Annotated in this window: 57 protein-coding genes, 1 tRNA gene and 1 pseudogene (2 of these 59 running past the window's edge); 18 read left to right on the plus strand and 41 right to left on the minus strand. The window is 47.5% G+C overall.

All coding sequences use genetic code 11. The features are described 5' to 3' along the window. From AC0YN4_RS26745 to AC0YN4_RS26765, 5 genes are all read right to left on the minus strand, one after another. A protein-coding gene (locus tag AC0YN4_RS26745; protein ID WP_475837240.1) for a GNAT family N-acetyltransferase crosses the window boundary here: on the minus strand, window positions 1–289 show its 5' end (the start). Its footprint begins 830 nt before the window's first position; the window shows 289 of its 1,119 coding nt (coding positions 1–289); it begins with the start codon at window positions 287–289; its stop codon lies beyond the left edge, outside the window. Between the two features lie 287 nt (window positions 290–576). Then, window positions 577–1,569 carry a LacI family DNA-binding transcriptional regulator gene (locus tag AC0YN4_RS26750; protein WP_475837241.1) on the minus strand — a complete coding sequence of 331 codons (993 nt, stop codon included), beginning with the start codon at window positions 1,567–1,569 and terminating at the stop codon, window positions 577–579. Between the two features lie 143 nt (window positions 1,570–1,712). Then, window positions 1,713–3,056: an ABC transporter substrate-binding protein gene (locus AC0YN4_RS26755; protein ID WP_475837242.1), complete on the minus strand. Its 1,344-nt coding sequence runs from the start codon at window positions 3,054–3,056 to the stop codon at window positions 1,713–1,715. A gap of 43 nt (window positions 3,057–3,099) precedes the next feature. Next, window positions 3,100–3,948 carry a carbohydrate ABC transporter permease gene (locus tag AC0YN4_RS26760; protein WP_475783698.1) on the minus strand — a complete coding sequence of 283 codons (849 nt, stop codon included), beginning with the start codon at window positions 3,946–3,948 and terminating at the stop codon, window positions 3,100–3,102. Beyond that, window positions 3,945–4,841, minus strand: a complete 897-nt coding sequence (locus AC0YN4_RS26765) for a carbohydrate ABC transporter permease (protein WP_475837243.1) — start codon at window positions 4,839–4,841, stop codon at window positions 3,945–3,947. Before AC0YN4_RS26765 ends, AC0YN4_RS26760 begins: the two co-directional genes overlap by 4 nt. 293 nt (window positions 4,842–5,134) lie before the next feature. Between AC0YN4_RS26765 and AC0YN4_RS26770 the strand changes: the two genes are divergently transcribed. The 5 genes from AC0YN4_RS26770 (at window position 5,135) to AC0YN4_RS26790 (ending at window position 10,435) form a co-directional block, all read left to right on the plus strand. Then, window positions 5,135–6,256, plus strand: coding sequence for a tyrosine-protein phosphatase (locus tag AC0YN4_RS26770; RefSeq protein ID WP_475837244.1), 1,122 nt, complete (start codon window positions 5,135–5,137; stop codon window positions 6,254–6,256). 131 nt (window positions 6,257–6,387) lie between these two features. Next, window positions 6,388–7,038, plus strand: coding sequence for a GntR family transcriptional regulator (locus AC0YN4_RS26775; RefSeq protein WP_475783695.1), 651 nt, complete (start codon window positions 6,388–6,390; stop codon window positions 7,036–7,038). 460 nt (window positions 7,039–7,498) lie between these two features. After that, window positions 7,499–8,167, plus strand: coding sequence for a lysoplasmalogenase (locus tag AC0YN4_RS26780; RefSeq protein WP_475783694.1), 669 nt, complete (start codon window positions 7,499–7,501; stop codon window positions 8,165–8,167). A gap of 154 nt (window positions 8,168–8,321) precedes the next feature. Continuing rightward, on the plus strand, window positions 8,322–9,536 hold the full coding sequence (locus tag AC0YN4_RS26785) for an MFS transporter (RefSeq protein WP_475837245.1): 1,215 nt from the start codon (window positions 8,322–8,324) through the stop codon (window positions 9,534–9,536). A gap of 326 nt (window positions 9,537–9,862) precedes the next feature. Next, window positions 9,863–10,435 (plus strand): GNAT family N-acetyltransferase, encoded by a 573-nt coding sequence (locus tag AC0YN4_RS26790; protein ID WP_475837246.1) that lies wholly within the window; start codon window positions 9,863–9,865, stop codon window positions 10,433–10,435. A gap of 69 nt (window positions 10,436–10,504) precedes the next feature. Here the strand turns inward: AC0YN4_RS26790 and AC0YN4_RS26795 are convergent, their stop codons facing one another. Then, window positions 10,505–11,980: a DHA2 family efflux MFS transporter permease subunit gene (locus tag AC0YN4_RS26795; RefSeq protein WP_475837247.1), complete on the minus strand. Its 1,476-nt coding sequence runs from the start codon at window positions 11,978–11,980 to the stop codon at window positions 10,505–10,507. Window positions 11,981–12,132: 152 nt separating this feature from the next. Beyond that, the gene (locus tag AC0YN4_RS26800) at window positions 12,133–12,435 is read right to left on the minus strand and encodes a hypothetical protein (protein WP_475837248.1); all 303 of its coding nucleotides are present in this window, start codon (window positions 12,433–12,435) and stop codon (window positions 12,133–12,135) included. 204 nt (window positions 12,436–12,639) lie between these two features. Here AC0YN4_RS26800 and udk point away from each other — a divergent pair, with 204 nt between their 5' ends. Beyond that, window positions 12,640–13,269, plus strand: a complete 630-nt coding sequence (udk, locus tag AC0YN4_RS26805) for a uridine kinase (protein ID WP_475783689.1) — start codon at window positions 12,640–12,642, stop codon at window positions 13,267–13,269. 64 nt (window positions 13,270–13,333) lie between these two features. Here udk and murI read toward each other — a convergent pair whose 3' ends face one another. From murI to AC0YN4_RS26875, 14 genes are all read right to left on the minus strand, one after another. Further along, window positions 13,334–14,098, minus strand: coding sequence for a glutamate racemase (gene murI / locus AC0YN4_RS26810; RefSeq protein WP_475783688.1), 765 nt, complete (start codon window positions 14,096–14,098; stop codon window positions 13,334–13,336). 178 nt (window positions 14,099–14,276) lie between these two features. Next, complete coding sequence (locus AC0YN4_RS26815) at window positions 14,277–14,768, minus strand: hypothetical protein (RefSeq protein ID WP_475783687.1); 492 nt, start codon at window positions 14,766–14,768, stop codon at window positions 14,277–14,279. 70 nt (window positions 14,769–14,838) lie between these two features. Continuing rightward, complete coding sequence (locus AC0YN4_RS26820; RefSeq protein ID WP_475837249.1) at window positions 14,839–16,236, minus strand: sensor histidine kinase; 1,398 nt, start codon at window positions 16,234–16,236, stop codon at window positions 14,839–14,841. Between the two features lie 2 nt (window positions 16,237–16,238). After that, window positions 16,239–16,892 (minus strand): response regulator transcription factor, encoded by a 654-nt coding sequence (locus tag AC0YN4_RS26825; RefSeq protein ID WP_475783685.1) that lies wholly within the window; start codon window positions 16,890–16,892, stop codon window positions 16,239–16,241. A gap of 202 nt (window positions 16,893–17,094) precedes the next feature. Beyond that, window positions 17,095–17,931, minus strand: coding sequence for an alpha/beta hydrolase (locus tag AC0YN4_RS26830; protein WP_475837250.1), 837 nt, complete (start codon window positions 17,929–17,931; stop codon window positions 17,095–17,097). Further along, a complete protein-coding gene (locus AC0YN4_RS26835; RefSeq protein WP_475837251.1) occupies window positions 17,928–18,761 on the minus strand; it encodes an ABC transporter ATP-binding protein in 834 nt (277 codons plus the stop codon). The genes AC0YN4_RS26830 and AC0YN4_RS26835 overlap by 4 nt, the downstream gene beginning before the upstream one ends. Before the next feature lies 1 nt (window position 18,762). Further along, window positions 18,763–19,794: a FecCD family ABC transporter permease gene (locus tag AC0YN4_RS26840; RefSeq protein WP_475783845.1), complete on the minus strand. Its 1,032-nt coding sequence runs from the start codon at window positions 19,792–19,794 to the stop codon at window positions 18,763–18,765. Then, complete coding sequence (locus AC0YN4_RS26845; protein ID WP_475837252.1) at window positions 19,794–20,834, minus strand: FecCD family ABC transporter permease; 1,041 nt, start codon at window positions 20,832–20,834, stop codon at window positions 19,794–19,796. Before AC0YN4_RS26845 ends, AC0YN4_RS26840 begins: the two co-directional genes overlap by 1 nt. Then, the gene (locus tag AC0YN4_RS26850) at window positions 20,827–21,933 is read right to left on the minus strand and encodes an iron-siderophore ABC transporter substrate-binding protein (protein ID WP_475837253.1); all 1,107 of its coding nucleotides are present in this window, start codon (window positions 21,931–21,933) and stop codon (window positions 20,827–20,829) included. Before AC0YN4_RS26850 ends, AC0YN4_RS26845 begins: the two co-directional genes overlap by 8 nt. Before the next feature lie 244 nt (window positions 21,934–22,177). Continuing rightward, window positions 22,178–23,302, minus strand: a complete 1,125-nt coding sequence (locus AC0YN4_RS26855) for a TolB family protein (protein ID WP_475837254.1) — start codon at window positions 23,300–23,302, stop codon at window positions 22,178–22,180. Window positions 23,303–23,385: 83 nt separating this feature from the next. Further along, window positions 23,386–24,840 (minus strand): sensor histidine kinase, encoded by a 1,455-nt coding sequence (locus AC0YN4_RS26860; RefSeq protein ID WP_475837255.1) that lies wholly within the window; start codon window positions 24,838–24,840, stop codon window positions 23,386–23,388. After that, entirely contained in the window at window positions 24,830–25,522 is a 693-nt protein-coding gene (locus tag AC0YN4_RS26865; RefSeq protein ID WP_475837256.1) for a response regulator transcription factor, read from the minus strand. The genes AC0YN4_RS26860 and AC0YN4_RS26865 overlap by 11 nt, the downstream gene beginning before the upstream one ends. Window positions 25,523–25,894: 372 nt before the next feature. Continuing rightward, window positions 25,895–26,767: an SRPBCC family protein gene (locus AC0YN4_RS26870; protein WP_475837257.1), complete on the minus strand. Its 873-nt coding sequence runs from the start codon at window positions 26,765–26,767 to the stop codon at window positions 25,895–25,897. A gap of 27 nt (window positions 26,768–26,794) precedes the next feature. Further along, window positions 26,795–27,268, minus strand: coding sequence for a MerR family transcriptional regulator (locus tag AC0YN4_RS26875; protein WP_475783670.1), 474 nt, complete (start codon window positions 27,266–27,268; stop codon window positions 26,795–26,797). 139 nt (window positions 27,269–27,407) lie between these two features. Between AC0YN4_RS26875 and AC0YN4_RS26880 the strand changes: the two genes are divergently transcribed. After that, a complete protein-coding gene (locus AC0YN4_RS26880) occupies window positions 27,408–27,806 on the plus strand; it encodes a VOC family protein (protein WP_475837258.1) in 399 nt (132 codons plus the stop codon). Window positions 27,807–28,000: 194 nt separating this feature from the next. Beyond that, window positions 28,001–29,074: a phosphotransferase enzyme family protein gene (locus AC0YN4_RS26885; protein WP_475837259.1), complete on the plus strand. Its 1,074-nt coding sequence runs from the start codon at window positions 28,001–28,003 to the stop codon at window positions 29,072–29,074. 100 nt (window positions 29,075–29,174) lie between these two features. Here AC0YN4_RS26885 and AC0YN4_RS26890 read toward each other — a convergent pair whose 3' ends face one another. After that, complete coding sequence (locus tag AC0YN4_RS26890; RefSeq protein ID WP_475837260.1) at window positions 29,175–29,843, minus strand: DNA alkylation repair protein; 669 nt, start codon at window positions 29,841–29,843, stop codon at window positions 29,175–29,177. Between the two features lie 224 nt (window positions 29,844–30,067). On the opposite strand from AC0YN4_RS26890, the gene AC0YN4_RS26895 reads away from it, so the two are divergent. Beyond that, the gene (locus tag AC0YN4_RS26895) at window positions 30,068–30,610 is read left to right on the plus strand and encodes a cupin domain-containing protein (RefSeq protein WP_475837261.1); all 543 of its coding nucleotides are present in this window, start codon (window positions 30,068–30,070) and stop codon (window positions 30,608–30,610) included. A 489-nt stretch (window positions 30,611–31,099) separates the two neighbouring features. Here the strand turns inward: AC0YN4_RS26895 and AC0YN4_RS26900 are convergent, their stop codons facing one another. The 6 genes from AC0YN4_RS26900 to AC0YN4_RS26925 form a co-directional block, all read right to left on the minus strand. Next, the gene (locus tag AC0YN4_RS26900) at window positions 31,100–32,533 is read right to left on the minus strand and encodes a reverse transcriptase domain-containing protein (protein WP_475837262.1); all 1,434 of its coding nucleotides are present in this window, start codon (window positions 32,531–32,533) and stop codon (window positions 31,100–31,102) included. Window positions 32,534–32,559: 26 nt separating this feature from the next. Further along, window positions 32,560–33,207 carry an SLATT domain-containing protein gene (locus AC0YN4_RS26905; protein WP_475837263.1) on the minus strand — a complete coding sequence of 216 codons (648 nt, stop codon included), beginning with the start codon at window positions 33,205–33,207 and terminating at the stop codon, window positions 32,560–32,562. Window positions 33,208–33,981: 774 nt separating this feature from the next. Next, on the minus strand, window positions 33,982–34,455 hold the full coding sequence (locus AC0YN4_RS26910; protein WP_475837264.1) for a hypothetical protein: 474 nt from the start codon (window positions 34,453–34,455) through the stop codon (window positions 33,982–33,984). A gap of 530 nt (window positions 34,456–34,985) precedes the next feature. After that, on the minus strand, window positions 34,986–35,921 hold the full coding sequence (locus AC0YN4_RS26915) for an SIR2 family protein (protein ID WP_475837265.1): 936 nt from the start codon (window positions 35,919–35,921) through the stop codon (window positions 34,986–34,988). Then, window positions 35,918–36,952, minus strand: coding sequence for a ParA family protein (locus AC0YN4_RS26920; RefSeq protein WP_475837266.1), 1,035 nt, complete (start codon window positions 36,950–36,952; stop codon window positions 35,918–35,920). The genes AC0YN4_RS26915 and AC0YN4_RS26920 overlap by 4 nt, the downstream gene beginning before the upstream one ends. Before the next feature lie 354 nt (window positions 36,953–37,306). Further along, window positions 37,307–38,161: a sulfurtransferase gene (locus AC0YN4_RS26925; protein WP_475837267.1), complete on the minus strand. Its 855-nt coding sequence runs from the start codon at window positions 38,159–38,161 to the stop codon at window positions 37,307–37,309. A 195-nt stretch (window positions 38,162–38,356) separates the two neighbouring features. Here AC0YN4_RS26925 and AC0YN4_RS26930 point away from each other — a divergent pair, with 195 nt between their 5' ends. The 3 genes from AC0YN4_RS26930 (at window position 38,357) to AC0YN4_RS26940 (ending at window position 40,261) form a co-directional block, all read left to right on the plus strand. Then, window positions 38,357–39,220, plus strand: a complete 864-nt coding sequence (locus AC0YN4_RS26930; RefSeq protein ID WP_475837268.1) for a hypothetical protein — start codon at window positions 38,357–38,359, stop codon at window positions 39,218–39,220. Between the two features lie 196 nt (window positions 39,221–39,416). Beyond that, window positions 39,417–39,929, plus strand: a complete 513-nt coding sequence (locus tag AC0YN4_RS26935; protein ID WP_475837269.1) for a GNAT family N-acetyltransferase — start codon at window positions 39,417–39,419, stop codon at window positions 39,927–39,929. A 128-nt stretch (window positions 39,930–40,057) separates the two neighbouring features. Then, a complete protein-coding gene (locus tag AC0YN4_RS26940) occupies window positions 40,058–40,261 on the plus strand; it encodes a DUF378 domain-containing protein (protein ID WP_090983907.1) in 204 nt (67 codons plus the stop codon). Window positions 40,262–40,355: 94 nt separating this feature from the next. On the opposite strand, the gene AC0YN4_RS26945 is transcribed toward AC0YN4_RS26940, so the two are convergent. The 3 genes from AC0YN4_RS26945 to AC0YN4_RS26955 all read right to left on the minus strand — a co-directional run bounded on the left by AC0YN4_RS26945 (window position 40,356) and on the right by AC0YN4_RS26955 (window position 42,409). Beyond that, the gene (locus AC0YN4_RS26945) at window positions 40,356–41,657 is read right to left on the minus strand and encodes an EAL domain-containing protein (protein ID WP_475837270.1); all 1,302 of its coding nucleotides are present in this window, start codon (window positions 41,655–41,657) and stop codon (window positions 40,356–40,358) included. 109 nt (window positions 41,658–41,766) lie between these two features. Beyond that, entirely contained in the window at window positions 41,767–42,072 is a 306-nt protein-coding gene (locus AC0YN4_RS26950; RefSeq protein ID WP_475783841.1) for a 4a-hydroxytetrahydrobiopterin dehydratase, read from the minus strand. Between the two features lie 43 nt (window positions 42,073–42,115). Further along, on the minus strand, window positions 42,116–42,409 hold the full coding sequence (locus AC0YN4_RS26955) for a hypothetical protein (RefSeq protein WP_475837271.1): 294 nt from the start codon (window positions 42,407–42,409) through the stop codon (window positions 42,116–42,118). A gap of 263 nt (window positions 42,410–42,672) precedes the next feature. Between AC0YN4_RS26955 and motA the strand changes: the two genes are divergently transcribed. Beyond that, window positions 42,673–43,473, plus strand: a complete 801-nt coding sequence (gene motA / locus AC0YN4_RS26960; protein WP_475783660.1) for a flagellar motor stator protein MotA — start codon at window positions 42,673–42,675, stop codon at window positions 43,471–43,473. Beyond that, window positions 43,457–44,272, plus strand: coding sequence for a flagellar motor protein MotB (gene motB, locus AC0YN4_RS26965; protein ID WP_475783659.1), 816 nt, complete (start codon window positions 43,457–43,459; stop codon window positions 44,270–44,272). Before motA ends, motB begins: the two co-directional genes overlap by 17 nt. A gap of 37 nt (window positions 44,273–44,309) precedes the next feature. Here motB and cuyB read toward each other — a convergent pair whose 3' ends face one another. From cuyB to AC0YN4_RS26995, 6 genes are all read right to left on the minus strand, one after another. Next, the gene (cuyB, locus tag AC0YN4_RS26970; RefSeq protein ID WP_475837272.1) at window positions 44,310–45,008 is read right to left on the minus strand and encodes a cysteate racemase; all 699 of its coding nucleotides are present in this window, start codon (window positions 45,006–45,008) and stop codon (window positions 44,310–44,312) included. 46 nt (window positions 45,009–45,054) lie between these two features. Beyond that, window positions 45,055–46,569, minus strand: a complete 1,515-nt coding sequence (locus tag AC0YN4_RS26975) for a Mur ligase family protein (RefSeq protein WP_475837273.1) — start codon at window positions 46,567–46,569, stop codon at window positions 45,055–45,057. Between the two features lie 80 nt (window positions 46,570–46,649). Then, on the minus strand, window positions 46,650–47,831 hold the full coding sequence (locus AC0YN4_RS26980; protein ID WP_475837274.1) for a carboxylate--amine ligase: 1,182 nt from the start codon (window positions 47,829–47,831) through the stop codon (window positions 46,650–46,652). 265 nt (window positions 47,832–48,096) lie between these two features. Continuing rightward, window positions 48,097–48,792 (minus strand): 23S rRNA pseudouridine(2604) synthase RluF, encoded by a 696-nt coding sequence (gene rluF, locus AC0YN4_RS26985; RefSeq protein ID WP_090983899.1) that lies wholly within the window; start codon window positions 48,790–48,792, stop codon window positions 48,097–48,099. Window positions 48,793–48,824: 32 nt separating this feature from the next. After that, on the minus strand, window positions 48,825–49,571 hold the full coding sequence (locus AC0YN4_RS26990; protein ID WP_475837275.1) for an NAD(P)H-binding protein: 747 nt from the start codon (window positions 49,569–49,571) through the stop codon (window positions 48,825–48,827). Between the two features lie 34 nt (window positions 49,572–49,605). Continuing rightward, window positions 49,606–51,834: a PAS domain S-box protein gene (locus AC0YN4_RS26995; RefSeq protein WP_475837276.1), complete on the minus strand. Its 2,229-nt coding sequence runs from the start codon at window positions 51,832–51,834 to the stop codon at window positions 49,606–49,608. Between the two features lie 373 nt (window positions 51,835–52,207). On the opposite strand from AC0YN4_RS26995, the gene tadA reads away from it, so the two are divergent. Next, window positions 52,208–52,693: a tRNA adenosine(34) deaminase TadA gene (tadA, locus tag AC0YN4_RS27000; RefSeq protein WP_090983895.1), complete on the plus strand. Its 486-nt coding sequence runs from the start codon at window positions 52,208–52,210 to the stop codon at window positions 52,691–52,693. On the opposite strand, the gene AC0YN4_RS27005 is transcribed toward tadA, so the two are convergent. After that, window positions 52,599–52,871: a Spo0E family sporulation regulatory protein-aspartic acid phosphatase gene (locus AC0YN4_RS27005; protein WP_475837277.1), complete on the minus strand. Its 273-nt coding sequence runs from the start codon at window positions 52,869–52,871 to the stop codon at window positions 52,599–52,601. The two genes, tadA and AC0YN4_RS27005, sit on opposite strands and share 95 nt — an antisense overlap. Window positions 52,872–53,122: 251 nt before the next feature. On the opposite strand from AC0YN4_RS27005, the gene AC0YN4_RS27010 reads away from it, so the two are divergent. After that, a tRNA-Arg gene (locus AC0YN4_RS27010) sits at window positions 53,123–53,199 on the plus strand. A 271-nt stretch (window positions 53,200–53,470) separates the two neighbouring features. Here the strand turns inward: AC0YN4_RS27010 and AC0YN4_RS27015 are convergent. Then, on the minus strand, window positions 53,471–53,971 hold the full coding sequence (locus AC0YN4_RS27015; protein WP_475837278.1) for an RNA polymerase sigma factor: 501 nt from the start codon (window positions 53,969–53,971) through the stop codon (window positions 53,471–53,473). Window positions 53,972–54,413: 442 nt separating this feature from the next. On the opposite strand from AC0YN4_RS27015, the gene AC0YN4_RS27020 reads away from it, so the two are divergent. Then, on the plus strand, window positions 54,414–54,956 hold the full coding sequence (locus tag AC0YN4_RS27020; protein WP_475837279.1) for a GNAT family N-acetyltransferase: 543 nt from the start codon (window positions 54,414–54,416) through the stop codon (window positions 54,954–54,956). Window positions 54,957–55,324: 368 nt separating this feature from the next. Then, a pseudogene (locus tag AC0YN4_RS27025) lies at window positions 55,325–55,450 on the plus strand (hypothetical protein); the annotation flags it as partial. Window positions 55,451–55,770: 320 nt separating this feature from the next. Here the strand turns inward: AC0YN4_RS27025 and AC0YN4_RS27030 are convergent. Both AC0YN4_RS27030 and AC0YN4_RS27035 read right to left on the minus strand, forming a co-directional pair. Then, window positions 55,771–56,367: a Gmad2 immunoglobulin-like domain-containing protein gene (locus AC0YN4_RS27030; protein ID WP_475783651.1), complete on the minus strand. Its 597-nt coding sequence runs from the start codon at window positions 56,365–56,367 to the stop codon at window positions 55,771–55,773. Window positions 56,368–56,503: 136 nt separating this feature from the next. Further along, on the minus strand, window positions 56,504–57,671 hold the 3' portion of the coding sequence (locus tag AC0YN4_RS27035; protein ID WP_475837280.1) for a methyl-accepting chemotaxis protein. Its footprint extends 308 nt past the window's final position; only the last 1,168 of its 1,476 coding nucleotides appear in the window; its start codon lies off the right edge, out of view; it ends in the stop codon at window positions 56,504–56,506.

A 57,671-nucleotide genomic window follows, 5' to 3' on the forward strand; every position in this document is an offset into this window, starting at 1 on the left:
TCAGCACTTTCATATGTCCTTCCCCGCGCGTTCGCGGGTGCACCGACACAATCCCTAAGTACCCGACGCGCAGCTCAACACCGCTTACGTTCATCGGCTCCGGGTAAATGGCTACCTGCGCACGCAACCGGCCCTGCTCATCCGCGGCCACCATATGGATCGATGATGAATCAATGTCCTTGCTGTACACTTTGGGCAGCACGGTTTCTACATCAATTTTGAAGGCGTAATTGGCTAAATCGATATAGGCCTCACGCTCATCCGGTCTTGCCTTTCTATATTCCAGCATGATCATAACTCCCTTTATATAAGGATTGGGTTCATCATTTCAGGCTCAGGCTTCTGTCTGCAAACTACTTCCCATTATACCGAAAAACGAATCCGCCAAGACGAGTCGCTTCATATTGCAGTACTTTCGACAAATCCTTCATGGCTCCTCTAACAATCAGTAGACTTCACGTACGACTTTAGCAACAATGAATTGACAAAACCATAAAAAAACACCGCCAAGCGCAGAGCTCTGGCGATGTATTTGGCTTACAGCCTATTAACCAAGCGAGCTCCTGCTCCGGCAGTCTAAGCTCTGCGTGCCGTCGATTCTCTCACAATCAGCTCCGGCTCGATCTGCATCGTCACGCTGCGTTTGGCAGGCTCGTTAATCACGTTCAGCAGCAGCTCCACAGCCGCATGCCCGATCCGATCCGCCGGTTGCCGAACTGTCGTCAGCCGCGGATGAAATTCGGAGGCCAGAATCTGGTCGTCAAAGCCGACGAGCGACACATCCTCAGGTATGCGAATGCCCGAGGTCATACAAGCGTTAAGCACACCTACCGCGATGTAATCATCCGAAGCGAAGATCGCGGACGGCAAGCGTCCTTCGTCAATCCACTGCTTCGCAATGCGGTAACCTGTAGGAATTTGGAAGCCGCCGCGCTCAATCCCGTAAGGCTGCAAACCCGCTTCTTCCAGTGCGAAGCGGAATCCCCGTTCACGTTCCCTACTGCTTAGGAAGGAATCCGGCCCCGAAATATGCGCGATTTCCGTATGCCCAAGATCAATCAAGTGCTTCGTCGCTTCGTAGCCGCCTTTGAAGTTATCTACGATAATCGAAGTCACGGAAGGATTGCGCTGCGAGTTATCGATCATAATAAACGGGATTTTCTTCTTCTTCAGTTCCATCACATACTCGTCTTCATCAACGGGAGACAGCAAGATGACCCCATCTACGCGATCTTCCTGAAACAAGGAACGATGAAACGTATCTTCGTAGCCATTCGAGATGGACAACGCGAGAAAATATCCGTGCTCCGCCAACCGATCGTTGATTTCCTTGACCACGGCATCCAAGAAAGAATCATGAAGCGTCGTCAGCATCAAGCCGATAATGCCCGTTTTTCCTCTGGCTAGACTACGCGCCGATGCGTTCGGATGGTAATCGAGTTCCTTCATCGCTTGAAGTACTTTCTCCCTGTTGTTTTGACGCACGGATGATGAATTATTTAATACCCTCGAAACCGTAACTACGGACAAGCCTGATTTCTTCGCAACATCAAAGATACTGACTTTCATCGTTATATCGCTCCTATACGAATCTATACGAATAAAAAATGACTGCCCTTACCGTATCATAGTTGGAGCCAAGAGCAAACTAAGACGCAAGCGCGGAGGACGATTGCATTTCCAACGGAAACTAGCAGCGCGCGTCTCTTGATTTACTTGTTGACGCGTTCCAGCAGCTTCGTCAGCTTCTCCTGAATTCTTGGAAGCGCGACTTCGACCTTCTCGTCCCCGTTCTCAACGCCAGCCAGCTCGTTAATGAACAGTTCGTTGATCTGCGAGTAGTTCGAAATCAAGTGATTATAAGATTCGAAGCCGTATTTGTATGCGCCGTCGAACACCTGCTTGATTTGAGCCGGATCGATGCCTTCAAAATTATTGTAATACGTCTCCGCCGCCGCTTGGTTGACCGGAGGATTGCCGCCGCTCAGCTCAATCGACTTCTTCTGCACGTCTGTCGTAATCAAGTATTTGATCCATTCCAGCGCTTCTTTGGGGTGCTTGGAATCTTTAAGCACGAAGAGCGGATCCACGTACAGAACGCTTCTCACATTCTCATTCGGGCCTTGCGGAACCGCCGCAACGCCGACCTTGAAGTTAAAATCACTGGATGCCGCCAAGCTCCAGGAGCCTACGACGGACATGGCGATTTTGCCGGAGAGGAACGGATCGCCGAATTGGCCGGAAACCGACTTCGAGAATGCAGGTGTCGGAGAAACCTTTTGATCCCAGATAAGGCCGTAGATTTTCTTATAAGCTTCAATAACGTCCGGCTCCGTCAGGTTGATCTTAGAAGGCTTGCCGCCATTGGTCCACGTATCGTCGGAGTAGACTTGACCTCCGAAATAAGAAGGCCTTTGGTCGCGCTCGCCGAACCCGAAGTCCACTCCGTATTGCGCCTCGGCCAAGTCCTTCGAATCCACGGTCATTTTCTTCGCGTAATCCACCATCTTATCGAATGTCCAGCTCTTATCCTCGTAGTCCGTCGGAGGATACGCGAGACCGGCTTTGTCGAACAGGTCCTTATTGTACAGCATGACCGTCACGTAACTATTCAGCGGGATTCCATAAGTCTTGCCGTCCACCTTGTAGATGTTCATGACATCATCCGGAATGTTGTAGTCGGATGCCTTGAAATCAGCGAGATAAGGCGTCATATCCATCAGCATTCCTTTGTTGTAGTACTCCATGAATCCGCCATACCCCCAATGGGAAGTGACGTCCGGAGAGTTCTTGGCCGCTATGGACGATTGAAGCTTGGAGTCGAATTGTTCATACGGCGCTTTGGTCACTTTAATCTTAATGTTCGGATGGGTTTTCTCGAAATCCGGGATTAGCTTCTCCACGAAGGTGCGATCCGGCGAATCGATCGTATAATGCGTGATCGTGACAACATCCCCGTCTTTACCGCCTCCATCTGAACATCCCGCAGCAACCAACCCAACCAATCCGAACGTCAGCGTCAAGCTAAGCATCGTCTTTCCAATCTTTGCGCTCATGCAAATCCCCCTCGTTAATAGTAGTGACGGACTATGTGAACAACTACTTAATACCGGTAAGAACGATCCCTTGTACGAAACGTCTTTGCGCTACTGCGAACAGAGCAACAATCGGAAGGACCGACAGCAGCGAGGCCGCCATCATCAGATTCCACGGAGCAATGCGGAATTTCGAGGACATCATCGCCGCCATCCCGATCGGAAGCGTGAAATTCTCCTGCGAATCCAAGTACAGCACAGGTGTGAGGAGGTCATTCCAGCTCCAGAGAAAAGAGAAGATCGCCACAGTCGCTAATACCGGACCTGCTAACGGGAGCGTTAAGCTCCAATAGAGCTGTATCTCTCTGCAACCGTCGATTCTGCCCGCATCGTAAAGCTCATTAGGCAGTGTCGTGAAGAATTGCTTCAACAGAAAAATCATATATGCCGATGCGAAGAAGGAAGGCAGAATGAGCGGCAGCAAGGAATCATGAAGCCCCAGCTTCGTAAAGAGCAGAAACTGCGGAATCATAATCGCCGGATACGGCAGCATCAGCGTGCTGAGCACGAGCATGAACAGAAATTGGCTTCCCCTTGCCCGGTACCGAGTAAAGCCGAAAGCGACGAACGAAGAAGAATATACCGTTCCAATAACCGTCAACACAGCCACAATCACGCTGTTTATGTACTGCCGCCCGAACTTGATCTCCGAGTTCACGAACAGTTCTTTGAAGTTCTCCCAAGCGAAGTGCTCCGGAATGAAGGACGGCGGATACACGAACATTTCCTTCGTCGTCTTGAGCGATGTCGATAACATGAACCAGAACGGCATAATCATGGCGACGGTAACGAGCAATAGAATGAGAAATCCGATGACTTGGAGCAAATCGACCTTCTTGGCAATCCCACTCATTGCGGGGTTCCCCCTTCGTAATGCACGTATCGTTTGGACAGCTTCATAATAAAGAACGTAATGACTGTAACTGCAATCAGCAGTATCCAGGACATGGCTGAGGCGTAACCGTAGCGGAAGTTTTTGAAGGCGTTAATGTAGATGTTGTAGACGTAAAACCAAGTGGAATAGTTCGGCCCGCCTTGGGTAATCGTGTATGCTTGCGTGAACACTTGAAAGGAGTCAATTAATCCGATGATGAGCTGAAAGAGGATAACGGGAGAGATAAGCGGCAATGTGACGTTCCAGAACGACCTCAGCCTTCCGGCTCCATCAAGCTTCGCCGCCTCGAGTAAATGTGCCGGCACGCCTTGCAAACCAGCTAAGAAGATAAGCATCCCCCCGCCTAAACCCCAGAAGGACATGATAATGAGGGCCCACATCGCGTATTTCTCATCGAGGAACCAGTTGATCTGATCGACGCCGAACATGGATAAGAAGTAATTGAAGAGACCGGCTTGCGGGTTAAATACCCAGAACCAGAGGAGGGCCATCGACACCCCTGAGATCATGCTCGGAAAATACATCGCCGTCCGGAACAAACCACGGAACGGAATTCTCTGATTGATTAGAATTGCGAAGATCAGGGAGAGGACAAGTGTCAAAGGAACACTGATGAAGGTATACCGCAGCGTGACCTCGATGGAGTTCCAGAACAAATCGTCGTGGAACATCTCGTTGTAGTTGCCAAACCCGATAAATTCCGGCGCATGAATGATGTCATACTCCGTGAAGCTGTAATACAAGGAAGCGAGTACCGGAAACAAAGCGAATACGATAAATCCAATCAGCCACGGAGACACGAACAAGTAAAATAATCTTCCCTCGCGGCGGCTTGCCCTGGTTGACTTCACGCCACCAATCCCCCTTCGATTGCCAAATCGACCAGCGCCGGAATGACGCACTCAAAGTTTAATCGCTTTAACTTTAGAAATAAAAAAATAAATATAACACAGCTTGTTAAGTGAAAATTAAAGCGATTAAACTTTACACAATTATTATAAATGGAAATATAAGCATTTGACAAGGACAATTATTAGGCGCGCCGGGTGCTACACAAAACATTTACAAATCTATGATTTCTCGAAAACATACAACTTGTACTCTACTTGTAGACACGTTGAACTTCATAGGAGGGTATATAAAAATGACACATACTTCGAAACTCACAACAGCGGTTTTATCCGCATCTTTGCTTGTAGGTGCCATTGTTGCTCCTGCATCCAGCTTCGCAGCAGCGCCAATCGCCAAGAAACCGGGTGCTTTCACGCAAGCCAGCGTGGAGCGCACGGCACAAGGTAAATTAATCGTACGTTGGAAAGCTGACGCCGATCTAGGCGCAGCCAAAGTATACTGGAGCACTTCCCCGGACAACATCGAGCAGAACGGTAAATTGCTGGCTAAGACTTACTCGGCATATAACGGATTTGTAACCGAAGATCCTAAACCGGGTTCCCGCATTTACTTCCTTGTCAAAGGCGGCAACAGCTCGACGATCGAGACGGCTGAACGCAAAGTAAACCTGCAAGGCGCATTTAACTTCCGCGACCTCGGCGGCTACAAAACGGCAGACGGCAAAACGGTAAAGTGGGGCAAGCTGTTCCGCGGCGAAGAGCTTGGCCATCTGACGGATGCAGATATTAAGACCATTCAAGAGATGGGTATCAAAACTAACGTCGACTACCGTACCGATGCGGAAGTTAAAGCTGTTCCAGATCCGGTAATGGCAGGCATCAACAACATTCGTACGGATGCAGGCAACGCAGGTTCGACTGCTGATATGAATGCGATGATTGCTTCCGGCATGATGAAGGACGCCGCATCCGCCGTTCAAATGATGGTTGGCTTCAACAAACAAATGGTTGATGCTCCGAAATTTTACGTGCAATTGATGGATCTTCTTAACGATCCGAAGAACGTCGCTCTCTTGCAGCACTGCACAGCCGGTAAAGACCGTACAGGTCTAGGTTCCGCTATCATCCTTCTGACACTTGGCGTTGATGAGAAAACCGTAATGGACGACTACCTGCTCAGCGACTTTTACCGTGCAGAAGCTAACAAGAAGATGATCGATGGCGTGAAACAACAAGTGAAAGACGAGAACATTGTTGCTGCCATTACTGCACTGATGGGCGTACAGCAAGAATTCCTTCAAGCTGCTATTGATGAGATGAAAGCAAAGTACGGCTCCATCGATGCATTCCTGGAGACCGGCCTTGGCATCACGAAAGAAGAGCGCGCTAAGCTGAAAGCGATGTACACGGAGTAATCTTATAGCAAGGAGTCGCCCCCGGTTGTGGGGCGACTCCTTTTTCAACTAGGTTTCGGCGCTGTCAGTTTGCAGACCGCCTCTTGCATGTCATAATATACAGAGGAGTGCAAGAGAGAGAGGAACGTGTAATGATGGCGAATTCGACACTGATTGATACCGCGTACGACTATATGAATACCCAAATTCGAACCGGTGAGTTCATGCCAGGTTCACTTCTGTCTGAGAACGAATTGTCTGAAACCCTGAACATGAGTCGTACGCCCATCCGCGCGGCCATTTCTCGTCTTGAGCATGAAGGACTGCTCATTACGCTTAAGAATAGAGGCGTACTCGTCAAGGAGATCTCCATGAAAGAGGTCATTGACACCATGGAGGTTCTGTACCTGTTTCAACTGCAGGCCATCACCCTATTGAAAGATGGTGTAGTAGAGCCGGATTTCAAGAATCTGCAGGAGCATCTGAACCGTTCCATCCAGGCCGAGCAGGATAATGATTATACGCAGTACCTTGTGAGCTCTATGAAATTCTCCGAATGCTTGCTCAATGTCATGAACAACGGCGTCATTGCGAAGATCGTCGATGCCGGAGTCAAACAAATGATTCTCTTCGCCACCATTAACTTCAAATTAACACCTCACGAGCCGCACTATTCCGCCAACCGATTGAATCAATCCATTTACGATACAATTCTGGCAGGTGACTACGATCGATTCCGCGAGATCGCCAACCAGTCCTACGCCCATAACCGGCAGCGCATGCTGCGCATGTCGAGATTATAGAATAACAACAAGGGCTTCCTTTGCGGGAAGCTCTTTGCGGGAAGCTTCTCAGACTGCCCGAGAATGAACGTATCTCTCGACATTCTTTTCTTCTCATTCTAACGGTTGCCAGCGTGCTTATTTCATGGAAAATTCGCCTTTTAAAGCGCTAACGGTTGTGAGAGAAGCTATATGCAGCAAAGTGGTTGATTTGGGCTCGAAACTGGCCAATTAAGCTTCCTGGCAACCGTTAGAGAATAATAACGGGCTTTTTATGAGAAATAACCACTGTCACAACCGTTACAATTTCGTGGCTGGCAATATATCCAGGGCTTCCTTTGCGGGAAGCTCTTTTGTATTCCATTGACCACCGATTCTGCCCACGCAACCTCATCAAAATATCCTTATTTTTCTTAATAGATGCGTTATAATTTAATCTATGTATCTGCCATTACTCAATATATAAAAGGAGGAGCTCCCCTTGATTCGTAAGATGCTTCCGTATGCCATTGGACTTATGAGCCTCTCTTATATTTTCATCATTCCTGACGAGCCCGAAGGTATTAAGCTGGTTTTCAAGCTGATTCCTATGATTCTTATCCTGACGTATGCCTTCATGCTCTGCCCGACTTCTCGGCAGCCGAAACATTCGCTGCTCTTGCTCGGTTTGCTCTTCTCGATGTGCGGTGACGGATTAATGAAATGGTTCGTTGCCGGTCTCTCTGCCTTTCTGATCGGACATCTGTTCTACACCGCATCCTTCATCCGGCGAATGCGGTTCACTTGGCCGCGCGCCGCGACCCTCATTCCAATTGCTATCTATGCCGGATATATGAGTATACGGCTGGTGCATGCCCTTCAAGCCAGCGGGCAGAGCGGACTCATCGCGCCTGTTCTTCTCTATGTAACGGTTATCTCCTTAATGGCCTGGACGGCGATTCTAACAGGGAATGTTTACGCTATAATCGGGTCACTGCTCTTCTTAGCCTCCGACTCCCTTCTGTCTTGGAATATGTTTGTTTCGGACATTTCCCACCCCGATATTTGGATCATGGTCACCTACTATGCGGCCCAATTGTTCATTGCCAATAGCTTAAAGGAATCATCAACTTCGGTTTCTACCACTCCACATTTTCCTGCAAAATATTAATTGTTTTAAGAGTATGTTCTCGTTCCTTAATAGACATAATTATAGTAGAATCGAACATATGATCTACTATTTTGCTAGGAGAGGATGACTGCTACACATGGAACTCCCTGTAACAAATAGTCCTTCAACTGAACCTAAGCCCTCAATGGGCTCCATGCTCAGAAACCGATTTATTCAAGCGATCCTATCAGCAGGCGTATTCATGCAAATCGGCATTTGGGTGCGTAACTTCGCAGTGCTCTTGTTTGTGGTCGAAATGACCGATGGGGACGCGCTTGCCGTCTCGTTGGTCTCGGTAGCGGAGTTCGCGCCTATTTTTGTTTTCTCCTTCATTGGCGGCGCATTTGCTGATCGATGGAAGCCTAAGCAGACAATGGTATTATGCGACCTGCTTAGCGCAATATCGATCTTCGTTATTTTGCTCACCTTGCTTTATGGCTCTTGGCAGGCCATATTCTTCGCGACGTTCGTCTCGGCGATTCTATCGCAGTTCTCTCAACCTTCCAGTATGAAGTTATTTAAGCTGCATGTACCGGGCGAGCAAATGCAGGCCGGCATGGCTTTGTTCCAGACGATGATGGCCGTATTCATGATTTTGGGTCCAATTCTGGGCACATTCGTATTCGAACAATTGAACATCCACTGGTCGATGGGCATCGTCTGCGCCATGTTCCTCATCTCTGCCGCCGTACTTACGCTGCTGCCGCCGGACAGAGACGAAGAGAAAATCGATAAAGGGACTTCGATTTGGACGGAGATGAAGATGGGGCTCGACTACGTTCTTCATCGCAAAGCGCTCGTCGCTTTAGGCGGCTCTTTCCTCGCTGCGGGACTTGGCATCGGCGTCATTCATACGCTTGCCGTCTTTCTTATTACCGAGCAGCTCGGCTTGCCGAAGGGCAATCTACAATGGCTCTTCGCGGCCAACGGCGCGGCGATGCTTGTCGGCGGAGGATTATCGATGGTGTTCTCGAACAAAGTTGCGCCGCAAACGCTTGTTTTATGGGGCATGCTTGTCTCCGGAATTGGCGTATCGATTATGGGATTCTCCGAGATGTTCTGGCTCACGCTGGCGATGGAAGCCATGATCGGTTTCTTCATGCCAGCCTTACAGATCGGCATTAATACGCTAATTCTGAACAAGACGGAGGAATCATTCGTCGGGCGTGTGAACGGTATTCTGACGCCTATGTTCATGGGCGCCATGGTGGTTACCATGAGCATCTCCGGTTTCCTGAAGGACAGCTTATCGCTCTCTTGGACCTATCAATGCTCTGCTGCGATGTTTCTAATCGGCATCGTGTTTCTCCTGCCAATTTACCGAATCAAGGATCCGGTTCCGGTTCCCGTTGCGGTGGAAGCGCAGTAACTCAATTAAAGGGGCTGTCCCAGAAGGGGTTTCTTCAATAAGAAATTACTTCCTTAGGAGTAGCTTAAAACTAAGAAATGGCGCCACAGGTCACTGATCTGTGGCGCCATTTCTCGATTCATTGCGCGTACAGTCTTACACTGGCCAAGGGCCTATGTTGCAGCAATGGCAACCTTGCATATGCTTTACCGCTCAGTCCGTGTGCATCATCCAGTGCGGTTTTTGACTTCGTATCACACAAATTTATGCGATTTTAAGTTGGTTTTAAGGCTACTGGTATATGATCGCTTCAATACACTCTTATTCCAGAAGGCAAGTGAAAATCTGTGAGCAACGAAGTCTTATTCTCCTCCTTTCCTACCCTGTATACGGAACGGTTAGTTCTACGACAAATGAATGCCGCGGATGCCGGCGAGATCTATGCTTTTTATTCCGACCCTCTTGTCACGAAACATTTAGATTGGTCCGGCCCCTCTTCCATTGAGCATTCCAGATTGCTGATCGACTCATGGAATCAAGCCTTTGAAGCCAACAAGCTGCTCCCTTGGGGAATATCCCTTAGCAGTTCTACGCAATTTGTAGGTACGCTAATGCTCATGCCTACCAGAGGTCATTTTAATGAAGCCCCTTTCTTCCCCCTTACCCTCGGATTCGACTTGAAGCCTGAGTATTGGAACAAAGGTATGATGTCTGAAGCGCTGCGATCCGTTCTGGACTTCAACCGGAAGCATATCGGTCACCATAGAATTCAAGCTGAAGTCCTCCCTGACAATGCGGCCTCGCTAAAGGTATTAAAGAAACTCGGCTTTCAGGAAGAAGGTCTATTACGACAGTATTTGTTGCACGATGTTACGAAAACCTTCCTTGACGTGATTATGCTCGCTTTATTGTTAAGTTGAATGCAAGGATGCGGACATTAGAAAAGGCCTCACCATCCCTAGGACGGTGAGGCCTTCTATCATGCTCTCTTAATGCATCATTACGGGAGCATTGACTTGATCCGTTGTTTCACCTTCCACGGCCTTCGGCTTCCGAAGCAGAATGGCCAATAAGGCGCCGGCCGTAGCGATACATCCGGCGATGAAGAACGTATCTCCGAAAGCGGCGACGAGCGAGACAGCCGCATCACCTTTGCTCGCGGTCATATGATCCGTCATTCGCGTACTCAGGTAACTGGCCAATCCCGCAACCGCGAAAGACACCACGACTTGTTGGGCAGCAGACGTAAGCGGCGTTACCCGGCCTACGAGATGGCGAGGCGCTGCTTTCAAGATGTGCGTATTCACCGGCATCATCGACAGTCCCATGCCTACGCCCATAATCATCGTTGCTATGATTACGAAGCCTGAGCCGGAATCCGCTTGAATTTGCGACATATAGAACATGCCTGCCGCAACAAAGGCGACCCCGACCACACAAACGGCGCGAGCGCCGAATTTATCGAACAGTTTACCGCCAATAGGCATAAACAATCCTGTCATCGCGACTTGCGGCAGGATCATAAAACCGGTTTTGAGCGGCTCATAATGAAACACTTGCTGCATGTACATCGGCACGAACAAGAAGGAGCCGAATAAGGCCATGAACATGAGCCAAGACGTGACCATGCCGACTGTGAAGTCCGCGGATTTGAAGGCGCGAAGCTCCAGTAACGGTTGTTTATGGCGAAGCTCGACAATAATGAATAACACCAAAGCTACGAAGCCCACGATTAAGCCGACAATTGTTTTAGTAGAACCCCAATCTTTGCCGCCTTCACTAACCGCGTAAGATAACGTAGCGAATGCGATCGGTGCAAGGAGCATGCCCCATATATCGAGTTCCGGTACGGTTTTGCGTTCTACTCTCGGCAAGTACTTAAGGCCGACTAAGATGGCAATAATACCGATTGGCAAATTGATCAGGAAGATCCAGTGCCAAGTCGCGTATTCCAGCAAGTAACCGCCCAATACCGGTCCGAGCGCGGGTCCCAGCATCATCGGAATGCCGAGCATGCCCATGACTGCACCCTGCTTGTTAGGAGGAGCGAGCTTGAATATAATCGCCATCCCGATCGGCTGCACCATGCCTCCGCCGATTCCCTGAATAACGCGATAGGCAATCAGCTGTTCAGGCGTTGTGGCAAAGGAACAAAGAAGAGACCCTGCCGCAAACAAGAAAATCGTGATCAGAAAAATTTGTTTGGCGCCGAATCGATCGGTCAACCAGCCGGCCAGCGGAATAACCGCGGAAAGTGCCAGCGTATAAGCCGTAATGGACCATTGCATCGTATTGACGGACGACTTGAAATCATCCATTAAAGTCGGCAAAGCAATGTTCATAACCGTACTGTCGAGTATAACCATAATCATCCCGACGACGATTGCCATTAGCGGACCCATAATCGCTTTCATCGAGAACGGCGCTTCCTCAGTGGCAGCAACTGCATTCGAATAGTTAGACAACTTATCCCCTCATTTCCTTAAACTCTTACCAATAAACGGTACTATTATTGGGCAAATATTGCAATCGCCCAAACAACATTTATTGTTAAATTTTAGTTGCACAGAAAAAAGAACCCGCTACCCGCAGGTTCATGAAAGCCCCGTTCCGGACATCAGGCGATTTCGCCGATATCGTGTTGGCCGACAATGAGCTTCACCGGTTCCAAGTACACCCTGGTAACCACCGGTTGCGTAATCAGATCAAGCTCGATATCCGCGATTTTATAACGAGCGATTTTGCCTTCCCTTTTATCGTAGACAACGCTAAATTTCTTCAATCCCAGTTGATGAATCAGGATAGAGGAACCGATCGACAAGGCTGCCGTCTCGTACTCCCCATGCTCGAATAACACTTCCGAGATAATTTCATCATCCATATCCACGATTTTCACTTGCTGGCAGAACTGGTAGTGCATTGACGAATCTCTCCTTCCATTCGTAGATGTCGATGTGCCTGTGCATATCGTTAGTACCATTCTCCTCTATTATCGGTTGGTTCCTTCTAAAATTGAAATTCAATGTGGTACGAATCCAAGCCGGCGTTTTGTGATTCCCTGCACCACTATGCTACAATACTGAGATTAATGTAATTACACATAAGCGAGGTCTTATCGACAGCTATGCTAATCATCGGAATTGCAGGCGGCACGGGATCGGGCAAAACAACGGTCGCACGCTCGGTCATCGAACATCACGGGTCTGATAAAGTGACCTTTATATCGCAAGACAACTATTACAAAGATCATCCCCATCTTACGATGGCCGAACGCGAGCAGTTGAACTATGATCATCCGCTCGTATTCGAGAACGAGCTGCTGGTCGAGCATTTGAAGCTGCTGAAGGCCGGACAGACAGCCTATGCGCCGGTCTATGATTTCACGATGCATGCCCGCTTCAAGGATCAAACCGAGAAGCTCATGCCATACAACATCGTCATTATTGAAGGGCTTCACGTACTATCTGACGAGAATCTGCGTGCAATGCTCGATATCAAGGTGTTCGTCGACACCGATCCGGACGTTCGCATTCTGCGCCGGGTATTGCGCGACATGGAAGAGCGCGGCCGGTCGATTCAATCCGTCCACGATCAATACTTGCAGACCGTCAAGCCCATGCACGAAGCCTTCATTGAACCGTCCAAGAAATACGCCGACATCATCATCCCCGAAGGCGGGCAGAATGAAGTGGGCATCCGGCTGCTTTCCATATTGACGGAGAAATACTTAGGCGAGAAACGCATAATCGAATAGGTGAGCATAACAAATACATCGCCCGGGCGCAGCCCAAGGCGATGTATTTGTTTCATTTCGCTTCTTATCTGAGACGAGTCAGCGCTAACTTCATTTTCTCGATGTAGGCGGCTTCCCCGCCGGTACACATGAACGTCACATGCCCGCTCCCCAAGCCTGTTTCAATGCCATAGCGATTTAATAACGCCGACAACCTTCTGACCGTACCAGCGTTTCCGTTGACGATCTCGATATGGGGCGGCAATAGGTCGCGGAGAATATCCGTATAGAACGGATAATGTGTGCAGCCTAACACGATAATGCCGTACTGGTTAAGATCATAGGGGGCAAGCTTGCCTCGAAAGTACTCACCCATAACATTCCTATCGAATTGAAGGGATTCGCAGTACTGGACAAGCTCCGGCAACGGCAATGAGTCCACGATGCCATCTTGATCCACGCGGGATACGAGCGCATAGTATTTCGGCATCTGCAGCGTAAGAGGCGTAGCGAAAACGAGTACTCTCTTACCGGTTGCGCGGTTCATCTCTACGGCCGGTTTGACGGCAGGCTCCATGCCGATAATCGGAAAGGAGTACCGCTCTCTCAGCTCGTTTATCGCAATGCTTGTCGCCGTGTTGCAAGCAATAACAAGCGCATCGATGCCATGCTGAATCATCTTCTCCACAGCTTCAAAGACGAAGGTCTGCACGTCTTCCTTCGATTTGGTCCCGTAGGGGACATGTGTAGTATCTGCCATATAGAGATAATCCTCAGCAGGGAGCAGCCTGAGCGATTCGGCCAATACCGTAAGCCCGCCAATTCCGGAATCAAAAAAACCGAGTTTCATAGGGAATCAATTCCTATCAAATGTTGTAGTCATAGTCATACCTACAGCATAGCGCGATTGAAGTCCTCAGGGCAAGAACAGACATTTCGTCATTGTTGGCTTCACGTAAAAAAACCTTTGGTCATATAACTTATACGACCAAAGGTTTCCATTTTCATAGACTCATATAGATGAACAATTACTCTGTAGCAAAGTCCGTACCTTTTGCCGATGGATTTTTCTCGACAGAAACGACTTCCCCGGTTTCGGCGTTTACGGTTGCAACGTAAATATCGTTCCACTTGATGTCGAGTTCTTTACCCGCAAGCAAATCGCGCTTCGCTTTGATTTTCTCTTCATCCGTGTAGGTGTATTTTTGATTTTCGAAGGCTACAAAATAGAACTTTCCTTCCATGCCTTCGCGGGTGCCCACACTATAGGAAATGTCCATGCCGCTTAAGGATACGTTAAATTTATCTTGAACCGCTTGCTCCGCGGTCACAACGGCTATCTTTTCGTGCACCGGCACATTTTCAACTTTATTGACGCCCGGCTGCTGATGTTTACCGGTTACCTTCACCTGCTCCGCATGATCGAATGTAGAAGCATTTGCCGAAATAACGCCGTTTCCTGCAACCAACACGGTCGCTACTCCCAAAGTCATGGCTGCAGTGATAAACTTTTTATTCATTTTTGATTACCTCCAATAGTTTGTGGTGTTTCGTAGCTACAAACCAACTATAATGGAGCCGCGTTATAAACTAATCTTCAAGTTGTAACGGAGTTGTAAAATACACGGAGATCCTTGTATATTCATGTTCTTTGGAATCGATTTGAAGCTTTGCATGATGGAGCTGGGCAATCTGATTGCAGATCGATAGACCAAGCCCTAGCCCACCCAGTTCTTTTGAACGGGATCGGTCCACGACATAGAACGCTTCCGTAATTTTCGCAATGTCCTTCTCCGGTATGCCTCTTCCATAATCCAAGACTTCAAGCATTACGCCTTCGCCGTAAGTGCAGCTTCTCAATTGGATTTCCCCCTCGAACGAGGAAGCTTTGATGCTGTTTTCGACTAAGTTAATGAACAGAGAACGCAACAGTTCTTGATCGCCATAGACCTTGTCGGCAGAGCACTCTATTGTGACCTTCATCTGTTTTTGCTCCAGATGATGCCGCTCCATATTCACCACATAGGAAAACAGATTTTCGATATGAACGGGTTCTAAGGCTATCTCTCCGCTCTTCAAATACAGCAATTGCATCATTTTTCCCGAGAGAACATCCAGCCGCGCAATATGCTCGTGAATGTAGCGAACCGCCATTTTTCGTTCTTCCTCATTATGATTGGCATGATTCAAAAACTCGCTGTATCCCTTGATAGCCGTAATCGGTGTTTTCAGTTCATGAGTGAGGTTGTTGATGAATATCTCTTTGTCTTGGCTCGTCTTATTGATCGTTTCAATATGATTGGAAACGGCATCGGCCATCTTGTTGAAATCTTGCGCCAAATCCCCGATTTCGTCGTTTCCTCCAACTTTCACGCGTTGCTCATACGCTCCCGCGGCAATCGCCTTTACACCTTTGTTCAACCTGCGAATAGGCGCGGTTAATTGAAATAACAGAAAAATAAGCGCCGCCGATAAAATTACGGATATGACAGCACTCAATTGAATGAAATAGTGCCTTAAAGTAAAATGATATTCCTGTAAATAATCCGATTTTCTTGAAACAACGAGTCTTAAATCCCGGACTTCCATTTTCCCGCCGACAAACAGCCACAGCTTATCATTCAACTTTCTGTAAACGAAGTGATATGGATTCCCATGCAGCTCCGCCCGTTCCCCTGCAAACTGATAGGCATTGGAGAAGATCAATTGGTCCGCTCGGTACACCTCCAGAAGAATATCCTCTTTATAATGATTAGCCGCAAAACTAGCAATTAACGTTTCATAGTCGGTACTTCCCGTGCTTTTCGTATATGCGGAAAGGATATAGCTTAACGATTTCTCGATGCTCCCGTATTCGCTCAAGCCTCTTGAAATATCCAATTGTTCGTTTAGTTCATAGCTCTTCTTGAGAAGCGCATAAGCTCCGAGGTCGAAGGCGATCAGAAATACAATCAACACGCTTAAGTACGTCTTCTGCCAAAATTTCACCTCTACACCTCTAGCCTGTAACCGTATTTATACACCGTCTTGATTCGGTTCTCCCAATTTAGTTTCTTTCTCAGCTTCTGAATATGCACGTCAACGGTTCTTGTTTCTCCATAGAAGTCGAAGCCCCAGGTTTGTTCAATAATTCTCTCGCGGGACAGCGCGATATTTTTATTTTGCACAAGAAGGTCCATTAATTGAAATTCCTTGTTCGTTAGTTCCACTTCTTGTCCTTGAACCGTAACAATATGCTTGTCCAAATCAACTATGGTGTCATCCAGCCTAAATTCGTTTGCGGTCTTCTGATTTCTTCTTAGAATGACATGGATACGTGCGATGAGTTCCACCGCTTCAAAAGGCTTAACGATATAATCTTCCGCTCCGGTCTCCAGGCCATGCACTTTATCCGAAACCGAATTTCTTGCCGTTAAGAAGATAACCGGCACGCCTCGTTTCGCAATATCCTGCATGATTTCAAAGCCGTCTCTGCCAGGCAGCATCACGTCCAGGATGATTAAATCGATTTGCGTCTCATTTATTGTTCGTAGAACTTGATCGCCACTGTATAGTTGGACATACTCATGCCCGACCATCTTTAAATTGACAGCTATCAAATCGTTTATTGCCTTCTCATCATCTACAATCAGGATTTTAGCCATAACCATACACCTCTACGCCATGATAGCAATTCTGAAATGGAAAGTTATCATAGAGTTGTAAAATTCTATTTTCCACAGCTTACCCCATGGAAGATTATCTATTCGATAAAGAGGAAATCCCCACTTTAAGCCATAAAAAAAACAGAGCGGACGGCATCCTTCTCGCCGTGCTCTGTGTTGAACTTCGCATTATAGCAGTATGTTAGGGCTGGAGCAGCCAACGGTGAGCCTTAGCAAACAGTGGTCCCCACGTAGATTCGTGGTGCGTGCCGCCCGGAATATAGTCGAATTGAATTCGGTCTTCCGCTACCCCTGCTGCAATCAGCGTCTGTTGTGCCAGCGTGACGTGCTCATGAGCAATCCGATTAAAGTCCGGGTTGTCGGTCTCCAATTCGCCGATGCTCAGATAGACGCGAAGCGTGGGAGAGATAACCGACTGCCGGATCAATTCAATGATTGCGCCGTTGTCATGCCACATGACAAACGATAATCCTCCTACTCGGTCGAACTGGGCGGGATAACGGATAGCCGTGTAGAGCGAGATATACGCTCCGAACGAGCTCCCGCTAATCATCGTGTGCTCCGGTTCGGGGAGGGTCCGATAGTGACGATCTACATACGGCTTAAGTGTCTCCGCGAGGAATGCGGCGTAAGCTTCGCCTTTGCCTCCGAAGCCATATTCCGCGTTAATCGCGAAGTTATATTCATTGTTGCGCTGGTCGCCTCCATTATCGATTGCGACCACGATCGCTTCGATCTCCGGTTCATCAACTGCCAGCTGCTCCAATGTCTCATCGACTCCCCACTCGCTGCCCCATGACGTCGGTTGATTAAACACATTTTGACCGTCGTGCATATAAAGGACAGGATACCTGCGAGTGCCTTCGTTATAGCTTCTCGGCAAGTAAATCCACACTCTGCGTTCGGTCTGCAGTTGCGGAATCGGGAACGCTTCGATCACCCTCACATCACCGGTAATGGTATGGTTGGCGTCGTCTATCAGCACTTCTCTCCACGGCAAAGCAGTAGGATTCATCATCGTTTCCCCTCAGCGTGAATAAGCTTTAAACTTCGCGCATGATGGCGGCCAATCGGCACGACCATCGGGGAATCCGACACAGGGTCGCGAATGACCGCGCAGTCGAGGCCGAAGACATCTTGGATTAAGCCAGCCGTGATGACCTCAGACGGCTTGCCTTCCGCCACCAGCTTGCCTTCGCGAAGAGCGAAGATATAGTCCGCGTAACGGGCGGACAAGTTAATGTCGTGAAGCACCATGACGATCGTCGTGCCATGCTTGCGGTTGAGATCGGTCAACAAATCCAATATCTCGACCTGGTAGGTAATATCCAGGAACGTCGTCGGCTCATCGAGGAACAGAATGTCCGTCTGCTGCGCCAATGCCATGGCAATCCAGACACGCTGTCTCTGGCCGCCGGACAGCTCATCGATATTCCGGTCGCCCAAATCTGTAATCTTCATAATGTCCATCGCTTCGGCAACGGCTTCATAATCCTTCTTCGTCCATCCGCCGAGCCAGCCCTGGTGCGGGAACCGCCCTCGGCCAACCAAATCCGCGACGGTAATACCTTCCGGCACGATTGGAGATTGCGGCAATATGCCGAGAATCCGGGCGAGCGGCTTGGGAGAGAATTCGTTCAGCGGCTTGCCGTCCAGCGTGATACGGCCGGATTCCGGTTTAATCAGCTTCGCCATGGTTTTCAGCAGCGTGGACTTCCCGCATGCGTTGGCTCCAATAATGACACTGATCTGATTGCTGGGAACAGCTAAGCTTACGCCATGGATAATCGTTTTGTTGTCATAACCCGCAACGGTTTGTTCAGCTTGGAACTGATGGCTGGGTTTCATGTTAGAAATCCCCCTTTCGGTTCATTCGAATAAGCAGGTAGATCAGATACGGCGCTCCGAGAATACCGGTGATGACGCCTACGGGAAACCGGGTCTCGAATGCATACTGGCCGATCAGATCAGCCCCTAGAACCAAGATAACGCCGACCAGACCGGCAGGAATAACGGTTGAGTAGCCGACGCCGACCAATCGCTTCGCGATCGGACCCGCCAGAAAAGCTACGAAAGCAATTGGGCCTGTCGTTGCGGTCGCAATGGCAATCAAGCAGACAGCGCTTAAGACCAGCAGAATGCGGGTTCTGTCCGTATGAATCCCTAGGGAAGAAGCCGATTGTTCGCCTAGCTCGAGCAGACTAAGACGCTTGCCCAATAGCATGATGATCGGCGTGCACACCAATACCGTAATCGCCAGCGGCGGGAGATCATCTAATTGCGTGCCGTTGAGGCTGCCGCTTAGCCAGCGGAATGCTGCAGGAACGTCGTATTCAGCACTAATCTTTAACAGGTAGGTAATAACGGATCCGAACATGGCATCAAGACCGATACCGATCAGAACAAGCCGCCCGATGGAGAATACTTTTCTGCGTGACAACAGATAGAGCAGCATCACCGAAGCTAAGCCTGCCAAGAACGCCGCAATGGAAACAACCGCTTCACTCGTATGAAGATAGATGATACAGAAGACGGCTGCGACGCTCGAACTTGACGTAATGCCCAGTACGTCCGGATTCGCAAGCGGATTCCGGAGCATCGTCTGAAACGTATTGCCTGCTAATCCGAAAGCAAATCCTGCTAACAATCCTGCCAGCATACGCGGTAACCGAATGGTCTCCATGGTGAAGGTCAACCCTTTGACCTCTCCTCCCAGTAGAACCCGTACGATGTCTTTGACCGGATAGATCGTATTGCCAAAATAGAGCATCGCGAAGCAAAGCAGGAAGGAAATGCCTCCGAGCAGGGAAGTAATCAGTACAAAGCGGCGGCGCCTTAGACGCCTGCCCGCCATAATGAGGTTAATCGTCGTCGTATTCATCATAAGGATCGCACTTTCGATCTAATCGCCAACAGGATGAGGATCGGGGCACCGACGAATGCGGTGACCATGCCGACCTCCAGCTCCCCGGGGCTTCCGAGGACTCTGCCGATGACGTCAGATATGGTTAAGATAACGGCGCCGGCCAAGGCCGACATCGGAATAAGATAACGTTGATCAGGTCCGATTAACAGACGGATGACGTGGGTCGCCAGCAGTCCAATGAAACCGATCGGACCGGCAAGCGCAGTGACGGTACCGCATAGTAAGACGCCAGCTATCGACGCAATGAGACGCAAAATGCCGGTTCGCACACCCAGTCCACTCGCTGCCTCATCGCCAAGCGCCAACGCATTGAGAGCGGCAGCCGATGCGATTGCAATTAACATGCCCACAATGAGGAAAGGTAAGAAGGTCGTGATATCATGCCAATTCGCCGAGCCGACGCTGCCCATCTGCCAGAAACGAAACCGGTCCATGACTTCGGCACGCGGAATCATGATGGCGCTGATAAGCGAAGAAAGTGCGGCACTTGTAGCCGCACCCGCTAATACGAGCTTGATAGGCGTAGGTCCGCCACGCCCCAATGAACCGATGCCGAACACGAACACCGCGGTAATCGCCGCTCCTGCACAAGCAAGACCAATATATTGGTTAGCCGTACTGATATGGAAGAACGCGATTCCGCTAACGACGAACAATGCCGCACCCGTATTGACCCCGAGTACGCTCGGATCGGCAATCGGATTGCGTGTGACCGCCTGCATGAGAGAACCTGCGATGCCGAGCGCCCCGCCGCAGCAGAGACTGAACACGGTTCGGGCGACGCGCTGGTGCATGATGCCGGCGCCGAATGAATCGTTGCCGCCGTTGAACAACCCGTCTATCATTTCCTTCATGCTGAGGACCCGAGAGCCGAATGCCAGAGACGCCAAGATGCATGCACCAAGCACGGCCAAGCCGATAATCAAGACGATCGCGAAGTGCTTAGGCACAGACGACTTTAGCGGCTTAGATACGGGGGAGATTAGATTAACCATTTGCCTTCTTGGCAGCCGCATCGATCAGTTTCAAGTATTCGTCAAGCGTGTAAGAGATGGACAGCGGATTCGGGTTGCCGGCAGCTGCAAGAGGCGTGTTGTCCTTGATCAGAACGACGGAGCCTTTAGCGATTGCAGGAATTTTGCCAAGCAACGGATCAGCTTGAAGCTTCTTCAACAGAGCTTCGTCTCCGTAAGTAACAATAATATCGGTATCGTTAAGGAGGTCAGCGTTCTCGGCGCTAAGCTCGAAATAGAAGCTGTCCTTGGACACTTTGCTGAGGACGGTATCCGAGTATTTCATGCCGAGCTCAACTAAGAAGTCGCCGCGCGGATCTCCAGGTGCATAAATCGAAATTTTCGACAGGTCGTCCGGAGAAATGAATGCGAAGAGAGCATTCTTGCCTTGCATGTCCGGATAAGCGCTTGCTTTTTCTTTAATGACAGCTTCCGTATCTTTAATGAGCTGCTCGCCTTCTGCTTCCATACCCATACCCATCGAATCGAACTTGATCATTTCTTGCCAGCTCGTAACCCAAGGGCTCTTCTGATAAGCAACTACCGGAGCGATCTTGCTCAATGTTTCGTAGTCTTCCTTCGTCAGACCGGAATAAGCGGCCAGAATGACGTCAGGCTTCGCATCCGAGATCGCTTCGAAGTCAAGACCATCCGTATCTTGGAAAATGTTAGGCGATGTGGAACCAAGCTCGTCGAGCTTCTTCTTCGTCCAAGGCAACAAGCCGCTGCCGTCCGTAACGCCGTAGTTCGCCGCCGAGAATCCTACAGGTACAACGCCGAGCGCCAGTGCAACGTCTTGGTTCGCCCAAGAAATTGTAGCGATACGTTCAGGCTTCTTCTCCAGTACAGTCTCGCCGAATGCATGCTTAATGGTGATTGGATATTGTTGCGTTGCTTCCTCGGAAGCGGTCTCATTCGAAGCCGGCGCATTAGTTGCGGCGTTCGTGTTCGTTGCCCCGGAATTCGAAGAATTCGCTGCGTTACTGTTGGTATTGTTGTTGCCGCCACAGCCTGTCAGAGCGAGCATAAGCGTAAGTGATGCGAGAAGAGTAGACACTACAAATTTACGTTTGGATTTCATTGATATAACCCCATCCTGTCTTTTTATAATAATTGATAACGATTATCATTATTAGTATTGTAAGGTGGTTCGGAAGACCTGTCAATGGACGTTCACAGAATGTTCGAAGCTGACGATCCGATTACACTCGACCGTCTGCTCGACGAGATCGTTTCCGTAATGAGCAGCAAATCGTAAATGCTCAAAAACAAAGACCAGAACACCTAAAAGAGGCGTTCTGGTCTTTGTCGTATCGGCGGTTTTATTATGGCTGTAAAGAAGAATGAACCTCGACGATGCTGCTATCGTAGCCGCTGCCGTTCCATACGGAGTAGGATAGCTTGTTGCCTGAAGGGCTCCACGAAGTACTCATGGCGTTCTCGACATCGACTACGATACGGGTCGCTTCATCGGACAGAAGGTCGTGGACGTAGAGGCCTTTGACCGTCGCGCCGTTTGCCTCACCTTGCATACTGTACGCGATCAGCCGCTGATCCGCTGACCAGGAGATTGCGCCGATTTCCGCTCCTTCCGCGATTGTCTTGGCGTTCCCTCCATCCAGATCGCACAGCACAAGCTTCACTTTTGTGCCGTCATATTGCTTCACCAGCAGCTGCTTGCCGTCGGGCGAAGGAATGACACTGCCTACGGAACCAAGCCCCATATCCTTGGTCTCCTTGGTATCCAGATGGAGCACCTTCAGCGCTTCATCCGCATTGGAATTGTAGTATATGCTGCTGCCGAGCTTGGCTACGATAATCAGTGCGCCTTCTTTCAATTCCTCAAGCGCGGCGATATCGCCTTCGGTGGTCGCCGTGTAAGCTCCGCCTGCATAAGAAGCGCCGATAATACTGCCATCATCCGCCCATCCGGCGCTTATAGCTCCTCCAATGGGCTCACCGGCCAAACCAAACGACTTCAGCGTTTCCAAATTCATGACATAATAAGCAGGATCGCCAAGCGTGTACTCCTGGTAGATGAGATGTTTCTTGTCCGGCGACAAGCTAGCGCCTCCCAAGAACACATTCTCCTGCTCTTTCAGAGGTACGAACTCCCCTGTCTTCAGATCGACCCGGTACAGGCTGCGCGGGTAGGAATCCGCCAGCTCCTCCAGCTTCATCTTCGCTAAAGAATCGTTCTCCTTGGATACAATGACTGTATCCTCATCCAGCCAGCCGAATACTTCCGTCTTCCCGTACATCTTGATGTCTCCTAATGTAATGGCCGATCCAGCCGTCGGTTTCTCGCTACCTTTATCAATAACGGTAATGGTTTTCCCCGGCTCCTTGATGACCTGACGGTTCCCTTCGTTATCTCCGCTGCAAGCGGTGAGGGTAAGCAGCAATGCGGGGACGCATGCGATAATGGCTAATTTTTTTGTATGGATCAATGTGATCGCCTCCTTAATGCATACAATACCAACCGAATGTTGCAAAAGAACGAAGGGTTGTTTCCAAGTTGTAAACAATCTTATCAGGATTGCATCGGGAACGTCAGTTGGAACGTCGTGCCGTTGCCATCCGACTTCACGATGGAGATCCGTCCTCCCTGCGACTCGGCATACCGCTTCGCAATCGACAGCCCAAGTCCAGCGCCGCCATGCTCCCTGGATCGGTTCCGATCCACCGTATAGAACGCTTCAAAGATCTTGTCCGCGACCTCTGCCGGAATACCGATCCCCGTATCGGATATTTCGATGACAATCTCATTTTCTCTGACAACATTACTTACGCGGATGCGACCGTCCGTCCTGTTGTATTTGATGGCGTTGTCCAACAGGTTCGCAAGCACGATATTCATGTAATCCTTATCGGCTTCCATATAAGCTTCGTGCAAATCCGTCTCAAGCGTAAGGCCGAACTTCTCCATTTTGCCCTTGAGGAAGTCCAGCACCGTCTCAATGGTACTCCGTATCTCGAGCCTTTCCTTGTTATACTCAAAATCGTATTTCTCCATCGCGGACAGTTGCAGCACCTTCTCCACCATTTCGTAGAGCCGCTGCGTCTCTCCGGCGATATGGGTTTTGGCCGTAGTCAGCAGTTCCTCGTCATCGGGATACATGTCGAGCAGATCGAGATAGGCTTTAATGGAAGTAAGCGGCGTCTTGAACTCATGCGTGACATTGCCGATGAACTCCTTCTGCTGCCGATCCAGCTCCGATAACTTGCGAACCGCAAGCGCCAGCTTCTCCCGTTCCTCGTCCTTATCTCGCATCGTGGCCATCAGTCGTTCGCTCATGGCGGCAATGCCCGCGCCGAGTTCCCCGAGCTCGTCTCTGCGCTTCATATCCGGCACTGCGAACTGCCCCTCTCGAATACGGCTTACCGTAACGTTCAGCTTAATGATGCTGCGAGCGAAGGAGTTGAAAAACAAGTAAGCTAAGAGGAAGCTGAGCACGAACACGCCCGCTCCGATATAGTTGAACAATTGTTTAATCTCATAGTAGAAGACTTGATGGTCATGGAGGGAATAATAGAACTGGACGACGCCGACCTGCTCGCCTCCCGCGCGCAGCGGAGTCAAATAATACATGGACTCCCCTTCCACCAAATAAGCGGTCTTGTTCTCCAGCGCATACGCCAGTGTCTGCTTAATGCTACCAGATGGGGGAGCCGCCGCCTTCCTCCCCATGACGGCGCCGCTCCCATCGTACAGGACAACGGGCTGCCCGCTAATCAGCTCCAGTTGCTTGGCGAACGCTTCGCCTCTGGTCTTCAGGAATGTCTGAGGAACTTTGTTGGACTGCTCCATAATGGATTGGATGAAATAGACGTTCGCCGTGTCGGCTTGCTGAGAGAGAAGCCCCTCCACCTGCACGCGCTGATTCCGCTCAATTCCCTGCAGTACCAGCATACTGAGCACGATTACGGTGAGCAGCAAAATAGCGCCGAGGAACAGGCTGAATTTCAGCTTAATGCTAATTCTCACGGTGTCCTCCAGACGCCCTGTAGCCGACGCCATGCACGGTTTGGATGGTATCCCCGTAGTCGGGTCCCAGCTTCTTGCGCAGTCGCTGCACATGAATGTCTACCGTACGCGTACCTCCGTAATAATCCATCCCCCACACCAGGTCCAGCAATTGCTCCCTTTCGTACACCCTGTCAGGATTGGCTGCCAGCAGCGCCAGCAGATCGAATTCCTTAGGCGTCAGCTCCAGCTGGCGTTCTCCCGCCATTACCGTTCTTCTGGCAACGTTCACCTTCACTCCGCCTAGCTGAACCTCTCGCGGCTTCTTCTCTCCGGCTTCTTGTAACCGTCTAAGCAAGGACTTAAGCCGCGCGAGCAGCTCCCGCATGTCGAAGGGCTTCGTCATATAATCGTCAGCGCCAAGCTCTAGTCCGAGCACCTTATTCACAATGTCTTCCTTGGCCGTCAACATGATGACGCCAATTCCACCTTTATCCTGCAGCTTCTTCAGCACATCGTAGCCGTCCATACCGGGCAGCATTACATCGAGAATGATGGCGTCGGGACGCGTCTCGCCAAGACGCTTCGCAGCAATATCCCCGCGATCGATGACCTCCACCTCATAGCCTTCGCGCTTCAGGGCATAGGAGATCGCGTCCGCGATTGCCTTCTCGTCTTCGATGACCATAATCTTTGCTTGCATACCATTCACACCTGCCCCGTGTCGTTATCGTGTACTTCCATTATAAAGGCTTTGCAGCTGGAACCAAAATCCCACCTTGCAGAGAAGAAACATTATATTACCTATTTGCGTACCCAACCATGGTTTTAGCTCTACTACGATTTATTTATAAGAATCATCAGGTCATCAGTTGGACCGGGAGTACACGGAAACCCCACCGAAACGACCGAAGCCCAAAATCCTTAACTCCGCCTACTACGAAGCAAAATGGAAAATGGATAACCCGCTTCTCTTTAGCCTTGTTCAAGACAAGAACGGGATCTTTTAATGTTGTCTATACAAAAAACGGCACCCCCGCGATAAGCGGAAGAGCCGTTGTACATCCGTGGTGCCCTATTCGGTTAAACTCTTTAAGACAGCGCCAAGTCTGTCCAAATTCTGTTCGTTCGCCTCTTCGCACATCGACTTCAGCTTGGCGTAATCATCAGCGGATTCAAAAGCTTGGCGGAACACGATCTCCGTTCCACCATCGGTTTCTTCGAAATCAGCCGTCAATATAAAATACGGGTTGGAATCGTGTCTCAGCACGATCCGCTCAGGTCCAACTTCGCGAAACACGTTACGATTTGGATAATCCACGCCGTTAGGACCATGCATCGTAAATTCCCATACGCCTCCGGGACGTAAATCGAACTTGTGCATCGTATTCGTAAACCCGCTTGGTCCCCACCACTTGGCGAGTAGTTCCTGTTTCGCCCAAGCCCGGTAGACCGTTTCGCGCGAAACATCGAACCTTCTCCTGGACACCAGCTCATGCGTCTCGTCATTGCTTTCCCCAAGCGATTTGCCGAGCAGATCCAGAAGAAAATTCGTTCCATGCTCGCGTTGTTCGGGCTTGTCGTAACCGTCGAAAAACGCGCCTTGCTCCGTAAACGTCAGCTTAACGCCTTCTTCGGTCTGAACGAATTCAACCGTCGTGACGGATACGGACATTCGGTCTTCATCTTGATCCAAGCTGTACGTGTAAACGATGCGTTCATTGGGTACGATTTCCTGATACAAGGCGTCAAACGTATAGACAGCGCCGCCCGGAGGACCGCCCCGGCTGAATTCGCGTCCTCCGACACGAAACTCGAATTGCTCCGCTGGCGAGAACCACCGCGCTTTGGCGATTGGGTTTGACCATGCCGCATACACTCTTGCCAGAGAGGCACGGTAAATGCGCTCAACTTTGAACGTCGAGTGAGTCGTAAATCTTGGCTTCATAAGAAGTCCTCCCTAAAATGATGTCTCTTACGGCTCTTTCAGAAAATCATCAAGCTGATCCAATCGGTGCTCCAACTCCATTCGGCGCTCCAATATATATTTCTCCTGGCTTGCCTTCATCGTCTCCAGAAGCGAGACGAATGCGTCGACGGAAGGCGGTTGCTGATCGTTCATCTTCTCGGCAACCCGTTCGAGCTCGAATAGGAGCTTCCGTTGCGATTCGATCGTTTGACGGACGCGTTCAATCTGAATAGCTACGATGTCGTAAGGAGTATACGCATGGCCTTGCAAAGTCGTCTGAATTTCATCAAGCGATAAACCTAAGTCTTTAAGCGCCATGATCTGCTGCAGCCGCCTGATGTCGGCCTCGTTGTACAAACGATGTCCCGAGTCAGAGTGTCCGGAGGGCATAAACAGGCCGATCTCATCGTAAAACCGAAGGGTGCGTATCGTCAGTCCAGTGAGTTTGGCCAGATCCCCCACCTTCCAATGCTTCTGCATAATCCGCTCCCTCCCCTTGCACTAGCTTGCTACCGGTAATTTAAGAATAATACATAACGTTACGTAAGGTGCAAGCGAAACTTTCGGCTCTATTGAAACCATGGTACAATTTTCTATTATACGAAAAGGGGTTAGCATTATGAGAGTTAAGCTGGAGGGTCTTACGATTTTGGCCGATGATGTCGCATCGTTGGCAAACTTCTATAAGAATGCAATCGGATTCCATGCGGCTGTAGAAGAGGAACATTACGTGGAGCTGGTAAACGACGGCATTCGGCTTTCATTCTGCTCAAGGTCTTTAATGGCGGAAAACACGAATAACCATCGATCTTTCCTCGACAATCGCCAGGGCCAAGCTTTCGAGCTCAATTTCGAGTGCGATTCTCCCGCGGCCGTGTATGAGCTGTTGGAGCAATACGTCGCGCAAGGAGCTGTGGCGATTTCCGAGCCGACACTCAAGTCTTGGGGACACACCACCTGCTTCTTCGCCGATCCCGAGGGCAATATCCATTCGCTTTTTGCGGTCAATCCGACGTAATTGGTCTAGTACGGAGGATATTCACCGAGCCGATTAAGTGGTAAAATTTAGAAGGTGCAACACCACAAGGGTTTCCTTGTGTTTATATAGATATTCCACATACAAAGGATGATATTTCATGCAAATCACCTGTAATCGTCAAAACAACCGGAGAGTGACTATATTCTAGCTCTCCGTAATTAAAGGAGAGAGTTATGACTCATAACGACGTAATTCATATTAGCAACGCCTATTTACTTCCCCTAATAGCAGAGCTGTACGGGTTAGACGGATATGACATCCAACCTGTCCCTGCGCATGACGGAGGGCGGAATGTCGTATATACGTGCGAGAGAGAAGGCGCCGATGCAAAAGTAATCCGAATTGCATTCTTAAGCGACAGGAGCCGGGAAGATTTCCTGGGAGAAGTTGAATATATCCGGTATTTGTTCGAACACGGCTGCAGTGTCTCGGATGTAGTCAGCTCCAAGAACGGAAATCTACTCGAAGAGATTGCCCATCCTAACCGAAACTTCTTTGTCTGCGTATTCGATAAGGCCAAGGGCAAAGGACTCGCGGAAAATCATTATCAGTATCGGGAAGGGATTCCGATTACCGAATATTACTACAACTGCGGTAAAGTCCTCGGTAACATGCACCAATTGTCGAAAGGGTATACCCCTATCCATCGCCGGCATCATTTTTTGGATAAATACAATACCGACTATATCGACAAGCTGATCCCAGGCTCGTTGTCTCTGCTTAAGAAGAAGTTTGCAGAGCTCCTTGACACATTAGCCGCACTAGAGGAGAGTCCCGAGTCTTTCGGTATGGTACATTTGGATTACAGCGATGGTAATTACATGATTGACTTTAATACCGGGCAAATCACTGTTTTCGATTTCGATAACGCTTGTTTCTGTTGGTATATGTATGATCTGGCAAATGTCTGGACGCACGGCGTCGGCTGGATCCAATTCGAACAGGACGTCCACAAACGCAAACGGTTCATGGAAGAGTATTTTGAAACCGTCCTTGCGGGATACCGATCAGAAACTAACATCGAAGATGCAATGCTCGAAAAGCTGCCCTTATTTATTAAAGCAACCCTCATGGAAAGCATCGTTGATGCATTCGAAGTGATGCGCAACCATGGTGAAGAACCGGAATGTGACGAGAGGCTGTCCTATCTCATCAAATGCATGGAAGACGATATTCCGTATGAGGGATTCTTCCATGAAATTTACTCCTGTGAAGAGCCCTTTGAGTATGAGGTAAGAAAGATTTAGCCTTTGAGGCAATGTTATTTTCTATAGCGATGTAAGAACGGATACTTCCGACGGAAGTATCCGTTTTCTTTCCTCTTCGCGGTCTTCCACAACCGCTTAACTACTTATTAATTCGTTTATTAACTTCAATCGCAATGAACTCCGGCAAATAATGAGGCGTACAGTTCTTTGCTACCATTTCATCTTTATAAAGACCCGTTTTCTCACCAAGTTCAATGCACCGTGCTCGATTCTTTTGATCATAGATGCCAATCCAGGCTGCGGTGAAATTCATAGCCCATTGAACTTCCGGTTCTTCCTGCGTAATAGCAGCTTCAATTGCAGTTAGTAAGTCTGCGTTGTTATCAGGCGGTGTTTGTCCAGTCCATCTCAATCGCGCTTTATGATACCAGAAGGCTCGCCTTTGAAGAGCAGAAGGACTATTTTCCCATGACTCCATCAATGCAATGTTCTTCTTGTCTTTGGTGAGCTGATTCGCCATTAACCAATCCATTAAGTTATTTCGCTCATCAAATGTGTGAATCTGCATATCCTTATCAAGCTTATCTAGCACATCTTGTGAAAGAAGGTTTTTGTCCATAATTAAGATGGCCAATAGTCTGGGCAGGTACTCTTCGGTTGACCAAAGATCCATAGCTAATTCGTGATCTTTTTTAATGTCCTTCGCGATTTTTCGTAAGTCGCCTAGCATCGTTTTACTATTGATCTGCAGTAGAATGTTTTCTGCTTTTGATGAGTGTTTCGGTTCTGTACTTTTATTCGTATTCATTGGACACAGCTCCTTTATGACAGCAATAGGCTCCTATTCTTCCCCGTTTATGCAATCATACCACGCACTTGGAAATGATTGTCGCTTTGCATCATTAACCTCTAGAAGTCCAGGAATTGTAATATTTATATTAAAAAAAACATTCTACAACCTTTTCCATTCTGCATGAAATATTATAAAACTAGTTAGCAAATTAACAATGATTTGAGCCAAGGAGGTTACCGATGACAAGGCCCGCTGCTCACATTACAAATCCCTTTACCGGACAAAGAATGATTTTCCGCATAACGGGAAAGGACTCGAATGGATCCTTATTAGAAATTGAAACTTTTAATCCACCAACAACGGAAAGAGAGCCGATACATATTCACCCCAAACAAATAAGCTCCTGTGAGGTTATTTCCGGAAAAGTTCATTTTGAAGTAGACGGAAATACTAAAATATTAGGTCCGGGCGAAACCATCGAGGTTCCTGCTGGGGTACCTCATCGTTTTTGGAATGAAGATGCTAGCGAGGAGGCTCATACGATTCAAAGATTTTCACCTGCATTGAATACGGATGAATTTTTTATAACCTATTTCGCATGGGCAAGAGACGGTAAACTCAATAAGAAAGGGCTCCCTAATTTGGTTCGCATGTCACGTCCCGCCTTATATCATCAACATGCAATTCAGGTGGTTAAGCCGCCTTGGTATATCCAAAAAATCATTTTCACAACACTTGCACCCCTCGCCATAATTCTAGGTTATCAAGAAAAATATCAATAAATCGTTAAACAAATACAGCATCTGCATACATTTGTTTCTTTCATGCTGACTTCAGCGCATAAAAATACAGAGCATCGGCAATCATCTTGCCGTGCTCTGTGCTATGAACTTCAATACTAATATTCAACTTTCCGCTCTTACTCTTCCCCAACCGCAATCGGATTCGTCTCGTACGTAGGGGATTTAAATGGGACAGCGTTACTAAAATATGAGTTATTAAGCACTTTCCTTATTTGTAAAAAACATGAACCATCCGATGGTAATAAAAAGAAGATTGTTTTAATAGTTTTATCGATGAAATAAAGATACTATATACTCTTTCTCATAAAAATGTTGTAAGATTCTATAATTATTTTTTGGATCCTCAACACCAGCTAGGTTACATTTTAATGGAGCAATCTGACCGAAATTCTTAACTTTATTTTTCTTCTTAATTTGCCTACCAACACAGCAGCACTAGGGCCTTAGACACAGCGAAGAATTATAGATCTATTCCAATATATAAATTTCGGTAAATTCTACATAATCACTGTTAACCTCTCTTATTCTACTTACCAAATCAACGCTATTAAAATTACTTTGATATAAATATGCTACTGCTACTAGAGTATCTCTAAAAGTAAAAACTTCTTCTTTATAGAGATAACTTAAAATTTCTTTTACTTTTCTACCATCATCAAATATACTATTTTGTTTTTCCAAGAACCTATAAATTAAAATGAATAGTACTGTAAATTGAGTAGGATTAAATAATATATATCTCCAGTTTTCTATTATTTTAATTAGTTTTTTAGAGTCTAAGCCCCTCCATTTACCTGAGAATATTATATTATTTAATACCTTTCCAATTTCCTCTCCATTAATAGACAAGTATCTCTTCATTAAAATAGAATATTCCTGAAGATCTACTCCGTTCTCTCTTTCAAGATCACATAGTTTCTCAACTAATTCAGCAAGCTCATCATTTTCTAATACTTCTTGAGCCTTAATATCCACAAGCTTCTCCGTAGAATAATGGGTTTGATCATAATTTATCTTTATTAGTTCATAATCACTCTCGTATTCTTCAGCTGATAACATTTTTGTTTTGCTGGAATTAATAACTAGCTGATCTTCCCATAAAAAAAAACTGATCTCATTTAATAATCTATTGTTCCTCTTAACACTATTTATTCCATCTAAAAAAACTATATACATGTCATCTACAAATCTAACCATTTGTAAATTATCTCTAAAAAGAACGGATTGCATCTTCCTATCAAAATCAATCAGGTAGAACTGTGCTAATATTGAAGATGCTATTGAATAATGAATCTGAGGAAGGCTGTCGAATTGGCAATGAACAAAAAAGTATTCTAAATCATCAATTAACTTTTCATCCCCAAATATTCTTCTTAGCTTTTTCATCAGCTCACTTATTTTTATAGAATGAAAGAAATCCTGAATATCAATTTTCAAAACCGGATAACCAAAAAACTCCTCTCTCTTCTCTTGAAACTTTTTATAACTCTCATTAAATTGAGCTTGTTTTTTTATATTTGTATGTAATGGATCAATATCTAAGAATCCCGAGTAAAAAACACTCATCATCCCACGAGAAAAATCTAATTGTGTGGTATTCTTCAGGTACTTTTCTACTAATTTAAACACCAAGGTAGTGTAATATACATAATAAACTGGACTGATAAGATACATCCTTCTTGGAGTAAAGTAGTCACTTTTATAAATAAAATCTCTGACTTTGCGGCACTCACTTTTAGAACAAAATTCTACCGCCGATTCATTAAAAATGGAGATATCATAATCATTATAGTTGCTAAATGTCCGAATATTAGCAATAGCTTGTGGGTTATATTTTTTCGAGTATGACATACTCATTACATACTTTAGGGCTAACTGAGCTATTTGGTTTGACTCACACATATACAAAGCTCATCCTCAATTTTTTATTAATAACACAAAACATAAATTGCAATGAGTACAGGAACAACAACTATTACCACTCTATTAAAAATCATATTAAATTTATCAACAGTATTATCGTTTATATTCTTTTTTCCACGTAGTTCTTCTTCCTCTACCGTACTTTGAACTGGCGAAATTTTCGATAATCGTTTTTCGTTATCTATAGGATCGTGGTTCTCGTTATTTTTAATTGATATCTGGTACTGGTTTATAATTGTTTCATATTCACTAATGAGATTGATTTTCATTTCACTTTTTTCTAACGCGTTGTACCGAATAAATATTATTTTTAATCTTAGAATTAAATCTTCTATTTCCAACTGATGATAATGGGCTTTTAGAGATCTTTTATCATAACTCTGCTCGTTTATATAATACTGTAATAGTATTGCATAAATAGAAAATACCCCCGAAAACACACTTAAAAAGGAGCTGTTTAGCTCAGGAACTAATGAAAAAATCACAAAAATGACTGCTTCTAAGTTTAAAAAGAAAAATATAACTTTCCAACTATCACTGTATCCTTTTAACCTTTCACCTAGGTACATCCGGTTTTCTCTTGTTGTATTAAATGAGTTTATCTTCTTATTTATTTCTTCAATTATTGTTAAGTTAGAGTAATCTTTTTTCACCAAATTCCTCCTGAGCTACTAGTCGTGACTAGATATTTCGACAAATTTATCCAATTACCTGCTCGCTTCTCATATAATCTTTTCTCCTTACATTATCCACCGGGGTTGATTCGTAGTTGATAAACTGAGGATCCTATCCTTTTGTTGATTCAAAGGCTCTACCGATAAACGGGGTCAAGTCAATCTTCAACGATCTGGACTATTTTAACAGCACTTGTTGACTCCATGTTGACTTAAATGCATAAAAATACAGAGCATCGGCATCCACACGCGCTCTGTATTATAAACTTACATACTACTATTCCCCTTTCTTTTCTTCTTTGTTCCCGACCGCTATCGGATTCCCCTCATACATAATCCAATCACTCCAACTGCGCAATTACTATGGTACAGTTTATTTTATCACTCTAAATGTGAAGACGTTAAGAGCCTGCCAAAGGGCAGGCTCCATCTTTATAAAAACAGAATTAATGATTCACCTTTTAGCGTGATAAAAATTCTGTCAAAGATAATGCTTAATGCATTATTTCCATACTCTACACTTGCCCTTCCACCGGTATGGAACGGGTCTAATTCATAATGAAGAAATCCAGGGAGCAGACCGTTCGAGAATACATTCACTACTGTAACTCAATGATTATTCACACAAAACTAAATAACTTGTTGCCAATTGATTTTCGACGATTGGCCGCTTAACTTAAAAGGTGTATTGATCCCTGTCTCAGAAACGGGGTCAGTCTAGTCCCAAGCTTTTATTTTAATCTGTGTAAAGCATTACTTTAGGATCTTATTCGCTCTTAGTATTGCAGAGCATAGCCGGGTTGTTACATCTCTTCCATTTTTAGCAATTATCTCCCATTCGTCTAATGGTAGTACATTTCCGGATTTGGCTAAATAATCGCGTAGGTCAGCTTGACCATGTTGAAGTGGATTTCTTTCATCTTGACTCCAATTCAGAACATCTTTAAGAGGTGTAAGATTTTCTACGACATTACCATCTGCATCTTTAATTTGATGGATTGCATTGAATACATTTATATTTGTATAGTTTGTACTTCTGCTCAATTTATTTAATCTAGGTTTTAAATTACGAGGAACAGTGTGACCAAGTTTATTAAGTAATGATTTAGTTCTATCGTCAATAATTGAATAGTATATAAAGATTGCTTCTAAATAATATTTAGCTTCAATTGCCTCATTTGCTCTTTGTAATAAAATTTGATACCATACGCCTTTTGATACGCTCACTTTATTACCCTCTTTTCAATAACTTTTATTAGTTTATCGTTTCCATCTCTTCCGTGGTGACAACATCCTTTTTGGGGACTTTACTCTGGTATTATTAATTCTATCACCAAATTAAATGGAAATATTTGTAATAATATCTTCAGATTAAATTGACCTCTCGGCAATCCGGATAACGAAACGCAACCGTCCGGTCATTCTTGATGATACCAATGCACAGCAGTTTGTTTGGAATACGCGTTAAGCTCGAAGCGCTCTGTAAATACTTCAGAGTAGCTTGTTGATCTGCTGTTAATTTCGAAGCATAAAAAACACAGAGCGATGGGGCTGGTGACACCGTGTCTGTATTAGAATACTACTGACAGTTATGCTTTTCTAGGATACTCTTCATCCCCCACCGTAATCGCGTTCTCACTATACGTAATCCAATCACTCCAATCACGGAATTTGCTTCAACATGATACGCATAAATCGCTCGGTATACAAAGTGAGAACCGAGACTATATAATTCTACAAATCGTGGTCATGCTAACTTATTGTAACCCGTTCTCACGACGATGAGTTAACACTAGCTCTAAAAGATCATTCAATGCTGGCACAATTAATTCATACTTTCCTGCGGGATACTCTAAGAATTCTAAATTATAAGTGGATTTTACCGCTTTTTTCACCGATAGATTCCAGTTATCTCCTGACAATATGTAGTGTGGTCTGGTACACTTTGATGATATATTGGCATTTTCTAAAAGAAGATTTATATCAGGGTCTGACAGACCATTCCCAATAAAAAGCAGAGTATTTACAAGGAACAATGAGTCTAATATTCGATAAAATGATGAATATCGATCCCTAGCGGCAAAATAATCGCCTCTTGTTAATATTGTCTGTGTTGTATTACTGACACAACCATGAGCTTTTAAAATTAATCGTTTCCTTGACCTTATGTCATCAAGAACATTACTATCATAATACTTGAGAACATTATATGAAGGTTGTTGCATACACAAATTATCATAGATTTTATCATAGTTGGTTGTTATGACTATTTTAGGATCTAGTAACAAAACAGTTTTATGGATTTCAGACGGTTGATAAGCATCCGTAGGGTTAAATTCTTCTTGCATGAAATCATCATAGTCACCAGGGTTAATATGGTCTTTCATAATTTGAGCAGCATCTAAATAATTTTTCTTAACACAGAATTCACTAGCTACTGCTTTCGCATCTTCATTATTCATTCTTCTTATGCCTTCTCTTAAAAAGCCCCCCCAATCCTTAGGACTTTTACCGATACTATTTTGGGAAGCAGCAGAGGCACCCGAACCAAGGACAATAACACATCTTCGCTCTGCTAATTCAGCAACTAGGGAAGATGGCCATTTAATGACCTCCCTATCTTCAATCGTACCTTCCTCTTGTAACACTTCCTTGGGCAGAGATACATCCATAATATTGGATTCTGTAGTCATGAAACCGCCCCCTCTATATTTTCAAGAAGGCTCTCAGTAATTAACTTTAGCATTTGGTTGTAGTTATTAAGTTGTGCATATTGGGAACCTACCACGCCATCTCTGCCTTCTAATAAAAAAATTGGTACATTTGCAGATTGTGAAAGTGGCACTAAACTATAAAGATGTGGCACATCTCCTAATCTCAGCTTATTCTCATCCACTTTAGCTGGCACAAAGCCTTTTAAATTAGATTTAATTTCACCCGGAATTTTGTTAAGAATTGTTTCAAATGCTCTCGTTGGTCTTGTTCTACTGCCAGCACTCTTCGTAACAATATACTGCTGTACAGTGTAACCAATAAATCTTGATTGAAACTCAATGTTCCCTACAATGCTTGTCCTATATTTATCAACTAACTCTGTTTTTCTTTCACTAATGAAGCTTAGGTTTGAATTATAAAGGGCATGCCAATCATTTAACCATTCCGATATATTGTTTACTCCCATAATACTAAAAGTATCGCATCCCATCGGACTCACAAAAAAATCACATCCTAATAGGATTGTTCTGTTGAGTGCACCTAGACTCGGACCCACATCATAAATAATAATGTCATATGACCCTGACATTGCTGAGTTTAACTGATAGCACCAGTTTGTCGTTCTTAATGCACCTACATCATTGTTTAAATCCAACCATGCTCTACTGAATTTATCCTCAAACAATGAGATCTTGGGGTGACCAGGTAGTAAGTCGACATTAAATCTGTTCTTATTCTTTTCTACAGGCTGAATATTGACATTTATATTCGCATTCCCCTCTTCTAGGGGAAGTATTACATCAAGAATTGTATTTCTTGGGCTAGATCCAAATAAATCCTCAGTTTCTTGAGCCGATAAAATATATTGTGTAGCATTACACTGTGGGTCTGCATCAACAACTAGTACACTTTTCTTGTGAGCTGTGGCTAAATAGGATGCTATATTGCAAGTTAGTGTTGTCTTACCTACCCCACCTTTATTATTAAAAAAACATAGGCTAATAGTCATATTTTCACTCCTTCGATACTATTAATATTCTCTAACAACAGAGTACTCCAATTGACCATATTTTCCAATAAATTTTTGGTTTTCTCTCCTACACGTACTACAAATCTTTAACGATACAAAATTAATTTTCTGTTGATTGACCTTCAAAAATCTATATTTGTTGATTTAGTGCATGTCATTGTTCGAAGATAAAGAAATAGTATTACTCCGAAATATAAGAACAAACTTTAGAAGCAAGATTTACACTAACTCATTGTCTAGGTAATTGTTGACTCCGTGTTGACTTTGACGCATAACAAAAACAGAGCGACGGCATTTAGCTCACCGCGCTCTGTTTTTGAAGTTTACATACTATTATTCGCCTTTTGGCTCTTCTTCGTCCCCCGTCGCAATCGGATTCCCCTCGTAACTAATCCAATCACTCCAGCTCCCCGCATACAGCCTTACATTCGTAAAGCCGGCTTCCTGCAACGCCAGCACATTCGGACAAGCCGTCACACCCGAGCCGCAGTAAACAATCGTCTCGCCGTCCTGCGCCAGCCCTTCGAACCGCGCCGACTGCTCCTCGGCGCTCTTCCACTGCCCGTTCGCACTGCGGCCTTCCGCCCAGAAGCGGTTAATCGCGCCCGGGATATGACCGGCTACGCGGTCGATCGGCTCAACCTCGCCGCGATAACGCGCGCCTTCACGCGAATCAATAAGCGTCACGCCGGCTTTGCCCAGCTTCTCCTGCACTTCATCGACCTCAACAAGCATGTTATGCTGCACGGTCGCGAAGAACGGACTAGGAATAAGAACCTTTTGGTCCGCCGACACAGGGAAACCAGCATTCTTCCAAGCCGTAAAGCCTTCATCCAGCACAAACACCTGCTCATGGCCGAGGTACTTGAGCAGCCACCACAGACGTGATGCCATTGCACCACCTTGATCGTCATAAGCAATAACACGCGAAGCATTGCCAATCCCCGCGCGACTCAATGTTCCCGTTAATTCTGCAATGTCCGGCAGCGGATGTCGACCGCCATGCTCCGTAATCGCCGAAGACAAATCCTTCTCCAGATCCAAATACACCGCACCCGGAATATGCGATTCGTTATAAGCCTCACGGCCGGACTCCGGCTTGCCCAGCTGGAAGCGGCAGTCCACGATTACAACATCCGATTCATACATACGAGCGAGCAACCATTTGAGCGATACGATATTTTTCATTCTATTTGCCGCCTTCCTTATCCTATTGAATAGACTCCATTAGCTTAAATTATACATGATTTCAATTGGCCAATTGTAGTTTTGACATAGCTCGTTTACAAAGTATTTAGCTTGTATTGACGACTGGCGAACAAATCTCCCTTACGATCACTTAGGATTACCAAATTCCAACAGTTGAAAGGGAGTTGACGATTAATGTTTAAACGTTTGTTGCTCACCGCTTCACTTGCTATTACAGTTGGGGCCACCTTGCTAATGGGATCCTCCATGGAGCCGACTACGGCGCATGCCGCAAGCAACATGGTACCGGACTACGAAGTGAAGCTGCTGCTGAATCCGGCTGTCGTGCTGGGGAGCGATTTTAAGCTGACAAGCACGGTACTAAGCACATTTAGCATGCCGACAACCGTAACGAAGATGAACGTCGCTTTCCTTGACACCTCCGCCAAAGATATTTACAACAACGGATGGAGCCCGCGCATTCGCAAAACAGAAGGGGAATCCGACTTCGAGCTCAGCTACAAGAAACGCTACGCCATCACGAACAATAATATCAACGCAGCCCTGACACAGGCGAACAACGAAGGCTTTAACTCCGGCGACAGCAATTATGAAGCACAAGTGGAATGGGGTTACCAGAAGCAAACCCTCAGCATTACTCGCACCAAGAGTGGCAGCAAATCCGGTTATAGCGGCATGGATCTTCCCTCGATCACTGACGCTCGCAGTCTGATGATTAGCAACGCGCCTGATAAGTTCAACAACTGGGTCTCCAGTGGATGGGGAACAACCAAGCTGCAAAGCTCCCGCTATTATGGCCCCGTGTTAGCTAAACGTTCGGTAGGCACTTGGAGCGGCATGCAGTTATACATTGAAGTATGGCCGATAAAGAACGCTGCAGGCACCGGTACCGAGTACGTCGTTGAGGCTTCCTTCAAAACAACCAGCGTCACGACAGCTTCCACCAAACATGACCAATTGATCACCTTCCTGCAGGGTAAAGGCTGGTTCCTAGCGCAGGATTCGCTCAAAACACAGCTAATCATGGACCGCTACTAAGTTCGGCCGATAACTCCCTCTCTTGCAAGCAAATCGAAAAAGGTGGATCGCAATTCTTTTGCGTTCCACCTTTTTCATTTCACACAGCCTCCCCCGTTCTTGCAACCCCGCTTCCACGCACTACCCATTTCTGCTACGATAAAGAGGTTTACAATCCCTGAATTCCGAAATTCCGCCACAAGGAGCCAACGCATCCATGACCGCTTCCACCGACACCGACCAAGCCCTGCCTGCCAAATCCCAATTTACCGTCGTGCCGCTATCCGACGCATTAGCCGAGGAGCTCAGCACCTGGCGATATGAACCACCCTACGATTTCTACAATTGGTCCACCTGGGAAGTCATGCAGCAGCTCGGCATCGAGTTTGGTGACGCCTATGTCCGGAAGCAGCAATATGCCGCGGTGACGAATGAAGACGGCCACTTAGTCGGCTTCGCACAGTTCTTCCCCTTGCTCGGCGTAACCCGCATCGGACTTGGATTACGACCAGACCTATGCGGCACAGGATTCGGTCTTTCACTGGTACAAGCCATAGTTGCAGAAGCCATCCACCGCGCACCAACCGACGAAATCGACCTTGAAGTGCATGTCTGGAACACGCGCGCCATACGCACCTACGAACGCGCCAAGTTTGTCATTACCGACACTTATGCCAAGCAAACAGCCACCGGATCGGTCGACGTACACTGCATGTGTTACGCTCCATAATCGCACATATACGCACAACAGCGCGGCCTTACACGGGCGGCGCTTTCTTTTTTATCGTGCTAAAAGCTCCCGATGCCGCATATCCGTAGTAGTGTCACGAGTCATTACTTTTAAAGGAGGCGGGTCCAATGAAAGTTTTGAACATCGTCAGCTTATTAGTCCTAATTCTCGGCGGCCTGAATTGGTTGGCAGTGGGGCTATTTGAGTATGATGTCGTTTCAGAAGTTTTTGACGGGTCAGATTCCGTAGGGGCCAAGATCGTGTACATTGTTGTCGGGGTAGCTGCCCTATACAGTTTATCCTTCTTCTCCAAAGTGTCGGCAGAAGACTAACGTCCCCCCCTTCCGCACCCAAGCGGATAATCCATCGTATGACAAAATAAGAGCCCGTCCCAAGCGCTTCCTGCGCGGGGCGGGCTCTTTTCTATTAGCGTTCACCTTCGAGCTCGGCCGCATCCAGAAACAGAATGCAGCTGCCGCCAACCGGTACCGATATAGTCCGGATGCGGTCGAAGGAATCGAGATCCGTGTACGTCTGCGAAACCATCGCTTGAGGCCGATCTGTGAACTGAGCAGATAATGGGATAAAATAAGGCCGCCAGCTCCAATTATGACCCTGATATTGCGGCTCTCTATGCCACCCACCATCGCTGACTCGTTGATAATTAGCGCTCATTTGAATGCCGTCTTTGCTGCATAGATAGAGGCGAATGCAAGGCGAGTCTGCCAAAAGCACCCCGTCCAGCAGCGCCTCAATGAACTCATCTCCTGCAGCACAGCCGCGATTAGCGAATGCCTCCCATACCTGATCAACCGCCAGCTGCACCCGTTCCGCTTCCGCACTCCAGTGCCGCTCTACATGCAGCATTCGTGCCCGGCGCCGATCCAGTCCCGCCTCCAGCAGTCCGGCGAACGACAGTGCCGGCCGGAAAGCGGCCACCGCAGGCGAGAACAGAAACCCCTGCACATACCGTGCACCAATTTCAATCGCCCGCTGCAAATCTTGCTCGGTTTCCACGCCTTCCACCAGCAAGGAGGCGCCAATTTGATCCGCCAATGTAGAGAAGGAGCGCATCACGCCATAGTAACCGCTGTGCCGCTCGCTCTTCTGGAGCATATGAATATCGATCTTCAGAATATGAGGCTGAATTTGGGCAATACGGTCAATGCTGCTAAACCCGCTGCCCACATCGTCGATAGCAATCAGGCACCCATAATCCCTGTATAAATCCACTACCGCGCGCAGCTGCTCCATCGGCCCCAGAAACGACTCCTCGGTAATTTCAATGACGACCCGCCGCGGATCAATCTTATATTTATCAAGCAGCTGCAGCGTCGGAAGCTCCCCGGTGGCCACATAGGTTTGATAAATCCACGAAGGCTTTAAATTAATGAATAGCTTCCCATACTCCGGATCACTCGCCGCAAATTTCGCCAGCGCCTGCTCCCGCAAGTTTCGGTCCACCCGAATCTGCTCCGCCATCGGCACGGTCTTGTCCGCGAAGAAAGGCCCCACACTCCGTACTCCTTCACCCGCGCGAATGCGACCAAGCGCTTCATAGCCCATGATCCGCCTCGTATCAAGCGCAAGTATCGGCTGATAATACGGAACAAGTCGACTGATCATATCCTTATATAGATCCTCATGCAAGCCATTTTGCATGCGCTGCGCTTCCGCCATCACCGTTGCTCCCCGAATCTTGGAATATGATGTCATATTTTCTGACATCGCTAGTTCCACCTATTGTAAAGTAGCCGCATTAGGTTGTAAAGTCTCCGCCCACATCTCTTACAAATCACCCAATAATAGGGGCGTAACCAGCACAAAAAAACGCCGATTACCCGTTCCCGGGAATCGACGTCCGATAGACCTCATTATAGCGCTCCGCCGACTGCATATCGAGCTCCGTTAAGCCCCCCGCATGCCAAGTCGTCAAACGCAGCGTTACTTTCTTGTAATCAATGCCAATGAACGGATGATGGTTCATCGCCTCCGCAATGTCAGCAACCTTACCCACGAAGGCAATCGCCTCCACGAACGTGCCGAATCGGTAGCTCCCCTGCATCCATTTCTCATCCTGGCGTGACCATCCGGGGAGTGCCGCAATAGCCTCGTCAGCCGCTTCGGATTGCATTTTCACCATTTTAACCAATAGGCGCACCTCCCCCATATCATTCAGAACGTCCTTAAATTAATCGGATTATCCGAATTTCCTTCTGATCCACCGACACTTCAATAACGTGATGTTTCGGACGGTAAGCCACGACACCTCCGCCTACATGAAGGACAGGCTCCTCACCTAGCGCATAGAAAACATCATCTGCGAGCGCCTCCATTAACTCGACTCGCTGCGCTTCCTCCAGATCTTCCCAGTCCGCCGTCTCCATTTCGAAGAACAGATAGCCATCCCCGATAGAATGCATGGCTTCCGCCAACTCGCTTAGAATATCGCTGTATTCCCTTGCATGTTTAACTCCCATTTCCAATTGCCCCACTTTCAGCTCTTATTCTCGCCTCTTATGTCTTCATTTTACACGAAATCAGATGAAAACTGCTAAAACATCCATTTTGCTCTAATCTGAGCGCTCTTTCTGACGATAATAAATAGAGATAGAATTGTCGAAATGCTGTTCATTTTGTCAGTCTGACACATCAGATTGTCTAAAGCTGTTTCCCGTTCTCCGGGGCATAACCGATTAGGTCGGTTACAATGTCCTTATTATCTTATTAGACGAGGTGTGTCATGGAAAAATCTACTGTAATTGGTATCGCACTTGGACTCATAGCCGTTCTCGTCGGTATGACGCTGAAGGGTGCTCCAATCTCCAATTTAGCTAACCCCGCTGCATTTATGATTATCATTGTCGGAACTGCAGCCTCACTCTTCATTGGCTTCCCGCTGAGCGAACTGAAGAAATTCCCGAAGCTGATCAAAATGATCTTCACCGTTCAGAAGCTGCTGCCACGCGAAGAAGTCATCGCCCTCTTCATGGAGTGGGCAACAATCACACGTCGTGAGGGCCTTCTAGCACTAGAATCCAAAGTAGACGATATTCAAGATATGTTCCTTCGCAATGGGATGAGAATGATCATAGACGGTAATGACCAAGACCTCGTACGCGACGTACTGCTCGAGGACATTGCCGCTACCGAAGAACGTCACCGCGCGGGAGCTCTTATCTTCTCCCAAGCCGGCATGTATGCACCTACGCTCGGGGTTCTTGGCGCCGTAATCGGCCTGATCGCGGCACTTGCCGATATGAGTGACATGGAGAAGCTCGCACATGCGATCGCAGCCGCGTTCGTTGCTACTCTTCTAGGTATATTCACCGGTTATGTATTGTGGCACCCCATTGCCAATAAGCTCAAGCGTCTTTCCAAGCGTGAGGTTGAACTGCGCCTCATGATGGTTGAAGGCCTGCTGTCCATCCAATCCGGTGTTTCCACCATCGCGATTAACCAGAAGCTCTCGGTCTTCTTAACACCAACTGAACGTATTAAACTGAGTCAGAAGGGAGCCGAGGCCGTTGAGCAAAAAGCATAAAAGCGAACATCACGAGGAGCACATCGACGAAACCTGGTTGATTCCATATGCCGATCTCCTTACCCTATTACTCGCCTTATTTATCGTATTGTATGCGATGAGTTCGACCGATTCGAAGAAATTTCAAGATATGAGCAAAGCCTTCAATATTGCGTTCAGCAGCGGTATTGGCGTACTGGAACAATCCGCAGTCATCAGCAACGCCCATCAGTTTGAAGATGCCACTCAAACCAGACGCCGCGAAGCCAACGAAGATATGCAGAAGAAAGACATCGAGGCTCTGAAGCAGAAGGAACAAGAGGACCTCGAGAAGCTCAAGAAACAAGTCGACCAGTACATTAAGACGAATGGCCTGACTACGCAGCTCGATACGAAGCTCAACCAATCCCAGCTTACGATCACGATCTCCGACAGCTCCTTGTTCTCACCGGGCAGTGCGAAGGTCAAGCCGGATTCGCGCAAGCTGGCCGTTGAAATTTCCAACATGCTGCAGAAGTACCCGGATTACGAAGTGAAAGTATCCGGCCATACCGATAATGTACCGATTAACAATAAAGAGTTCGAATCCAACTGGGAGCTAAGCTCCATGCGGGCCATCCGTTTCATGGACATCCTGCTTCTGAATAAGAAGCTTGATCCGCATCTATTCAGTACAATCGGCTTCGGCGAGTATCGCCCGATTGCGCAGAATACATCCAACGTTGGACGTGCCAAGAACCGCCGCGTTGAAGTTTCGATTATTCGGAAGTATACCGATGCCAGCAAAGATGCCACTGTATCCGTAGCTGCGACCAAATAAACAAAAACCGTCAGAGGGTTCTGACGGTTTTTCACATTTACAGGGACAGCTCGATGGAACGCTTCACCAGCACATCCATCGCATCGACACAGTGCTGCTTCGTCCCTTCGCTAAGGGGAACAATCGACAGCTCCGTGCAAGCGATAATGATACACTGACATCCATCTTCCGTAATTAACAGATGAATGATATCCTCAAGCTCCTGCGGGTCGATTTGCACGCCGCGCTTGATATCCTTGTAGATCATATTCATGATTTGCTGCTGCATCGCATCTGACGGCAGATGCGGCACGAGCTTATGCTTCCGCGCAGATTCACTGTAGATTCCGCTGTGCAGCGTCCCATTCGTAGCAAGAATGCCGACTTTACAGCCATCGCCATATGCCTCGTGGATGACCTTGATGGACTCTTCCACCATGTTGATAATCGGAATCTGCGTCATCTGCTGCATCTCGTCTACGTAGTAATGCGCCGTGTTGCACGGGATTGCGATATTGGATACCTCGGCATACTCCAGCAGCCGGATATCCTTCTCAATCATCCGCAGAAACTGTTCGGGACTATTCTCAAGAATGACATGAGTTCGATCCGGAAGCGAAGCATGATTGAGTATGACCATATCAATATGATCCTGATCTCTGTCCGCAACCGTACTCTCGATAATTTGATCGATAAATACGCTCGTCGCCTTCGGCCCCATTCCGCCAAGTACACCCAACCGACTTCTCTGTTCCATCATTCAACCTACTTTATATGAGTTAATCTATAGCATTCGTTATTCGTTACCCTTCTTGGCCTTGCTCCGAAACCGCCGATTTCGTATCGTTCAGCAGCTTTAACGCAATTTCCGCCCCCGGGTCCATCCCTTGACAGCCCGCCAGCAGAATCACATCTCCGCGTTCTGCCTTCGACAGCGCATAGGAGATCGCATCCGGCAGCTCACGATACAGCTTCACGTCCATGTTCGCTTCCGCCATCACTTCCATGAACACATCCGCTTCCTCGTCGGAAACGGTATTGTTCTTGTTCACATGAGACTCACTGCGCGTCGCGATAATCTCATTCATCTCGAGACGGTTCATCCATTTCACGATCGCTTCTGCATTCTCACGATTAATGATCGGCCCACGATTGCCACGGATTGCGTAGACAAAATGGCACTGCTCATAGTCCATGTACCGCAGCGTTTCCAGCGTCACGTCGATGTTCCCCGGATTGGCAAAATGATCATCGATCATAATGAACGCATCTTCGTGAATAAACTCGAATCTGCGCTCTACACCGCCGAAGGTCCGCAGCGTTTCCTGAATCGTTGCAATGGGTACGCCGCACAGCAGCGCTATTGCGATTGCCGCCATCGAGTTGTAGACCGAATGCAGCCCCGGAATGCGCAGCTCAACGCGGAACTCGCTAGGCGTATACGCGACTCCGTCTCCCTCGAACGGCTTCCTAATTTCAACCGTAAACTTGGCGCGTCCGGTCGACAAATCCAGATCCTTGCAATACAGCGTACCCTCGCTGCTCTTCAGACCGTAAGTCACGACCTTCGCGCTTGTCTGATCGACCAACGAAGCCGAATACTCGTTATCCAGGTTAAGCACAGCATAGCTATGCTCCCCGGCCCGTTTAATCAAGCTCGCCTTAGCCTCAAAATAATTCTCGAACGTCCCATGAGAATCAATATGCTCGCGGCTTAAGTTATTGAAGCAAACAATATCGTAATCTACCGTCTCTACTCGGTGCGACTCCAGCGCGGCCGAGGAAACCTCCATGCTGACATGCGATACGCCGCGATCAACCATTTGGCCCAGATAGGACTGCAGATCAAGCGATTCCGGCGTCGTCAGCTCGGATGGAATCTGTACATCATCGATTTTGATAATAACCGTACCCATGAGTCCGGTCTTGAGACCATGATGCTCCAGAATCGCATTGGTCATATAGGTCGTGCTTGTTTTCCCGTTGGTCGCCGTAATGCCGATCATCTTCAGCTTCGAGGACGGATGACCGAAGTAAGCATCCCCCAGCTGCGCCATCGCAATGCGGCTGTTAGGCACGACATATTGCGGAATCGGCACATCTTCTTGGATATACTCAACAATTGCGGCAACCGCGCCGCTTCTAACCGCATCGCGCAAATACTTGTGACCATCCGTGCTATAGCCAGTTATACAAACGAATAGGTGCCCCGGTGACACCTTCCGTGAATGATAAGAAATGCCGCTGATCGTGAGATCCTCCGCCTGGAACGACTCGATAATCGTTGTCGCTTGAAGCAGTTCCTGTAATCTAGTCATAGAATGAATCCCTTCTTTCTACCCGCATAGCACCAAGTTGACGTCCGTCTTATAGCGCCTGCTTTGTAATCGATCGTCGATTATCTGCTGAATCTGCCTAATGCTTTGCCTGCTAACATACCTAGAAACGCGAAAGCCGGCTTCGGATCCTTCCAATCCCAGATCGCGTGCGCCTTAGGCTTGAAATACGAAGCGAAAACTTGTCCCACGGTAAGCTGCTTAGTCTTGATATAGTTGCGAACCGCCAGCAGATCCTCATACGCATACCAGAATACAAGACCCGTATCCTTCTTGACCGCATGCGGCGGCAGCGGCGAGCCTGTCAGCTCGCGGTACGTAATATAAGGAATATTCACGCCTGTGCGGTACAAGAGGTTATTTAAATTCGTTATCCGAACGTTGATTTCGATTAAGTAGTATTGGCCTGTTACGGCATCCTTCTTGAACTCGATCTCCGCGAAACCTTTGAACTTCACGGCTTCGAAGAATTTGGCACCAAGGTCATACAGTTCAGGAACATACCGCTGCCCCGTGTATACGGAAGCACCGAAGTTAATCGGATATTGGCGGAATTTCTGGCAGGTTACCCAGTGCGTCACCTTCGCATCCTGGTTCATATAGGCGTCGAACGTATACATATGATCGTCGAAGCCTGGAATGATACGCTGTACGATAACTTCAAGACCCGCTTCATGTGAGCGTGCAATCGCTGCTTCCAGCTCTGTCTGGTTATTCACCTTAAATAGCTTCTTGCGAAACTTAGCTACGAATGACGGGGAATCAACAGGTTTAATAATGCATGGATATTGAATAATCGTGTCGATTTTCTCTTGGAAATTGTCTTCGCCAACACGAACCGTTTCCGGAACCGCTACACCCATCTCTAATGCGATTCGCTGCAGTGTTTCCTTGTTCATCAGCTTCGTATAGAGACCTTTCTCCGTCTGTGGAATCAAGAAACTCTCTCTCAATTCATCGAGATACTCGTCCACCACTTCTACATAGGAATCGTGGCAAGGAATGAGAACCGGCTTCACGGTCTGCTTGTCCGCATAAGCCTTCAGAAATTGAATAAAACCTTTCGGGTCTTCTTTATAGTGAGGCGCAATCAGCCGCTCTGAGCAATATTTGGACTTCACGGCATACGTGTTTTTATCCGTATAATCGACCGCAACCGTATGTATGCCATGAATGCCTAAGCAACGAATCGTGCTTAAACCTATATAATAATTACATCCCAATATGACGGCCTTGTTGCTCATTAACAAACGCACATCCTGTTTGAATATATTTTTTTATAAATACCTCTATGCAAAGCGTTGACAATCCTATATAATTTTACTTCATGTATTCTAGGATTACAAATGTTATTATTGCTAGCTATAGAGGTAAAATCGACCGTTTAAACGACTCTAAGCAACGTATAGGAACGCCTACACGTTGCTTAGAATTACAAGAAACCAACACCGCCGACCCCATGTCGGACGATGTTGGTTTCTTCTTATTTCCCGGGAAAAGTGTCGAAACTTATTGATAGTTGAGCAGCGTGAACAGTTCCTTCAGCTCGCCATTCGTAAGGTCGCGCCATTTGCCGCTCGCAAGCTGTCCTAATTGAATATTCATAATCCGCACGCGGCGCAGCTTCCTGACATTGTAGTCGAACGTCTGGCACATCCGCCGAATCTGTCGGTTCTTTCCTTCGGTCAGCGTAATCCGGAATACGCGGTCGCCTTCCTTCACTACCTTACAAGGCAGCGTCATCGCGCCTAGTATACGAACGCCTTCACTCATCGCCTTCAGAAATCGTGGCGTGACAGGCCGGTCTACGGTCACGATATATTCCTTCTCGTGTTTGCCTTCCGCCCGCAGAATTCGGTTGACGATATCGCCATCATTCGTAAGCAGAATTAGCCCTTCCGAATCCTTGTCCAGTCGGCCAATTGGAAAAATCCGCTCCGGATGCCCGATATATTCAACAATATTGCCCTCGACCTGCGATTCGGTTGTGCTTGTGATGCCAACCGGCTTGTTCAGTGCAATATAGACATGGCCTTTCTGCTCGCCGATCACTTTCCCATCGATCCGTACATCGTCACCAAGCTCCGCTTGGCTGCCAAGCTCAGCCGTGACGCCATTAATGGAAACGCGTCCGCCCTCTACCAACTTATCCGCTTCACGTCTGGAACAATAGCCTGTTTCGCTAATAAACTTGTTAATCCTCAACTGCCGTGTTCACCCCGCATGAAAAGTGCTTCTTATAGCTGTATTTTAGCTTGTATTGCATCATTTTCATAGATTTTTACGAAAGTTCCCGCTTCTTGCCCCGTAATCGCGACAGCCGGGCGGCACAAGCTAACCATGAAAGCAGCGACATCCTCTGCTTCAACAGGTCGGTACTTACGAAGCGCGCCTTGCATGATGAGCTTCAGCAGCGGCGTGAGTAAGATAGCCGCCTTCTCCCCGAGCCTGAACTCTTCCCGCTTCCCCAGCAGCAGAGACGGTCGCACAATGTGCAGCTCCCGCAAGCCAAGTGCGCTCAGCTGCGCCTCCATCTCACCTTTGACCCGGTTATAGAAGATCGAGGACGATGCATTCGCTCCCATAGCGGAAACAATGATCATCTTCGCCGCTCCGTGCCGCGCCGCCCATTCCCCAAGTGCCACCGGATACGCCAAGTCTACCTGCCGAAAGGCTTCTTGCGTCTTGGCCTTCTTGATCGTTGTGCCCAGCGTGCAGAAGACGATATCCGCTTCTACGCCGGCCAGCGCCTCATCCATGCGGTCGAAATCCGCTGTGATCACCGTCAGCTTCCTGTTCGAGCCGATCTCGTCAGCAGTAGTACGGAGCGGCCTGCGGACGAGAATCGTAACGGCGCTGCATCTGCTGTCTTGCAGCAATTGCCGCAGCAGTGAAGCACCCACAAGACCGGTAGCTCCAACCAGGAGCGCTTTGTATGGCGCCGATGCCTCCATGCCTATCACCTTCTTGTATGTATTGTTCATAGAACGTGGCCATCCATGCAGCTACCCAAGCTACTTAAACTTCAAGAAGCGCCTGCTCTTTGTTTAGCGGCAGCAGGATGTTCACCGTCGTACCCACATTCACTTTGCTCTTGATCTCCAGCATCCCTTGATGCGTCTGAATAATGCGCTGGCTGACCATGATACCGAGCCCGGTTCCCATATCCTTATCGGTGTAGAATGGGTCACCCAGCTTCGCGATCCGCTCTTCCGGAATGCCGATTCCTTCATCCGTAATGGATACGTTGACATGGTGCTGATCATTCCGCCTCGCTTCAATCGTGATCCGCCCGCCCTCCGGCATCGCTTCGATCGCATTTTTGAGCACATTGATAAACACTTGCTTCAACTGGTTCTCTTCACACGAGATTCGGCAATTCTCTAGGTCAAAATACGTCTCGAACTCAATATCGCACAGATGTGCCTGGCTATCGAGCAATGAAATGACATCGCCAAGAATAAAACGAACATCCTTCACCTCAAAGCGCGTCGCCTGCGGTTTAGCCAGGATGAGAAACTCGCTGACGATCAAATTAATACGATCAAGCTCCGAGAGCATAATATCCACATGACGTGTATTGAGCTTCTCGGTTTCGAGCTGCAGCTGCAGAAATCCTCGCAGCGTCGTTAGCGGATTGCGAATTTCATGGGCTACGCCGGCTGCCAGCTGGCCGACTGTCGTGAGCTTCTCTGACCTGCGCAGCAGTTCCTCCATCTTGTTACGGCTTGTCATATCGCGGGTTATACTCGCGATGGCACGGAGCTCTCCGTGCTTGTCTTGGATTGGCGATGTCGTTGCACTGACGGATATCCAATCGCCGTTCTTCGTTACTCGCAGCGTCTCGCGAGCGGCGAGCGGCTTACCCGATTTGAGCAGCTCCATGGTTTGCTGCTCTTCTTCGTACAAATGCTCCGGAACAAGCGGAAGCATCTGCCCGATCGCCTCTTCCGTCGTATAACCGAACAATTGCTCGAATGCTCGGTTCACCTGTGTAATGCGGCCGTCCAAGTCCACGACATGGATGGCATCTGTCGTATGATTAATGAATGATTCCAAATACTCTTTCATGGATCGGTTCTCTTCGAACGCCATTTTCAGCTTCGTCATATAGATGTTGAGGTTCTTCGACATGGCATTCACGCGCTGCGCCAGCTGCCCTAATTCATCCTTCCGCTTGACCTCGATGGTATCGTCGAATCTCCCGAAGGACACCTCGTTTACCTTCCACAGTATCGAACGGACCGGCCGCAGCAGAATATCCGATAACCAATAGCTGCAGAATACAACAACGATAAGCAGCACAATCGAAATAAAGATTTGATTGTTACGCTGTTCATCCGCCAGCTTCATAATCGGCGCCTTGTCGAACACAAGCCCAATCACATAGGGAACAGGCTCTTTCAGCGCAATAAAGCTCTTTATTACGGCATGATCGTTAATCGTTTCCTCGCGGAACACCATTTTGCCCTGCAACGATTCCTTCATACTCTTCTTATCTTTCTCTATTTGCCCATATTCATAACTGCCGAACGAAACCGCTCGTTCCTTCAGCTGCTCGATGCTCACGATAGAAGGAATTTCTTTAATGGGCTCGTCACCAAACAGGTCCGGATTAAATCCCGTAATTTCCAGTATCGTCGGATTACCCGTCTTCAGTTCCGCTAACAATGAAGTCGTATGGGAGATCTTCCGTATATCTGTGAATTGGTCGCTTTTCATATAGAATCGAATGATGTAGTCCAAGTTACGGTCCGTATAGAAGCTCTCTTGACCCAGAACCGTATTGTCGGTCAGCGTCAGCTTGTCCGGTCCTATCCAAAACTCATAATTAAGCGTCTCCTGCTCGATCGTTTGAGATTTGTGTGAAGCCCAAACATTACTGGCATCGCCGATCTCCGGCGGATTAGTCGATTGGACGACATAATACTTTGTGCCTTTCTGCTTTAGCAAAGACATGCTCGTAACGCCAACATTCTCTGCAACCTGTCTCAGTTGCTCATAAGTGACCTCATCGGCATGATACGGCAGCTGGCTCGCTGCAGAGAACGAAGCCAACTTCATCTTATCGGACAAGACCGTTTGAACGAATTCGATTTCCCTCGTATTTTGAATGACGTTTGCCGCAACCTGCTGACTGATCGACATCATTTTGAGCTGAATGTCGTCCCTTAGATTGACCCGCGTCGAATATTCGTTCAGAATCACATTAAGAACGAGCAGCACGAATACAATCAAGGAAATCATGACAGATAGTTTAGTTTTAACCGACAATATACGACACATCCTTTGACACCAGCCTGTTGACAGCTACTTGGATCATACCATAATTGGCATAAAATGAAAGCAATCTCGCGCATCATTTCCTCTTTTCACTGAGCAAAAAAAGTCGAATCGGGTGTGCGATATGTTGGTATGCCCAATAGTTATACACATGTTTCTCCCCATATTCACAGGACAATTTAATAGTTTGTGTACAGATCTGTGAATAATCACGAGTTATCCACAATTCTATGCACAACCTGTTAACAACGAATATTTGTTCGCGGCACAATTCGACAGTCGATTGACGTCGAATGGGTATAACTCATTATATAGAACAGGACCGGAGGCATAATTCATGACGGCGATTGGGACGGATTTTTTTCGAGAAGAAGACTATAAGTGGATGCAGGAAGCCATCCTGGAGGCGAAGAAAGCGGAAGAAATCGGTGAGGTGCCTATTGGCGCGGTCATTGTGAAGGATGGCGAAGTCATCGGCAGGGGCTATAATTTGAGGGAGACGAATTTAGATCCGACCGCGCATGCGGAGATGATCGCGATTCGGGAGGCTAGCAAGCATTTGAATGCGTGGAGGCTGCTGGACTGTACGCTTTATGTGACGCTGGAGCCATGTCCGATGTGTGCTGGGGCACTGGTACAGAGTCGTATTCGAAAAGTGGTGTACGGCACAACCGACCCCAAGGCAGGCTGCGCCGGCACATTAATGAATTTACTGCAGGAGCCTCGCTTCAATCATGAGACTGAGCTACTTGGCGGTCTGATGCAGCAAGAATGTTCGGATTTATTAACCCTCTTTTTCCGTCGTCTGAGAAGGCGTATCTAGCAGCATCGCTTACTAGTTCTTCTCGCTGAATCTGTTGTAGCGTTACGATAAGTTCATCTGCAGCTTCACTTATTGCAAGTACCTCAGGGTCAGTTAAACTTCCGCGGGCTTCAGCCATTTCGAACAGCTTTGTACGAAGCACCTGCAACTCATGGAGTAGGTTCATTTTGTCATTCATGACGCCCTCGGTACATCTCCTATCACATCTACTTAGTTACAGTTAGTAACTACATTCATTATATATGGTGCATGCTATTAATTTTGTAAAATCTTGTCGACACTTCTCCCCGATAATGGGGTAAAGTTTCGACAGTTTTCATCAGAAAATCCTTTTATCAGGACTATTTTCTCACTGTTATACAGCCTCAATAGGACTAATAGACTTGCTTGCACCCGATTTGGCATTCATGCTATTATTATCCTTGCCGCGCGCCCGTAGCTCAGCAGGATAGAGCGACAGTTTCCTAAACTGCAGGTCGTACGTTCGAATCGTATCGGGCGCGCCATTTCATACAAATCCGCTTTGCATCTGCGTATGTTCAAACGTAAATGAAGCGATAGGCTTGGCGTAAGGCACAACGTCTACAACGAACTTTCTAACGAACTATCCGCCAAGGTTGGCATGTAATAGAAGAGGAATTAGTCAAAGACTCCTGCGTATACCGCAGGAGTCTTTTTTATACTTGCTCGGGAAAACGAATTAAATCCCCTTGCAATGTATACCATTTAGGTTAATTGGGGCTGCATGCTCCATTGCCTGGAAGGAGTTGTCCCATTTTAGTAAGCAGGCTCCATATCGCGCGATATCGCCAGAAGCTTCTTCTTGGCGCGATGAATTTGCGTCTTCACGGCACCGATCGATATTTTTTGGATCGATGCCAACTGTTTGTAGGTCAGTCCGTAGCCATATACAAGCAGCAGCATCTTCCGCTGCTCCGGCTTCAAGCCATTTAGCAGCACCTCGTACTCGTCCAAGTTTTCTAAGCAACGCTCTATTCCCCCGTCGACGGCACCCGAAATGATCTCTATGCGATCGTGCGAGAATTCCTGTCTTCTGACTCTTTGCCTATACAGATCGATCGCGGTATTTCTGGAGATGACATTGAGCAATGCCTCTTGAATGTCATCGACCTTCTGGGTGTTAAACCCCCGGAAGATTTTGATAAACGTTTCTTGTACCGCGTCTTGAGCCAGAAAGTGATCCCGCAAAATGGAGTAGGCATAATAATAAAAGCGTTTATAGTGCTTCTGATATAGCGCGTTGAACACATCGTTCATTATTTCTTCCCTCCTTTCTGTCATATCCCTTAACATTCAGCACGCTTCGATGGGCTGCAATCTTTTCGATAAAAGCTTCCGTTTACTCGTTCAATACAGTCGTAATCCGGTTCTGAATCAAGTTTGCCGCTTCTTCCGCAGACTTCTGTCCGCCGTAGAGAATGTCGTAGTTGTCCACTTGCCTTCCATAGATTGAGAATAAGGCAGGCGCATTAAGAAAAGGGTAGGAAAAAGTTTAAATTTATCTTAAGTGGTCTATTTTTCTTCTATATAATTTTGTAAACAACCCTCAAAACAGGTACAATTCATACGTTCGAATCGTACGGGGTGCGCTATTCTTAAAAGCCACATTGCAGGTTTTTTGTTTTATATCACGAACATTCCTGACAGGCAAATTGCTTCAGGCGGTGAATGGGCAGACAGAATCAGGAGGCAAATGACGATGAATGTTACGGGTGACCGCGTATATATTCGTTTCTTAGAGGTTCAGGATGCAGAAGCATTACTTGATATGCAAGTGAGAAACCGCGAATTGTTTCAGAAGTATTCTCCCCTCTTCGCAAGTGATTTCTACACGCTTGAATCGAAACGTCAGTCTATTAGCGATTCGATCAAGCAGCGCGAAGAAGATAAGAAATATAACTTCGGGATCTTCCTCAAGGAATCCGACACTTTGATCGGCAGCGTGTCCCTTAACCAAATCTATCGCGGTCCGCTTCAGCGGGGCATGATTGGTTATCAATTGGACGGGCACTATAACGGCAAGGGACTTATGACAGAAGCTGTCTCGTTAACCGTCGCATTTGCATTTCATGAACTTCACTTACATCGCATTGATGCAGGTGTAATGCCGAGTAATACAGGTTCAATGCGCGTCTTAGAAAAGGCAGGCTTCCATAAAGAAGGTATTGAGCGACGTGGCGTAAAGATCAATGGCCAATGGGAAGACCACCAAATCTTCGCGATCCTATCCGAACATAACTAGCATGAGCTGCCTCGCTTGTGTGCCATAATTGAAATACAAAAGAACCGCAGCTGTGTGCGGTTCTTTTTTGTGCGAATAGCTATTTGGTAGCCACGAAGCTTCAAGGGTCCCACTAATCACCGCATTCAGAATTGTAACGGTTGTGACAGTGGCTATTTCACATAAAAAGCCGGGTTTTATACGCTAACGGTTGCCAATGAGCTTATATGATCAATTTTCAGTCGGAATCAACCCTTTTACTGCATATAACCTCTGTCACAACCGTTAGCGGTTTAAAAGTCCAATTTTTCATGAAATAGGCTCGCTGACAACCGTTACAAATTCCGGCTCTAGCCGTCTTGTTACTATCTTGATCCCGCAAACAAGGCGGACACGGCCTAGGCCTTGCCATCGCCAAATCCATTACCGATCAGCATAAAGGAAAGATTACGGCGCGGGCAAATAAGTCCAGCCACACTTCTAAAAAGCTGCCTTTTGTGCAACATTTCAACTGATATTAAGGCTTCGTAGAGGAAATGCTGCATTTATTGCAGCAATTTCTTCTCAAATCGCCTAATATCTGCTCATTCCCTTCGAAATGTTGCATATTGTGCAACAATAATCTGCAGTAACCTCAAATTGGGTAATAATGTTGCCTTTCCTGCAGGAAATAAAAGCGGTTCGTATCCTTCCCAGATTGGATTGCTTCACCAATAGACAAGAGTAGCCACCGAAATAACCGGTGTAGTTAACGAGCCTTTCCAAAAACAAAGAGAACTCATTGGCGTATGAGTTCTCTTTGTTTTGTTCACTCTTAACCGACGCGACCAACAGCTCACTCCATAAACGTCTCAAGTGGGAAATTGAGCACGTTTACCTTACCGCCGTCCTTCGCGCTATACTCGAAGATCTGCAGCATCAAGGTTCCGTTCTTCGGCAGCTTATTCGCTGGAATCACAATACTCAGCTCAAAGGTCGACCAAGCCGGCGCGCCTTCAGGAAGCATGTAGTTCTTCTCCAGCAAGTAGTTGTGCCCGTCCTCCACAGCATAATTCATCATCGCCTCGAACACTCTCGCCTCGCCGGTTACCTTGTACTTGCCCCCGCTCCCGGAGACCTCGACGTTGCGAAACGCATTATTTTGCGCAGACGTTTCGCCGGTACCGTACGAAATCTCCACCTGTCTCAGCGTGTTGTTCCACTCTACACCTGCACCCAGTAAATCACCGACTGCTCGCAGCGGCACATAGGTGCTGCCCTTATAATTCATAACTGGCAGGCTCTCATCTTCATAGGTTGTACCGTTCACCACAATCGGGTAAGCGGCGTCCCCGAGCACATATTGCTTCACCGCTGCACCTACTGTCGGCATGGCAAGCATGATCATACTTCCGGTTAATGCACCGACTATGAATCCGCGGATATGTTTCATCGCCTTCACACTCTTTTCATGGGCAACGCCCGATTTGGACTACCGATAGTACATCCTATGCGGGGACATCGACACTTACCCTACCCATGCAAAAAAGCCCCCAACATCACAACGTAATGTTGAAGGCTTCCTCCATCTAACTCACCAGCGACTGTACAGAACCACTCGCCTCTTTGATCCGCTGCAGCGTACGCTCGTTCTGCTCCGCGAGCGTAGTAATCGTTGCGGACAGCTCCTCCATAGTTGCGGAGGACTGCTGGCTAACCGCAGCCACATTCTCCGTCGCGCTCTCGATCGAGCTGCTTGCACCGCGGATCGCGGTCATAGTGTCGCGATAATGCTCCAGCGACTGTGCAAGCTGCTCCACCGTTTGACGCACGACCACGAACGCTTCACGCATATCCGTCGTAATCCGGCTGCTGGATGCCATCTGATGGCCAATCCCGTTCATGAGGCCGCGCGTAGCATCGGCTTGATTCTGCATGCTCTCGAGCTGCTCCGAGATCGCATCTGCCGTCCCGGCTGAGAGCTCAGCCAGCTTACGCACCTCGCCTGCTACAACTGCGAAACCACGGCCGGACTCCCCGGCTCTAGCCGCTTCGATGCTTGCGTTAAGCGCAAGCAGGTTCGTTTCGCTTGCGATCCGGACGATCGATTCCGTAAACTCACTGACGTGCCCGATTACCCCATCCAGTGCCGCCATCTGCTCGGACATCCCTTTAACCGAGAGCTGGAACTGCGAGATGGTCTCGTAAAGCTCGTCCATTTTCTCGCCGCCGCTCGTTGTTGAACTGTTGGCTGTTGTTGACTGGGCTTCCAGCTGATAAAGCGAATTGTCCATCGTCTCCAGCCGCACATGCGTTTCTTGCACCAATCTCGAAATATCGGAGGTAGAGGAAGCCTGCGTATTCGCGCCTTCCGTAATCTCTTGGAAAGCATGCGTCATCTCGCGGAACGAGGCTTGATTGGCTTCACTGGCTTCTGTAATTTGCATCAGATTGCTTGCAATCGACTCCACCTGCGCAAGCAATTGCTCTCTCTGAGCGGTCTGCTGCTTCGTTACCACTTCAGACTGCGCACGCATCGTTTCCATTTGAGCCGCGAAGTACTTCCCCGCTTGAACAAGTGCAATCAGAAGCGCGCTCACAAGCCCGAAGTACACGAAGATCCCAATTGCCGTACTGGAACTCAGCTGCTCGCCAAGCTTCGGACCTTGTACAATTAACACGTAGATGTTCATGAACAATCCGATACTGAGTCCTAACAGCAAGGGCGTCCATCTCATATAAATAACCGCAATGGCT

The organism is Paenibacillus sp. J22R3 (genome assembly GCF_056269305.1).

What these genes read in the sequence shown, in the direction of transcription:
- AC0YN4_RS26815 (WP_475783687.1), bottom strand. Translation starts at nt 14,768, where the DNA reads ATGAATAAAAAGTTTATCACTGCAGCCATGACTTTGGGAGTAGCGACC.
- AC0YN4_RS26825 (WP_475783685.1), bottom strand. Translation starts at nt 16,892, where the DNA reads ATGGCTAAAATCCTGATTGTAGATGATGAGAAGGCAATAAACGATTTG.
- AC0YN4_RS27030 (WP_475783651.1), bottom strand. Translation starts at nt 56,367, where the DNA reads ATGAAACATATCCGCGGATTCATAGTCGGTGCATTAACCGGAAGTATG.
- AC0YN4_RS26885 (WP_475837259.1), top strand. Translation starts at nt 28,001, where the DNA reads ATGACTCATAACGACGTAATTCATATTAGCAACGCCTATTTACTTCCC.
- AC0YN4_RS26875 (WP_475783670.1), bottom strand. Translation starts at nt 27,268, where the DNA reads ATGCAGAAGCATTGGAAGGTGGGGGATCTGGCCAAACTCACTGGACTG.
- udk (WP_475783689.1), top strand. Translation starts at nt 12,640, where the DNA reads ATGCTAATCATCGGAATTGCAGGCGGCACGGGATCGGGCAAAACAACG.
- AC0YN4_RS27005 (WP_475837277.1), bottom strand. Translation starts at nt 52,871, where the DNA reads ATGAATGACAAAATGAACCTACTCCATGAGTTGCAGGTGCTTCGTACA.
- AC0YN4_RS26785 (WP_475837245.1), top strand. Translation starts at nt 8,322, where the DNA reads ATGCTCAGAAACCGATTTATTCAAGCGATCCTATCAGCAGGCGTATTC.
- tadA (WP_090983895.1), top strand. Translation starts at nt 52,208, where the DNA reads ATGACGGCGATTGGGACGGATTTTTTTCGAGAAGAAGACTATAAGTGG.
- AC0YN4_RS26975 (WP_475837273.1), bottom strand. Translation starts at nt 46,569, where the DNA reads ATGACTAGATTACAGGAACTGCTTCAAGCGACAACGATTATCGAGTCG.
- AC0YN4_RS26870 (WP_475837257.1), bottom strand. Translation starts at nt 26,767, where the DNA reads ATGAAGCCAAGATTTACGACTCACTCGACGTTCAAAGTTGAGCGCATT.
- AC0YN4_RS26990 (WP_475837275.1), bottom strand. Translation starts at nt 49,571, where the DNA reads ATGAACAATACATACAAGAAGGTGATAGGCATGGAGGCATCGGCGCCA.
- AC0YN4_RS26845 (WP_475837252.1), bottom strand. Translation starts at nt 20,834, where the DNA reads ATGGTTAATCTAATCTCCCCCGTATCTAAGCCGCTAAAGTCGTCTGTG.
- murI (WP_475783688.1), bottom strand. Translation starts at nt 14,098, where the DNA reads ATGAAACTCGGTTTTTTTGATTCCGGAATTGGCGGGCTTACGGTATTG.
- AC0YN4_RS26920 (WP_475837266.1), bottom strand. Translation starts at nt 36,952, where the DNA reads ATGACTATTAGCCTATGTTTTTTTAATAATAAAGGTGGGGTAGGTAAG.
- motA (WP_475783660.1), top strand. Translation starts at nt 42,673, where the DNA reads ATGGAAAAATCTACTGTAATTGGTATCGCACTTGGACTCATAGCCGTT.
- AC0YN4_RS26835 (WP_475837251.1), bottom strand. Translation starts at nt 18,761, where the DNA reads ATGAAACCCAGCCATCAGTTCCAAGCTGAACAAACCGTTGCGGGTTAT.
- AC0YN4_RS26950 (WP_475783841.1), bottom strand. Translation starts at nt 42,072, where the DNA reads ATGGTGAAAATGCAATCCGAAGCGGCTGACGAGGCTATTGCGGCACTC.
- AC0YN4_RS26800 (WP_475837248.1), bottom strand. Translation starts at nt 12,435, where the DNA reads ATGCACTACCAGTTCTGCCAGCAAGTGAAAATCGTGGATATGGATGAT.
- cuyB (WP_475837272.1), bottom strand. Translation starts at nt 45,008, where the DNA reads ATGGAACAGAGAAGTCGGTTGGGTGTACTTGGCGGAATGGGGCCGAAG.
- AC0YN4_RS26955 (WP_475837271.1), bottom strand. Translation starts at nt 42,409, where the DNA reads ATGGGAGTTAAACATGCAAGGGAATACAGCGATATTCTAAGCGAGTTG.
- AC0YN4_RS26850 (WP_475837253.1), bottom strand. Translation starts at nt 21,933, where the DNA reads ATGAAATCCAAACGTAAATTTGTAGTGTCTACTCTTCTCGCATCACTT.
- AC0YN4_RS26940 (WP_090983907.1), top strand. Translation starts at nt 40,058, where the DNA reads ATGAAAGTTTTGAACATCGTCAGCTTATTAGTCCTAATTCTCGGCGGC.
- AC0YN4_RS26865 (WP_475837256.1), bottom strand. Translation starts at nt 25,522, where the DNA reads ATGCAAGCAAAGATTATGGTCATCGAAGACGAGAAGGCAATCGCGGAC.
- AC0YN4_RS26935 (WP_475837269.1), top strand. Translation starts at nt 39,417, where the DNA reads ATGACCGCTTCCACCGACACCGACCAAGCCCTGCCTGCCAAATCCCAA.
- AC0YN4_RS26895 (WP_475837261.1), top strand. Translation starts at nt 30,068, where the DNA reads ATGACAAGGCCCGCTGCTCACATTACAAATCCCTTTACCGGACAAAGA.
- AC0YN4_RS26980 (WP_475837274.1), bottom strand. Translation starts at nt 47,831, where the DNA reads ATGAGCAACAAGGCCGTCATATTGGGATGTAATTATTATATAGGTTTA.
- AC0YN4_RS26880 (WP_475837258.1), top strand. Translation starts at nt 27,408, where the DNA reads ATGAGAGTTAAGCTGGAGGGTCTTACGATTTTGGCCGATGATGTCGCA.
- AC0YN4_RS26755 (WP_475837242.1), bottom strand. Translation starts at nt 3,056, where the DNA reads ATGAGCGCAAAGATTGGAAAGACGATGCTTAGCTTGACGCTGACGTTC.
- AC0YN4_RS26840 (WP_475783845.1), bottom strand. Translation starts at nt 19,794, where the DNA reads ATGAATACGACGACGATTAACCTCATTATGGCGGGCAGGCGTCTAAGG.
- AC0YN4_RS26770 (WP_475837244.1), top strand. Translation starts at nt 5,135, where the DNA reads ATGACACATACTTCGAAACTCACAACAGCGGTTTTATCCGCATCTTTG.
- AC0YN4_RS26925 (WP_475837267.1), bottom strand. Translation starts at nt 38,161, where the DNA reads ATGAAAAATATCGTATCGCTCAAATGGTTGCTCGCTCGTATGTATGAA.
- AC0YN4_RS26945 (WP_475837270.1), bottom strand. Translation starts at nt 41,657, where the DNA reads ATGTCAGAAAATATGACATCATATTCCAAGATTCGGGGAGCAACGGTG.
- AC0YN4_RS26750 (WP_475837241.1), bottom strand. Translation starts at nt 1,569, where the DNA reads ATGAAAGTCAGTATCTTTGATGTTGCGAAGAAATCAGGCTTGTCCGTA.
- AC0YN4_RS26890 (WP_475837260.1), bottom strand. Translation starts at nt 29,843, where the DNA reads ATGAATACGAATAAAAGTACAGAACCGAAACACTCATCAAAAGCAGAA.
- AC0YN4_RS26900 (WP_475837262.1), bottom strand. Translation starts at nt 32,533, where the DNA reads ATGTGTGAGTCAAACCAAATAGCTCAGTTAGCCCTAAAGTATGTAATG.
- AC0YN4_RS26830 (WP_475837250.1), bottom strand. Translation starts at nt 17,931, where the DNA reads ATGATGAATCCTACTGCTTTGCCGTGGAGAGAAGTGCTGATAGACGAC.
- AC0YN4_RS26775 (WP_475783695.1), top strand. Translation starts at nt 6,388, where the DNA reads ATGATGGCGAATTCGACACTGATTGATACCGCGTACGACTATATGAAT.
- AC0YN4_RS27015 (WP_475837278.1), bottom strand. Translation starts at nt 53,971, where the DNA reads ATGAACGATGTGTTCAACGCGCTATATCAGAAGCACTATAAACGCTTT.
- AC0YN4_RS27020 (WP_475837279.1), top strand. Translation starts at nt 54,414, where the DNA reads ATGAATGTTACGGGTGACCGCGTATATATTCGTTTCTTAGAGGTTCAG.
- AC0YN4_RS26930 (WP_475837268.1), top strand. Translation starts at nt 38,357, where the DNA reads ATGTTTAAACGTTTGTTGCTCACCGCTTCACTTGCTATTACAGTTGGG.
- AC0YN4_RS26760 (WP_475783698.1), bottom strand. Translation starts at nt 3,948, where the DNA reads ATGAGTGGGATTGCCAAGAAGGTCGATTTGCTCCAAGTCATCGGATTT.
- AC0YN4_RS26915 (WP_475837265.1), bottom strand. Translation starts at nt 35,921, where the DNA reads ATGACTACAGAATCCAATATTATGGATGTATCTCTGCCCAAGGAAGTG.
- AC0YN4_RS26995 (WP_475837276.1), bottom strand. Translation starts at nt 51,834, where the DNA reads ATGATTTCCTTGATTGTATTCGTGCTGCTCGTTCTTAATGTGATTCTG.